Below are 57,671 nucleotides of genomic sequence, written 5' to 3' on the forward strand. Positions count from 1 at the left end.
TTGCCCGTGCCGATCTGGAACGCCGCCTGCTGATGATCGACGATGACATGGACATGAACGCCCTGCCCAAGACCAACTATATCAAGACCATCGTCACCGCCGAAGCCAAGCTGGACTTGGAGCGCAAGGGTGTCCAGAGCTACCAGCGGAACATCTACGCCCGGTTCCTCTGCTTCGGCAACGGTGCGCTGACCTCGCTGTACGACCATTCGGACGGTTTCTTTCGCCGCCAGCTTATCCTGACCACTAAGGACAAGCCTGCCGACCGCACGGATGACCCCTTCCTTGTGGAGAAGATGTGTGCCGAGTTGGAAGGCATCCTGCTCTGGTGTCTGGAAGGGCTGCACCGGCTGGTGCAGAACGATTTCCGCTTCACGGTCAGCGAACGCGCCGCCACCAACATGGACACCATCAAGCGCAGCAGCAACAATGTCATCGACTTCATGGAATCCGAGGGCTACTTCCGTTTCAAGGCGGACTACTCCATCAGTTCCAAGGAGTTCTACGACATTTATAAGCAGTGGTGTGAGGACAACGCCTGTCACAGCGTATCGGCGATCCGTTTCAGCGCAGAGCTACGACAGAACGACCGCCGCTATAACCTTGAAGCCACCAACAACATCTACCTGCCCGGTGGCCGCAGGGGGCGGGGTTTTGTAGGCATCGAGCCGCTTGTCCACCCCTGTCCGTAAAAAGTGCATTTTTTTCACGGAAGAAGTTCGTACAACCTGTACGGTCTGTACTTGTACGCACCCGTACGGCAAATCGAAGCAAATTAAAACGTGTTATCGTTTGTATTTTGGATTTTTGTACGTCGTACAGACCGTACAGGTTATTTGAAGTTCGTACAGATTTTTTGTACACCCCAAGAAGGAGCGTGGTCTATGAAAGCCCAATACGGCATTTTAAGATTCAAAAAGTACAAGGGGCCTGCCATCAGCCCCATCGAAGCCCACAACGAGCGCACCAAGGAGCAGTACGCCAGCAACCCGGACATCGACACGAGCCGGAGCCGCTACAACCTTCATCTGGTGCAGCCGCAGGGCAGGTACCGGGAAGAAGCCGACCGCATGATAGCCGCCGCCCACTGCCGTGTCCGCAAGGACAGTGTGCGGGTGGTGGAGGCGCTTGTCACCGCCAGCCCGGAGTTTTTCAAGGATAAGACCAACCGGGAGATCAAGGCGTATTTCGAGTATGCCTTGGAGTTTCTGAAAAGCAAGCAGAACACCCAAACTTTTATCTCGGCTGTTGTCCACATGGACGAGAAAACGCCCCACCTGCACCTCTGTTTTGTGCCCCTGACTGCTGACGGGCGGCTGAGCGCCAAGGAGATCATTGGCAACCGCAAGAATCTTGTGAGGTGGCAGGACGAGTTCTGGCAGCACATGGTCAAGCAGTACCCGGAGCTGGAACGGGGCGAAAGTGCCAGCCAGACCGGGCGGGAGCACATCCCGCCCCGCATCTTCAAGGAGATGACCCAACTGACCAAGCAGAAGGAGCAGTTGGATGCCCTGTTGGTGGGCATCACCCCCTTCAACGGTAAGAGCCGTGCGGCAGAGATCAGCAAAGTGCTGGACAGCTATATCCCCAACGTAGCACGGATGAAGGACCAGCTGCGAAAGTACAATGTCGCCTTCACCAAGACCGCCGCCGAAAACGAAAAGCTGAAAGAGAAGAACAAGACGCTCTCTGCCTCGCTGGATAAAGCGAAGGAAGGGAGCGTCTTGAAGCGTCTGGAGGATGCCAAGCTGCGGCAGGACTATGAAGCCGCCCTGAAAACGCTGGACAGCATCCCGCCAGAGGTCATTCGATTTTATGAGAACCGCACGCAGGAGCCTGTGGTGCGTCATGAAGTATAAGGAGAAAAGCATATGGATATGAATTTTGAGAAGAACGCATCTGTGAAATTTGAAGATTATACGAAAAAGTTCTTGCAGTCGGACTCTGTTCCGGCTACAATGGAGGTGGTCACTCGAACCAATGCCGTCAAGTCTCCGACCAACAGCCCTGAGACCACAAAGCTGGTGTATACGGTGAAGGAGGTCGCACAGATGCTGGCCATCAGCCAGCGTGCCGCCTACAATCTGTGCAACAGCACCACCGAATTCCGTGTCCTGCGGGCAGGCGGAAGCATCCGCATCCCGAAAGACAGCTTCGATGCGTGGCTCTACCGGGCAGCTTGATAAGGAGGCAAATCTATGGCATATATCACGAAACGCGGCAGCTCTTACAGTGTCCGCTACACCTATCAGGATGAGCACGGCAAGAGCTGCGACAAATGGGAGAGCTTTCCCACCAAAGAGGAGGCGGTAAAACGCCAGAAACAGATCGAGCATGAGCTGGCGACCGGCAATTTCCTGATCCCGTCCACGGTGACGGTGGCGGAGTTCCTGATGGACTGGCTGCCCAAGCAGTGCAGCAAGCACAAGTGGGCACCGAAAACCTACCAGTCCAATCTGGCCCTTATCCAGAACCTCATCATCCCCTATATCGGGGAGATGCAGATGCAGAAACTGCGGCCTTACCACATCGAAGCCCTGTACGACACCCTGAGCAAGACCCCCTGCGGACAGTATGTGGGTGGCAAGCGGCGAGACCTCTCGCCCAAGCAGCAGAAGCGCACCCTCTCCGGCACCACCCTCCATGAGGTCCACCAACTGCTGCACAATTCCTTTCTGCTGGCGGTGGAGTGGGGCATTCTCATTAAAAGCCCCGTCCCGGTGGAAGCACCCAAAAAGACCACCCAAGAGCGCAGCATCTGGGAGGTGGAGGAGATGCGGGCAGCACTGGACAGCATGGAGGACCCCATCCTGCATCTGGCGGTGCACCTGACGCTGGTGGGTGCGCTGCGGGAAGGGGAGGTGGCAGGTCTGACCCCGGAGGACATCGACTTTGATGCTGCCAACGGCATGGGCACCTTCACCGTCAACCGTTCCATGCAGCGGGTGCAGAAGGACACGCTGGCACAGGTGGACAAGGGCTGCATCCTCCGCATCTTCCCGGACAAGCTGGAGGGCAGCAAGACCTCCCTCATCCTGAAGGACACCAAGACCGAGGCCTCCTGCCGCACCATCTTTATGACCGCCGCCCTGCGGGAGGAGCTGAAGCAGTGGCTGGAACGGCTGAAAAGGGAAGAAGCTCTCGACCCGGAGCGATACCGCAACAGCGGGATGCTGCTGCGGCTCCCCAACGGTCTGGCGGTGGAGCCGGTGCTCATCCGCAAAAAGTTCCTGAAATGGCAGGATGCGCACCCGGAGTTTCCCCGCATCGTCTTTCATGGTCTGCGGCATTCCAGTGCCACCTATCAGTTGATGATCTCCGGCGGTGACATCAAGGCGGTGCAGGGGACCACAGGTCACGCCAGTGCGGATATGCTGGTGAACACCTACGCCCATATCCAGCAGTCCTCCCGTGTAGAGCTGGGCAAGAAGTTTGAAAGTGGCTTCTATGCCAAGCCCGACACCCCCAGCCCGCAGGCTGTACCTGCCGCAGGCGAACCCACCATCTCCATGACGGCTCTTTTGGAATTGCTCAAGGATGCCGACCCGGAAATGAAGGCAAAGCTGCGCCTGGCACTGCTTACCTGATGCAAAAAAGGGCACTGATTGCAATGCAATACAGCGCCCTACATCATCGGACATGGAAAACACCGACCGTGCAAAAACCGTGCAGAAACCGTGCAACCATGGCTTACAAAACAAAAAAGCCATGAAATCTTTCGATTTCACGGCATTTTCTGGTGCGATGGAAGGGACTCGAACCCCCGGCCTACTGATTCGTAGTCAGTCACTCTATCCAGCTGAGCTACCAACGCATACGTTCCGGTCGGAACAAGATGTATTTTATCACGCAGGGCGGGGTTTGTCAACAGTTTTTTGCAGATTTTTTGATTTTATTTTCGTTTTTTATTTTTCCACACAGAAAAGTACGTCTTTTCGTTTTTTCAGTATTCTTCGTAATTCTTCGCGCAAACCTCAGGCTTCCTCTGTCAGGCGCTCGGCGATGCGGACACCGGTCGGCGTTGCAGCAAGGCCGCCCTGGCCGGTCTCCCGCAGATCAGGGGAGAGCAGACTGCCCACGCGGCCCATGGCATCAATGACTTCATCGCAGGGGATGGCGTAATCCACCCCCGCAAGCGCCATATTGGCGCAGGAAACGGCGTTCACGGCACCAACAACATTGCGCTTGATGCAGGGTACCTCCACCAGACCGGCCACAGGGTCGCAGACCAGGCCCAGCAGGTTGCCCAGTGCCATAGCGGCAGCGGCGGCGCACTGCTCCGGCGTGCCGCCCTTCAGGTGGCAGAGGGCGGCGGCGGCCATGGCGCTGGCGGCTCCCACTTCAGCCTGACAGCCACCCTCGGCACCGGCCAGAGTGGCCCGGGCGGCGATGACCTGCCCGAAGCCTGCGGCCACATAGAGGGCTTCGCAGATGGCTTCTTCATCGGCCTCACCTGCACGGGCAAGGGGAAGCAGCACTGCCGGAAGCACACCGCAGCTGCCCGCTGTGGGGGCAGCAACGATCCGTTTCATGCAGGCGTTGCACTCAGCGGTCTTGAGGGCTTCGGCAGTCACCTCAGCAAGGTAATCCCCGCCATAGCTCCTGCCCGCCTGATGGGCCTGTTCCACCTTGGCGGCATCGCCGCCGGACAGGCCGCTGCGGCTGCGCTGGGCAGGGTCATAATCCAGGCTGGTGGCCTCCATTACATGCCACAGGTGATGCATGGCATGGCGGCTGGCCTCTTCGGTCAGGCGGCTCTCGGCCAGATCACTGCGCAGGATGGCCTCGGCAAGGGAGAGGTTCTGGCTGCGGGCAGCGGCCAGCATTTCTTCACAGGATAAAAAGGACATGGTCATTCCTCCGCGTCTTCTTCGGGCTCGTCGATGTTTAGGCAGGTCACCTTCAGGATGCCGGGCAGGGTCGCCAGCTTCCGTTCCAGCGGGTGGGGGATGTGGGAATCGCACTCCAATACCATAACGGCATAGCCACCGGTCCCTGCGCGGAACACCTGCATCGATGCAACGTTGATCCTGCGCACGGCAAGGCAGGTGGTCACCTCGGCGATGCAGCCGGGGGTGTCCTCATTGTGAATGATCAGGGTGTTGCTGTCGCCGCCGAAATCGGCGGGCACGCCGTCGATTTCGGTCACGCGGATGCGCCCGCCGCCCACCGAAGCGGCTTTCATGGAAAGTACCCGCCCCTCCCGGCCCGTCAGGGTGAGAACAGCGGTATTGGGGTGCGCAGAGCGCAATTCCACAGGATGGATCCGGAATGCCATGCCCTGCTCTGCGGCCAGGGCAAAGCTGTCGGGCAGGCGGGGATCATCTGGCCGCAGGCCAAGCAGGCCGGCGACCAGGGCTTTATCCGTGCCATGTCCCTTTCCGGTGGTGGCAAAGCTGCCGTACAGGCCGATATCCGCCTGCGCCGGGATCTCGCCCAGAAGTTTCTGGGCCGTGTAGCCGATCCGGGCGGCACCCGCTGTATGGCTGGAAGAGGGGCCGATCATAACCGGCCCGAGAACGTCAAACAAGCGCATCCGATGCACATCCTTTCGTGCTCCGCCGGGCAAAAATCGCCCGCTTCGCACTTTTTCTCTCTTTTATTATACCGCTTTTGCCCCACTTGTGCTATAATAACTTTACTAATGTTTGAAATCGCTCCTTTGGGGGCAACACGGAGGTTGGATTCCTATGAAACTGGTAAGCGTGGAAACTCCCGAAAAGAGTGTCTGCAAGATGACCTTCAGCGCAACGGCTGAGGAGCTGGAGACCGCATCCAATGCGGTGTATGAGCGCACCCGCGCCAGCTACACCATCAAGGGCTTTGCCAAGGGCGAGGCCGACCGTGCTCAGATCGAGGCCGACCGCGGCGAGCACACATTCTGGTATGATGCCATCAACGACCTGATGGATCGCGACGTTCCTGCCCTGTACGAGGCCGCCATGGCCGAGCACGGCTTCAAGGCGGTGGATGAGCCCAGCTACGACCTGGTCAGCGTCAAAAAGGACGAGGGATTTGTAGCCACCGCCACCACCCCGCTGCAGCCGGAGCTGAACCTGACCCAGACCACCGGCTTCCATGTGGAGTGCGTGACCCCCGCCGTCACCGACAAAGAGATCGATGCCGTGCTGGAGCGCCGCCGCAATGCTGCCGCCGAGCTGGTGCCCCACAAGGGCCCGGCCGTCAAGGGCAACATCGTTCACATCGATTACGAGGGCCTGCTGGACGGCAAGCCCTTCCAGGGCGGTTCCGCACAGAACCAGACCCTGCAGCTGGGCAGCGGCCGGATGATCCCCGGCTTTGAGGATGGCATTCTGGGCCACAAGGGCGGCGAGGAATTCGAGATCAACGTCACCTTCCCGGCACGCTATCACGTCAAGGACCTGGCCGGAAAGCCCGTTGCCTTTAAGATCAAGCTGATCGATGTCTGCGTCCGCCAGCTGCCCGCCCTGAACAGCGATTTTGCCAAGAAGGTGGGCAAGGTGGACACCATGGAAGCGTTCCGGGAGCAGGTGCGCAAGCAGCTGCACGACGGCAAGCACGCCAGCGCCCTGAACCGCGCCAAGGATCAGGTGCTGACCCAGCTGGCCTCTGCCGCTGAGGGCGAGCTCCCCAGCGTTCTGGTGGAGAGCACCTACCAGCAGGAGATGCAGAACATCCAGCAGCAGCTCCAGATGCAGCGCATGAGCCTGGACCGCTACCTGAGCCAGATCCACCAGACCCGCGAGAACTTCACGGCCAACGTTCACGCCGCCGCCGAGAAGAACACCCGCGCCCGGATGGCTCTGCTGCAGGTCGCCCAGAACGAGGGTCTGGTGCCCACCGATGAGGAGATCACCAGGAACCTGCAGGAGCGCGCCGACCGCACCAAGAAAACGCTGGAAGAGGTCAAGGCCAACGCCAACATCCCCGCCATGCAGCGCAGCGAGGCCATCCGCCGCGCCGCCGACTGGGTGATCGAGCACTCCACCATCGAAGAAAAGTAATTTCCCAAAGTACAACAAAAAGAGCCTGTCTCCAAGGAATTTCGGGAGACAGGCCCTTTTCTTTTGCAGTTTATTTTGTCAGAAGATTGAAGCCCATGACCACGATGCCCAGCACGACCAGAACGATGCCGGTTGCACGGTTCAGGGTCTTGGCATCGGCCTTATTGGCAAAGACAGCGGCGATGCGGGCCCACAGCAGGGTGAACAGGACGCAGAGGATAAACACGGTCCAGTCCGGTGCGCCGCCGATGGCAAAGTGGGAGACCGCACCGGTCAGGGCGGTGAAGGTCATAATGAACACGCTGGTGCCCACGGCAGTCTTGAGCTCGTAGCCCAGCACACTGGTCAGGATGAGCAGCATCATCATGCCGCCGCCGGCACCAATAAAGCCGCAGATCATTCCGATGACCACGCCGCAGACGACAGACTGAAGGGCACGCTTCTCAGCAGAGACCCCCTGCATGGCTTCTTTGGTGGTCATAACGGGCTTGACGATGAATTTAATGCCCAGCAGGAACGTCATAAACACCGAGAAGCTGCCCATGGTGGTGGAAGGCACCAGGCTTGCCACCCAGCTGCCCACCACGGTGAACAGCAGCACACTGGCCATCATGATCAGGCCGTTTTTGATATCCAGGTTCTTGTTTTTGTGGTAGGTGTAGGCAGATACTGCACTGGCCAGCACATCCGAGGAAAGGGCAATGCCGACTGCCATATAGGGGTCCATTCCCAGGAAGGTGATGAGCATCGGGCTGATGACCGCGGCAGCGCTCATGCCCGCAAAGCCGGTGCCCAGGCCCGCGCCCATTCCGGCAAAAAAGGTAACGACGATGGTAAACAGCAGGTTCATCTTATTCTTCTCCTTCCAGGATCGCATCCAGATTTTCGTTCATCGTATCGATGACTTCAAAAAATATCTCGAGTTTTTCTTCCTCCAGCCCTGCCATCAGGCGGCGGATGAAATCATCCTGCATCCTGCGGCCCTGTTCGATGATGGCCTGCGCCTTTTCGGTGCAGGCAAGCTCCGTTTTGCGGCGGTCACCCAACACCGGACGGCGCTCCAGAAAGCCCTCCTGCACCAGCTTGTCCACATTCACCGAGACAAGGTTCGCCTTGATGTGGCGTACCTCCACGATATCGCGGGCGGTCGTGTAGTTGGGGTTGTTGGCAAGGAACATCAGGATATCAAACGCTGTCTGCGGCAGGTGCAGCTTCTGGCACAGCGGCTTGCAGACGGCGCTGTACGCAAGGCCCGTCTTGTTGGCAAATTCCACACTGGGGTTCAGCTCACGCATTGCGCGCCCTTCTTTCTCTCTTTTTGTATTGTTCATTTTTGAAGTATTCTAGCACAGGAAACCTCAGTTGTCAAGGGCAGGCGGCGTAAAATTACCTGATCCATATATTTTTTCATTGCAAAAAGCCCGCACCATGAAGATTTTCACGGTACGGGCTTTTGATATGCTTCAGGGCAGGGTCACAGCACCGCCACGGCGAGGAACCGCACAATGAGCGCGGCAAGCCATGCCACAACGCACTGGTTCACGACCATAACGGTGGCCCAGCGGCCGCCCATCTCTCGCTTGACCGATGCCACTGCGGCGATGCAGGGGGTGTAGAGCAGGCAGAACACCAGCAGGGGAGCCGCTGCCGCCGGGCTGAGCGCCGCGCCCAGTGCGGCAGAGGAGCCATACAGGATGGTAAGGGTGGATACGACGCTCTCCTTTGCCATAAAGCCGGTGATCAGCGCCGTGGACACCCGCCAGTCGCCAAAGCCCAGCGGTGCGAACAACGGCGCGATGCCGCTGGCGATCCAGGCCAGAATGCTCTCCTGCGGGTCTGCGGTCAGGCTGAGCTGGAAATCAAAGTTCTGCAGGAACCAGATGATGATGGTTGCCAGGAAGATGACCGTAAAGGCACGCTCGAGGAAATCCCGGGCCTTTTCCCAGAGCAGCTGGGCCACATTTTTCAGGCCGGGCAGGCGGTAGTTGGGCAGCTCCATGACAAAGGGCACGGCCTCGCCTTTGAACAGCGTCCCCTTGAGCAGAAAGGCCATACCAATGCCCACAAGGATGCCCAGGAAATACAGGCCCACCATGACCAGTGCGGCGTACTCCGGGAAGAAGGTCACCGCAAACAGGCTGTAGATTGGGAGCTTGGCCGAGCAGCTCATAAAGGGCGTGAGCAGGATGGTCATTTTCCGGTCCCGCTCCGAGGGCAGCGTGCGGCTTGCCATCACGCCGGGAACCGTGCAGCCAAAGCCGATGAGCATGGGCACGATGCTGCGGCCCGAAAGACCGATGCGCCGCAGCAGCTTGTCCATCACAAAGGCCACACGGGCCATATAGCCGGTATCCTCCAGCAGGGAAAGGAAGAAGAACAGGGTCACGATGATGGGCAGGAAGCTCAGCACACTGCCCACACCGGTAAAGATGCCGTCGATCACCAGCGAATGCACTGCATCGTTGACGTTCCACGCCGTCAGGGCATTGTCCACAAGGATCGTCAGGTTCTCAATGCCCAGTTCCAGCAGGCCTTGCAGCCCCGCGCCGATCACGCCGAAGGTCAGATAAAACACCAGCGCCATAATGCCCACGAACGCCGGGATCGCCGTATATTTTCCGGTGAGGAAGCGGTCGATCCTTGCGCTGCGCAGCTGCTCCTTGCTCTGGTGGGGCTTTACCACGGTCTGATTCACCAGCTGATGGATAAAGTGGAACCGCATATCTGCAATGGCGGCGGCGCGGTCCAGACCGCGTTCCTGCTCCATCTGCAGGATGATATGCTCGATCATCTCTTTTTCGTTCTGATCCAGCTTCAGGGCCTCCTCAATGCGGGGGTCGCCCTCCACCAGCTTTGTGGCGGCAAAGCGCACCGGGATCCCCGCCGCCCGGGCGTGGTCCTCGATGAGGTGGATGATGCCGTGGATGCAGCGGTGAACCGCACCGCCGTGGTCATCCTCGCCGCAGAAGTCCATCCGGCCCGGACGCTCCTGATACTTTGCCACATGGATGGCGTGATCCACCAGCTCATCCACGCCCTCGTTCTTGGCGGCGGAAATGGGGACCACCGGGATGCCCAGCATCGCTTCCATCTCGTTGATGTTGATGGTGCCGCCGTTGCCGCGCACCTCATCCATCATATTCAGTGCCAGCACCATGGGGGTGTCCAGCTCCATCAGCTGCATCGTTAAGTACAGGTTGCGCTCGATGTTGGTGGCATCCACGATGTTGATGATGCCCGTGGGCTTTTCGCCGATGATGAACTGGCGGGTCACGATCTCCTCGCTGGAATAGGGCGACATGGAGTAGATGCCGGGCAGGTCGGTGACTTCGGTATCGGGGTGCTCCCGGATGGCACCGCTCTTGCGGTCCACCGTCACGCCCGGAAAGTTGCCCACATGCTGGTTGGAGCCGGTGAGCTGGTTGAACAGGGTCGTTTTGCCGCAGTTCTGATTTCCGGCCAGCGCAAAGGTCAGCACCGTTCCATCCGGCAGCGGGTGTTCGCCCTTTTTGGTGTGGTAGCGGCCGCCCTCGCCCAGGCCCGGGTGCTCCACCATCCGGCCTACCTTCCGTGCCGGGGCTGCTGCGGGTGCTTCCGCCGGGGTGATCTCGATCCGTGCCGCATCGTCCAGCCGCAGGGTCAGCTCATAGCCGTGGATCTGCAGCTCCATGGGGTCTCCCATGGGAGCAAATTTCACCAGCGTGACCTTCTCGCCGGGAATCAGCCCCATATCCAGAAAATGCTGGCGGAGTTCTCCCGTTCCGCCCACTGTATCGATCACGGCACTTTCGCCGATCTTCAGTTCCTTTAATGTCATGGCAGATGCCTTTCCTTCGACAAAATGTTAGTGTATGTGAACAGTCTTAATATAAGCTAACTCAAAGGCATTGTCAAGGCAGGAAGCGGCAAAAATTCTCGCCTGTCCCCGCTGTTTTTTGTAGAACTCTTTCTCCTGTTCCGGCAGGTTTCCGGGCAAAAGAAAACGCACCCCTGAATTTTCACGTTCAAAGGTGCGTTTTGAGAACAGTTCTGTTTACTTCACGGTGTGGTAGCCGTCGGGGTTGTTCTTCTGCCAGTTCCAGCTGTCGGCACACATCTCCTCGATGCCGTACTCAGCCACCCAGCCCAGCTCATTCTTGGCCTTGGTGGGATCGGCATAGCACTCGGCGATATCGCCGGGACGGCGGGGATCGATCACATAGGGGAGCTTCTTGCCGCAGGCCTTCTCAAAGGCATGGATGACATCCAGCACACTGTAGCCGTGGCCGGTGCCCAGATTGCAGATGAACAGGCCGCAGTTGGTCTGCAGCTTCTTGATGGCGCAGACATGGCCCCGGGCCAGGTCAACCACATGGATGTAATCGCGCACGCCGGTGCCGTCGGGGGTGGGGTAGTCGTTGCCAAAGACGTGCACCTTTTCCAGCTTGCCCACGGCCACCTTGGCGATGTAGGGCATCAGGTTGTTGGGGATGCCGTTGGGGTCCTCGCCGATCAGGCCGGACTTGTGGGCACCGATGGGGTTGAAATAACGGAGCAGGGCCACGTTCAGGGTGGGGTCAGCCTTGCAGACATCGGTCAGGATGCGCTCGGTAAAGGCCTTGGTGGTGCCGTAGGGGTTGGTGGTGGCACCCACGGGGAAGTCCTCGGTGATGGGCACGCTGGCGGGGTCGCCGTAGACGGTGGCGGAGGAGCTGAACACGAAGTTGCGGCAGTTGTGGCGGCGCATCACGTCCAGAATGACCAGCGTGCAGTTGAGGTTGTTGTAGTAGTACTCGATGGGCTTGGAAACGCTCTCACCCACAGCCTTATAGGCGGCAAACTGGATGACGGCATCGATATCGGGGCACTCGGTGAAGATCTTCTCCACGTCCTCGTGCTTTGTCATATCGGCCTGATAGAACCGAAAGTCCTTGCCGGTGATCTGCTTGACCCGATCCAGCACCACGGGGGAAGCGTTGTAATAGTTATCTGCCACCACGATGTCAAAGCCAGCGTTCAGCAGTTCGATACAGGTGTGGCTGCCGATATAACCGGCACCGCCGGAAACCAAAATTGCCATAAAAGTACCTCTCTTCTCGTCACCAAAGTTGCTTGCGCGGGGCAGGCCCGCCTTCTGCCACAAGGATACAACGTTTTGGCCGCAGAATCAAGTAACGGGAATTTTATAAGGATGGATTTTTGTTTCCATTTATTTTTCCGCGCATTGATTTACAAGCATTTTTTGTTTTTTGCACATGGAGTGATGGAACGCTTTGTGCAAATCAGAAAAAAAGCCCTCTCAGGCAAAGCCGTCAGGCTTTGAATGAGAGGGCTGCATTTTACAGTTTCCCGCACTGTTTGCCGGTGAAGAACCGCAGGGTGGTGTTGGCACGGAACACTTTCCCGGCCCGCAGGGCGGTGGAGGGGAACTCCGGGTGGGAGGGGCTGCAGGGGAAGTGCTGGGTCTCCAGCGCAAAGCCGCCGTATTTCTGCATCGGCACGCTGCCCTTGCCGGGGGCAGGGCAGTCCTGCAGGAAATTGCCGGTGTAGAGCTGCACGCCGGGCTGGGTGGTATAGACCTTCATGCTGATGCCGGTCTTATCGCTGGAAGCCCAGGCGCACAGGCTCTGGCTGGCACCGCGGCCCCTGTCGATGACAAAGCAGTGGTCATAGCCGCCGCCCACCATGGTGGTCTGGGAAAAGCCGGTGTCGATGTCCCGGCCAATGGGCTTGCCCGCCCGGAAATCCATCGGCGTGCCTGCCACGGGCAGGATATTGCCGGTGGGGCAGGTCTCGTTGTTGCCCTCCAGATAGCGGGACGCATAGATGCGCAGCTTCTGGCCCAGCACATCGCCGCCGCCATCCAGATTGAAGTAGGTGTGGTTGGTCAGGTTGATGATGGTGTCGGCATCAGAGGAGACACGGTAGTCCATCCGCAGGGCGTTGTCCTCGGTGAGGATATACCGCACCGAGATCTTCAGATTTCCCGGGAAACCATCCTCTCCATCGGGGCTTTCCGCCTCCAGAAGCAGGGTATCGCCAAAGGTCTTTACCTCATACAGCTTGCGCGGGAAGGTGCCGTGCAGGTGGTTTTTGCCGTTGTTGGCTTCCAGCTGATAGGTCTTGCCGCCCACGTTGAACACGGCATTCTCGATGCGGTTGGCGTACCGGCCCACGAACGCGCCGCAGCAGGTACTGCCGGACGATTCAAAGTCCTTGACGTAATCGGCGTAGGTATCGTGGCCCAGCACCACATCCACCGGCCCGCGCTTGGTGGGCACCCAGATATTCTTGATGATACAGCCGTAGTTCAGCACACTGACCGCCAGCCCGCCGGGGTTCGAGATGATGTATTCATTGATCTTTTCGCCGTTTGGAGTCATGCCAAAGGGCTTGGAGAGAAACTGTGCCATAGGGCTCGCCTCCTTTTGTATTTTTTGGGGACAGCACACTCTCTGTTTTATCCTTGATTATTTTGATTATATCACAGTTTTCTCCTTCTGTGTTGGCATTTTTTAAGGGATTCTATCCAATATTTTGAGAGTTTTTTTGTAGGTTCTGCCCCATAGGCAGAAAAAAGCCCCGGAGGGCCAGGGGTAGGCGCTCCGGGGCTTGTATGTCAGATTAGATATTACTGCTGGGGCTTTGCAGTAACCTCATAAGTCATTGCAACTGCAGCGTAAGTCTTTCCATTTACAGTCTTAGCTGCAACACCAATTTTCGTAATTTTGACAGACACACCATATGCACTTGCCATTCCATCCAGCAAATCTTGCATAGTATCCGTACCCTGATTCAGACTTCCAATGTTATCTGCAGTAATTTCCATTACTTCATAGATGCCATTCTGCATTTTGCCATCCTTCATCAGAGGCAATGCCATCGTCATAGAACCCTTACCAGTCGAAATATCTTGCTGGAACTTTTTGTAATCCTCAACGGAGTAGGATTTCCGAGAATCAAAAGTGCCCTTCTCGGTGTCGATCAAATCAATCTTGCTCTCAGCGAGTTTCTTCAAATCTGCATCATTTACCTGAATACCTGTGGCCTGCTTCATAGCACCAAAAGCTGCATCTTCAGTCTTCTGTGCGAAAGAAGGTGCGCTGTCATCGCCGCAAGCGGTGAGCAGTGCCAGAGCCATTACGCCGGCCAGCAGAAGGGCGGCCATTTTCTTGAGCATTTTCATTTGTAAGAACCTCCAATGTAAAATGATATTTTACCACACAGAAAGCATACCCCTACACCTTCTGCATTGTGACCTCATTTTACATCTCCCCCTCACCCCTGTCAATATTTTTTATTGAATCCCCCAATTTTTGGAGACTGTGCCAAAGCTGCGGCAAATTTTTTAGCAGATTGACAAAAAGCACCCCTCACATGGCTGTGAAGGGTGCTTTGGGGAAGTTTTCTTATGCAGAACACGGTTCGGTAATTGCCTCCCGCACCTGTTCTAACGAAAGTTCGGTGGTCTGGGCGATCTTATCCAGATCATGCTCTCCGTTCTTCCAGAGATTGAGCGCAATGCGCTTTCCCTTTGCCACCTCGGCATCTTCTCGTTCCCGATCAACGATCACCTGCATTGTCTTGCACATAGCTGCCACTCCTTCCGTTTCTTCTTTAAAGTATTTTACTCTTGCCCTTATTTTGGGGTTTCGGATATCCCGATAGTCATCACAGCGGAAATCCTGCATCAGCGCACCGACCTCATCCGTTCCCCGATATGCGCCGTTCACATATACGATATGTGCACGGTCGTGGAACAGCTTCCCGGTTTCCTGAATCGTCCGTTCAATATTGTAAACTGGCAGACCATCTCCCAAAACATCATTTGCCGTAATAAATATGATATATGTCTCAGGCAGGTCAGAATATTTTTCACCAGAAGTCGTCAGGCGAGAATCAAACATCGCACTGTTCAGCCGCGCCCGTTCCGGAGCGGCTCCCTTATCTTCCTGCTGTACTTCGATATCGTACTGCTTGCCTGCATCATCCGTTGCATAAATGTCCAGCCGTACAGAACGGCCAAACAGATTGCCGATCGTAAGCTGTGTTGCAGACCTTGCGACGGTCAGGTCCTTTCGTTTCAGGATGATGCGAAGCAGCTCCTGTGTGCTCTCTTTATCTCCTGAAAACACCTGTGTCATAAAGGTGTCATCCATCAGGGTGAATTTACGGATAGCATTCATGCGTTCTTCATTCTTCTCATCCAACTGTACGAACCGCATTTCCGCCATCCTTTCGTTTCAGAAAAAGAGTACTTTTCTACGTCTATATTTTATCATCATTTTATCTATCCTGCAAGTATCAAAAAAGCACCTCTCACATGGCTGTGAAGGGTGCTTTGGGGAAGTTTTCTTACTCCGGCTGAGCGGTGTTCTGGGCGATATACTCGGCGGCATCATCGGGGATGTCGTCAAGGTTCTCATCGCCGATATCCACGTTCAGCGGCGGCTTCTTGAAGAGGATGTCGTACATCAGAGGCACAACGTACAGGGTCATCAGGGTGGCGTAAGTCAGGCCAAAGATGATGACGATGGCCATGCCGCTCATCAGCTGGCTGGCCATATCGCCGCTGAACACCAGCTGGAGCATGGCCAAAACGGTGGTCAGGGTGGTCATCAGGATGGGGCGCATTCGTGTTTTGCCGGTGGCGATCAGGGCCGCGCGGCGCTCCATGCCGCCGATGCGCAGCTGGTTGGCGTAATCCACGAACACGATGCCGTTGTTGACGACCGTGCCCATCAGGACGATGAAGCCCATCAGGGAGATCATGGTCAGCTGCTGGCCGGTGAGCAGCAGGCCCAGCAGGCCGCCGGTAAAGGCCAGCGGAATGGTGAACAGAACAATGAAGGGGGAGAGCAGGCTCTGGAACTGGGCCACCATAACAAGGTAGACGAAGGGCAGCGCCAGGAACATCCACTGGCCCATCTGATCCACCACCATGCCGTTGATCTCAGAGCCGCCGCCCATATAGAAGCTGCAGCCCTCGGGCATCTCATCGGATGCGGCAAAGGCGTTCAGCTTCTTTTCCAGTGCGCGGGTCTCAGTGGTGGTATTGGTTCCCTCCACCGCGTCCGCCGTCACGCTGATATAGCGGGTCTGGTTCTTGCTGGTGATGGAGTCCGGGGTGGAGCCGGTGACCCAGGTGGCCATATCGCCCAGCGTGCAGGTGCCGGTCTCGGTGGTGCCGTCGGCGGCCATGACGGAGGTCGTAAAGGTCATATCCATCATGTTTTCCTTGGTCATGGGGTCCAGATTGTTGCTGATCTGGACATTCATGGTGGAGCCATCGATGGCAACGGGGGTCTGGGCCGTGGTGGTGGTGGTCAGCTTGGCGGCGATCTGCTGGTAGACCTGCGCCACGGTCAGGCCGTAGGAGCGGACCTTATCCCGGTCGATCTGCAGGTTGATGGTGGCATCGCCGCTGCCCAGACCATTGGTGGCATTGGTAAAGCCGTCCATCTCGTTGACCATATCCACCACCTTCTCGGAGAGGGCAGTCATGGTGTCGATGTCGTTGCCGGAGACCTGAACGGTCAGGCCCATATCCAGCTGGCTGGTCAGCTCCTGCATTCCGCTGATCTCAACGGTGGCGGTGCAGTTCTCCACACCGTTCACAGCTTCCTCCAGCGCCTCGCGGGCCTGTTCGATCTGCCGGGAGGAGAGGCTCTCGTCCAGCATCACGTTGATCTGGTAAGTGCCGTAGCTGTTGGCGGCTTTCAGCAGGTCGGTGATGGTCTGGGGCAGGCCCAGCTGGCCGACATCCATTCCGGCCACGCGGCTGTCGGTGGTAACGCCCACCTCTTCCACGTTGTCCACAGCCAGCAGGGCATCAATGACATTCTCAGCCACGGCATAGGATTCTTCCTTGGTCATATCCTTCTCGGTGGAGAGGGTGACGATAGCCTCGTTGCTGGTGATGGTGGGCAGCATCTCAACGCCCATGGACATCACGCGCCAACCGCAGAACACCAGCAGCACCACTGCCGCGCCCAACGGTGCCCAGCGGTGCTGGAAGCACCATTCCAGGCTCTTGACATACTTTTCCTGCACCTTGTCGAACCACTTAAGCTCTTTGGGCTTGGAGTTTTTCAGCAGGGTAGAGGAGGCCGCCGGGGCAACCGTCAGCGCCACGATGAGGGAAGCAGCCAGACAGTAGCCGATGCACATGGACATGGGCTGCAGCAGGCTCTTGATGACACCGGAAGTGAAGATGACGGGCAGGAACACGCAGACAGAGGTGAGGGTGGAAGCCATGATGGCCATGCCCACCTGCTTGGTGCCCTGGACCGCCGCGCGGGCAGCGGGCACGCCGCGGCTGCGCAGACGGTAAATGTTCTCGATGACGACGATGGAGTTGTCCACCAGCATACCAATGCCAAGGGACAGGCCCGCCAGCGTCATAATATTCATATCCAGACCGGTGAAGTACATGAGCACCACGGCAAACAGCACCGACAGCGGGATACTGATGCCGACCACCAGCGTGGGCTTGATATCCTTGAGGAAGATGGCCAGCACGATGATGGCAAGGGCCGCACCGATGAGCATACTGCTCAGGATGCTGCTGACGATGATGCTGATGTAGTTGCCCTGGTTGGACAGCACGACCACATGCAGGCCATCGTATTTCTGTTCCAGCTCCTTGAAGGCAGCCTTGCAATTGCCGGAGACTTCACCGGCGCTGGAAGAATTGCTCTTGAAGATCTTCAGCACCACGGAGCGCTCGCCGTTCAGGCGGGTAAAGCTGTCCTCCGCGTTGTCAATGATCTGCACATCGGCCACGTCAGACAGGCGGACATCGCCAAAGCCGTCCACATGGAGCAGCAGGGCACCGGAGATATCCTCGATGCTGTCGTACTCCTCGCCGACCTTCAGCAGCCAGGACTTGTTGCTGGAATCCTTGACATAACCGGCGGGCATGGAGAAGTTCTGGGCATAGATCAGCTGTGCCAGCGTGTCGATATCCAGCATCTTGGCCACGTCGGAGTTCTCCATGGCCATCTGCTTGGCATCCTCATACTGCTGCTTGGCATCTTCCAGCTGCTTCTCGTAATCGTTCAGCATCTCGCGGGCCTCGGTGAACTTGATATAGGCCTGCAGCTGCTGCTGGGAATAGCTGCCCACGATCTGGGTGAACTGGTCCATCAGGCCGGGCACGTCGTCCATGGCCTTGATGGTGCTCTCCAGCGTGCTATAGATGTTGTTCAGGCTCTGCTGCACCTGCAGATCATCGGCCAGTTCTCCGGCCGTTGTGCCGGCGGTGTCGCCCTGCGCGTTCAGGCGCTGCTGCAGCTCCTGCAAAGCGGTGGTCAGCTTATCGGTGATATCGCGCAGCTCCGCAACGATCTCGATCAGAGAATCGATATCCTGCATTCCGGTCTCGTTGAACTTGTCCACGACCCGCTGCAGGCCGTCCCGCACATCGATCAGGGCCTGCTGGATCTCCGGCTCGTTGACCACGGCAATGAGCTGGTTGACACTGTCCAGAAGGGCCTGCGCCTGCTTTTTGACCAGCATGAAGGAATCCTGCAGTTCGCCGGAATACTGGCTGTTGATGGTATCGCTGACCAGCTTGTCGTAATTGGCCAGCTGGGTCTCGTACTGCTTTCTGCCCGCCTCGATCTGGGCCTCGGCAGAGTCCAGCTGGGCTTTTGCATCGGCCAGCTGCACGTCAATGACTTCCAGCAGCTTTTCGTTGATGGCATCGATCTTTTCCTGATCGAGCTGCACCTGCACCATCCGGGTAACCAGGCCATTGGCGGAAATATTGGAAACGCCGCCCTGACGCTCAATATAGGGGACCATGGTGTCGTTGACGAAATCGGCCAGCTCATAGGAATCGCTGCCCTCGCGGCTGACGGCCACGGTCATAAAAGCGTTCATGTTCAGGGTATATTCAATGATGGAGGGGGTCATACAGCTGCTTGGCAGGCTGGCGGTGGTCTGATCCACCTTGTTGGACACCTTGACCACGGCACTGTTCATGTCCGTATCATCCTCAAACTCCATCAGCAGCAGACTGTAGTTTTCTGCCGAGGTGGCGGTGACGTTTTTCACGCCCGAGATGGTGCCCAGCGCACTCTCCATCACGTCGGAGACCTCGTTCTCCACACGCTCCGGGCTGGCACCGGGATAGACCGTGACCACCATCAGGTACGGTGTGTTCACGTTTGGCAGCAGATTGGTCTGCATGTTCTGCACGGACACAAGGCCCAGCATGATGACCATGATGACTGCAACCAGAACGGTGAACGGTTTTTTGACGCTGAATTTTTCCATTTCTTCCTACCGTTTCTGTGTTTTCCCACGCATTGCGCGGCTGCTCTTTTTTCTCAGAGCGGATCAAAGGCGATACCCCTATTATACACCCGGTTCCGGGGCTTGCAAGGCTTGCCCGGAGATTCTTTAGCAAATCTTGAAAATCTTTTGTGAAATCCGGGTGATACCTCAGTTTTTTGACGTTTTGGAGATCAAATTTCAGACGGAGTTCAAGTGGGATACGAATGAGCGGGGCGGAATGTTGCAGAGGATGAAATTTTTTTATCGGCTCCCCCTTTGGGGGCAACGACGACGACCGCCGCCAGTGGCGGATTGAGGGAGGAGTTGTTGGGGCAGTGGCCAGCAAGGTGCGAGTGCAATTGCACGAAGCAGCTGCTGGGAGCCACAACCTGGGCTGGCGAACGAAGTGAGCCTGAGAGGGCTGTTCAATTTTCAACGTTTATGCTATAATAATCCTCAGAATGGATCTTCAGGCCCTTCTGCGGGCCTTTTTACGAGATAGGGGATTTTCCCCTGTGAGGAACAGTATGAAAAAAGTCATCTCTGTCCGTTTCAAGGAAAACGGCAAAAGCTATTATTTCGACCCTGCCGGGGCCGACATCAAAACCGGCGAATACGTGATCGTGGAGACCGCCCGCGGCATTGAGTGCGGCGAGGTGGTGCAGGGCGTGAAAGAGATCGCCGACAGCGCCGTTTCCAAGGCGCTCAAGCCCATCACCCGGATGGCCGACAGCGTGGATGTGCGCCGGATGCGCCAGAACCGCGAGGATGAGAAGCGCGCCTACCACACCTGCCAGGAGTGCATTGCCCGCCACGGCCTGGAAATGAAGCTGGTGGAAGCTGAGTACACCCTTGACCGCTCCAAGATCATGTTCTACTTCACCGCCGACGGCCGGGTGGACTTCCGCGAACTGGTCAAGGATCTGGCCGGCATCTTCCACACCCGCATCGAGCTGCGCCAGATCGGCGTGCGCGACGAGAGCAAGATGATCGGCGGTCTGGGCATCTGCGGCCAGCCTTTCTGCTGCAGCCGCTTCCTCAAGGATTTCCAGCCCGTTTCCATCAAGATGGCCAAGGAGCAGGGCCTTTCCCTGAATCCCACCAAGATCAGCGGTGCCTGCGGCCGGTTGATGTGCTGCCTTTCCTATGAGGAAAACGCCTACGAGTACCTGAACAGCATCATGCCCATGGTGGGCAGCACCGTGCGCACCCCGGATGGTCTGGGCACCGTGCTGGAGGTGAACCCCATCTCCGGCTACCTGCGGGTGCGCTGCGGCACCGAAGCCCTGACCCCGCGCTACTATAAGGTGGGCGTGTGTGAGTATATCAGCGGCGGCAAACGGGCACCCCGCCGCCCCGACCCGGACGACGATTATTCCGGTGTGCGCAACCCCGCCCCGGTGGTGGCAGCCGCCGATGAAAAGGGCAATGTGGGCTGCGGCAAATGCCCCAAAAAAGAGAAATAATTCCCAGAAAAATAGTGGGATATCACGGCGGTTAGTATCATAAAACTAACCTTTCTTCGTGATTTTCGCCAAAAAACTCTCTTAATTTTCCCGCAAAGTTAGGCCTTGCTTTTGTGCAACCCCACAAAAATAAAACTTTGGGCTTTTATGGCACACGGTTAGTCTTGCCTTTTCTTTTCCACTTTGTTAGAATGCAGACAAGGATGAATTCCGGGGAAGCCTGCTGGCACCGTGCGAGGGCAGACTTCTTCTTAAAGCTAGTGCACGGGTGATAAAAGGAGAGTTTTATTATGGCACACAAGGTTTCTGACGCATGTGTTGGCTGCGGCGCTTGCGAGGGCGCTTGCCCCGTTGGTGCTGTCACCATTGAGAATGGTGTTGCAGTTGTGAATGCAGACGCTTGCATCGATTGCGGCGCTTGCGAGGGTGCTTGCCCCACCGGTGCTATCGCTGCTGAATAATTTCACGGCGAACACTGAAAAAACGCATCAAAAGCAGCAGACCTGTCAAAAGCGGGTCTGCTGCTTTTCTTTCATGCACAATTTTCCCCGATTTTTCCGCCCGATATTTTGGCAGTGGATTTTAGGTGCTGTATATGGAACATTCCACCGAGATTTTGTATAATAGAACAAGAGTCTATTGTTCAGCCGTGCACCGCTTTGGCTCAGACGCGCTGCTGCTGGCCCGGTTTTCGGAGCCAAAGCGGGCCTGGCGTGCCGCCGACCTGTGCTCCGGCTGCGGCATCGTGAGCCTGGAATGGCACGACCGGGGCCACCGAGGCCCCTGCCTGGGGCTGGAGCTGCAGCCCGAAGCCAGCGCGCTGCTGGCCGCCGCCTGCACCGAACAGGGCATTGAGCACATCACGCCCGTCTGCGCCGACCTGCGCTCCTTCCGGGAAGGCGAGGGCAGCTACGACCTGTGTGCCTGCAACCCGCCCTATTTCACGGCAGGGGAGCAGGCCGCCGACAGGGCCCGAGCCACTGCCCGCCACGAGACAGACTGCGCGCTGGACGATGTCTGCAAATGCGCGTTCCGGCTGCTGAAGGATGGCGGGCGGCTCTCGCTCTGCCACCGGCCCGAGCGGCTGGCCGAGGTGCTGGCAGTCCTGCGGGCCAACCGGCTGGAGCCCAAGCGGCTGGCCTTTGTGAAGAACCGGCCGGATGCCGCCCCCTGGCTGTTTCTGGTGGAAGCACAGAAGAACCGAAAAACAGGGCTGCGGGTCGAGCCGGATGTACTCATCTCGGCAGGCGCGGCAATGTATGGACGCTGAACCTCTCAAACGCTGCGCGCCAAGTACGGGTTGCGCCTCCTGGTAGGAGAGGTGGCATCCCGTAGGGATGACGGAGAGGTTTTGTACAAATCAAATGGGAGGATACTATGGCAGGTACTCTTTATATTGTTGCCACACCCATCGGCAACCTGGATGACATGCCGCCCCGTGTGGCAGCCACCTTTGGCGCGGCAGATTTTATTGCCGCAGAGGATACCCGCGTGACCATGAAGCTGCTCAACTTTCTGGGGCTGAAAAAGCCGATGGTGAGCTACTACGAGCACGCCCTGCAGAAGGGCGAGGGGATCCTGCGCCGCATTGAGGCAGGCGAGAACTGCGCCCTGTGCAGCGATGCCGGAATGCCCTGCGTGTCTGACCCGGGCGAGGTGATCGTGCGGGACGCGCTGGCCCGGGGCATCAAGGTGGTGCCCGTTCCGGCAGCCTCCGCCTGTGTGACGGCGCTGGCCGTCTCCGGTCAGGACACCTCCCGCTGGGTGTTTGAGGGTTTTCTGCCTGTGAACAAAAAGCAGAAGCGGGAGCGGCTGGCCGAGCTGCAGGGGGAAAAGCGGACGGTCATCTTCTACGAAGCGCCCCACAAACTGCGCACCACGCTGGACGACCTGACCACCGCCTTCGGCCCTGAGCGGAGCATCACCCTCTGCCGGGAGCTGACCAAGCTCCACGAGGAGATCTGGAAAACAACGCTGGGCGAGGCCCAGACCCATTATGCCGAGAATGACCCCCGCGGCGAGTATGTTCTGGTGATGGCCGGTGCGCCCGCCGCCGAAGCCGAAGAAGAACTGACATTGGAGCAGGCCGCCCAGCGGGCGCTGGAACTGACCCGGAACGGCTACGCAGCCTCTGCCGCCGCCAAGGCCGCCGCGCAGGGCACGCCGTATTCCAAGAGTGAAGTGTACAAGCAGCTGCTTGCTTTGCAGGCAGACTGACCTCTCTGTCCATGCTTCGCATTGCCCCCTCTCCTGACAGGGGAGACAGGAACGTAAGCTTGGCTCCCCTACCAGGAGCAACAGCAACAACCGCCGCCAGTGGCGGATACAGGGCGTTGCTGTTGGGGCCGCGGCCAGCAAGACATAAGTGTTGTTTACAACACGAAATGAATGCTGGGAGCCGCAACCCGTACCTGTCGCCGAAGGCGATTGAGAGGTTTAATACGTATAAATAAGGAGGACGTAGTCCCGTGACGAAACTTTTGATCCTGAGCGACAGCCACAACAGCGCCAGTGCAGTGGAGCGCATCCTGCACGCAGAAAGCGATGCAAATGCCGTTGTCTTTTTGGGAGATGGCCTGCGCGACCTGGAAGATGCGCTGACCCTGCACCCCAAAATGAAGGTCTACGCCGTGGCCGGCAACTGCGATTTTGGCGCGTTGGAGCCGCTGGACGGGCTGGCCGCCTTCGATCAGGTGGTCGTTTTCTATACGCATGGTCACATGTACGGTGTAAAATACGATCTGGACACACTGGCAGATGCCGCCGCCGCCCGCGGCGCTGAGGTGGCATTGTTCGGCCACACCCACAAACCCATCGCCCTCCAGAAAAACGGCGTGTTCCTGTTCAACCCGGGTTCCTGCGGCCGCTGCTACACCGGCCCCAACACCTACGGCGTGATGCTGTTGGACAAGGGCAAGATCACCAGCTTTGCACACAAAGAGGTACCGCAGCAATGAGCATCAATGAGGTGCGTTATCTGCCCGAATGCGGCAGCACCAACGCGTATATGAAAGAGCATTTTGAGGAGTTCGGCCCGGTGGGCGCGGTATACACCACCAACCAAACCGCCGGGCGGGGCCGCCTGGGCCGCACCTGGGTCAACGCCGAGGGCAAGGCGCTGTACTACACAGTCGCCATCCGGGAGCCGCTGGCGCAGCCCGCCACCCTGCCCCTGCTGGCCAGCCTTGCCGTGCGCAGACAGCTGGCCCTGCGCTACGGCGTGGACTGCCAGATCAAGTGGCCCAACGACCTGCTGCTGAACGGCAAAAAGATCGTGGGCATCCTGTGCGAAAGCGTCTGCTACGGCTACCAGCAGCAGGGCCGGGGCATCCTGTGCGGCATTGGCATCAACCTGGCCCAGCCGCAGAGTTATTTTGATGCTGCCGACCTGCCCCACGGCACCTCGCTGGCCCTGCAGGGTGCCGCGATCGATCTAGAGCAGGATCCCGGCTGGCTGGCCGAGGCTTTGACGGATTTCGGCTTTGATCGGCCCCTGTACACCTTTGCGCGGGATGGCTTTGCACCTTTCCGGGAGGAGTACAAGGCCGCCTGTGTCAACATCGGGCGGCGGGTGACCTTTGACCTGCCGGACGGCGGGCAGGGAGCAGGCGAGGCCGTGGATGTAGACGAGGAGGGCCGTCTTGTTGTCCGCACCGACAGCGGCGAGGAGCACGTGTTCACCGGCGAGGTCTCCGTGCGCGGCATCTACGGTTCCCTCTGAAACTTGATATCACACAGCGCCCCCGGCAGAGGATCGCTCTGCCGGGGGCGCTGTTTCAGACAAACAAAAGTCCCCTCCGGCGCTTGCGGTACACCGGAGGGGACTTCTGTTTTGGGGTATTGCTTTGGTGTGAGGAGGAATCATGTGCAAGGGAGACGGTTGCGGCCCCGCTCCCTTGTGCTCATAGTATACCCGATTTCGGCGCAAAAGTCATTACTTTCTTGTGAAATCTTGTGAAAATTCTGTTAAGCTTCGCACGAAATTATTTCGCTCATTCAGTTTCACCTTTTTCCGCTTTCCGCAGGGCTGCGGCGTGACGGCGGCCCTCCCCCACATAGTGGGCGGCATTGGCAAGGCTGGCGGCTGCCTGTTCGGGGCTGACCTGCTTGATGATCTTCCCCGGAACCCCCACTACAAGGGAATCGTCCGGGATGATCTTGCCTTCCGGCACCAGCGCACCGGCCCCGATGATGCAGTTTTTGCCCACAACACAGTGGTTGAGCAGGGTGGCGTGCATCCCGATCAGGGAACCGTCTCCCACGGTGCACCCGTGGACAAGGGCACAGTGGCCCACGGTCACGTTTTTGCCCAGCGTGACCGCCCCGCCCGGGTCACAGTGGAGCACCGCATTATCCTGCACATTGGTGTTCTCGCCCAGGGTCAGGGTGCCGTCGTCCCCGCGCAGAACCGCACCATACCAGACCGAGGAGCCCGGCCCCAGCACCACATCGCCCAGCACCGTGGCGTTGGGTGCCACGAACACCGCCCCCTCGTCCCGGGGAACTTTTCCACCAAAAGGCAACAACATTGTGAAAAACCACCTTTCTCTTTTCCGTCATTTATGGTATTCTTTTATATAGTGTTTTAGTTTTTGATTCAGGGAAGCCGGGAGCTTCCGTTGGAGGATACGCTTATGCAGAACTCTACTCTCTTCCGCCGGGCGGCGGCCCTGCTGCTGACCGCAGCGCTGGCCCTGACCCTTGTCCTGCCCGGTCTGGCCGCATACGAAATGCCCATCCAGACCGTGAACGAGGGCGAATCGGTCTATCTGTTCAACGCGGACATCGACAAACCCATTCTGGAACAGAACGCGGACCAGCAGCGCTACATTGCCAGCCTGACCAAGATGATGACAGCCCTGCTGTTTCTGGAAAGCGGCAAGGACATGAATGCGGAGATCACCATCCCCGCCAGCCTGACCCAGGAGTTCAAGGATATTCAGAACGCCAACGGCAGCACCATCAACCTGCGCATCGGTGAGACGGTGCGCCGCATCGACCTGCTGTACGGCCTGCTGGTGGCCAGCGCCAACGACGCGGCCAGCGCGATCGCCAGTGATGTTTCGGACGGCGACCTGACCGCCTTTGTGGCCCGGATGAACCAGCGTGCCAAAGAGCTGGGCTGCACCAGCACCAGCTTTACCTGTGTGCACGGCCTGTATGATTACGGCAACGTCTCCTCGGCCCACGATCTGGCCCTGATCGCCAAGGCCTGCGCCGAGAACGAGACCTATATGCAGGTGGCAAACACCCTGAGCTATACTCTGCCTGCCACCAATCTGCACCAGAACGAGCGCACCATCACCTCCACCAACCTGATGCTCAACCCGGAGTACCCCTACTACCGGGATTACATCCGGGGCATGAAGACCGGTTTTACCACCCTGGCGGGCCGGTGCTATGTGACCTTTGCTCAGAAGGATGGCCACACCTACGGGCTGGTGGTGCTGGGCTCCGACCTTGACAACATTTACAGGGAGGCCTCCGAGATCCTGGACTGGGCCTTTGCAAGCTTTTCTGACCGGGAGCTGGTGGACACCGAGACCCCGCTGACCACCGCCCCCCTGAAGAAGTGCCGCTCTTATGAGGAAGTGGAGCTTTACGCTGCCGCGCCGGTCAGCGGCTACGGCCATGCGGACGACAAGGTAACCTTCACCTACGACCTTCAGGAGAACATCTCCGCCACCGTCAAGGACGGAGCTGTCCTTGGCACAGCCACCGTTTATCTGGACGGCTATGAGGTGGGCACGGTAGACCTTGTGACCCATCAGGAATATGTCTCCGACTTTCGCACCGACCTTCAGTCCACGCTTCTCCTGATGGCGGCCCTCATCGTTCTTCTGGCTGTTCTCAGCTTCTTCACCCTTGTTGCCGGGGGCGGCTCACTGAATCTGGGCCGGCGCAGAAAAGCACGGAGACGCTGAATCCAATAAGACTCTTTCCAACAAAGTTCCCCCGAAAGGGGGAGCTTTTTGTTTTGGGCAAAACCCAGCTAAACCTCTCCGTCATTGCTCCGCAATGCCACCTCTCCTAATAGGAGAGGCAAGCCAGCAGCAGCGTAAACCTGGCTTCCCTATTAGGGGAGCTGGCGCGAAGCGCCTGAGAGGTTACAGCCCCCGGAATCTTGCAGCCAGCACACTCAAGGTGATCTTGGGGTTCACCTGTGCGCCCAGCCGCTGGATCGCCGCATCGGCGGCTGCAAGGGCCTTGCGGGCGGCATCGCCCTGCACCGGGGCACGGGGGCTGCCGCGCAGCCCTGCGGCCGCTACGGCCCGGAAATCAGCCAGCAGAGCGGCAGCCCCCACCTTATCCTTTTCGTAGGACGCCAGCAGAACAGCGGCGGCATAGCTGTCCTGCGCGGCCGCTGCTTTGGCAAGGGCAAGCGCCTTGTCCACCTGCGCCCGGCGGGCCTCATCCCGGGCCGCATCCAGCACTGTGCCGATGTGGCCATCGAACAGCTCACTGTACAGGGCGGCATCCTTGCTGTCCACCCCCTGTGCGGTGCAGTAGCGGGCGCAATCGGCGGGGGAGACCGGAGCCACCGCAAAGCTGATGCAGCGGCTCCGGATGGTGGGCAGAACGCCCGCCAGCGAATCCGCCGTCAGCAGGAAAAGCACGCCCTCGGGCGGCTCCTCCATGACCTTCAGCAGAGCGTTGGCCGATTCCTCGTTCATCCGCTCCACATGGTAGAGCAGCACAGCGCGCCCCTCTGCCGAAAGGCTGGTGTTGAAGATCTCGCTGCGCATGGCCGTGACCTGACCGACCAGATACCGCCCGCCGCTGCCCATACCGGTCACGGAGATGGCTTCCCGGACGATGCCGGTCTCAATCTGGCCGCTGTCGCGCTTACCGGCCTTTGCCACGGCACGGCAGCACTCGCCCCGGAGCAGGGCTTCGGCGGGCGCGCCGCCGTTGGGGTAAAGGTAATCCGCCGCCACGCAGCGGGCCGCAAACCCGGTTCCCAGCCCCTCTTCGCCCACCAGCAGAACACTGTGGGTCATGCGGCGGCCCCCCAGCATCAGCCGGACGCTGGTCTTTAATTCCGAATTGCCTTCCAGACGATCAATCATCATCTCCGATTTTTCCTCTTCCACTGCTCCCGGCGCACCCAGGCGCGGATGTTATGCCAGGCCTGCGGCCCGAAGAACAGAAGGAAGCCCAGCATACAGAGCAGATAGTTCAGCTTGCCCAGCATCCCCATGCTCAGGAAGCTGAACACCCACAGGGCGGCGGCAAAGATGCCGAAATACTTCACCTTGAGGGGGATGACGAAGAAGAGCAGCACCTGCAGCTCCGGGTAAAGCATGGCAAAGGCCAGCAGAAGGGAGAGGGACAGGCAGTAGGTATCGGCAGAACCTGTCAGCAGGCAGGCCAGCCACGCGCCTGCCATCCCCAGCAGGACGTAGAGGTTGAAGCGGAAATCGCCCCACTCCCGTTCCAGCGCACTGCCGACGAACCAGGTAAAATAGATGCCCAGCACCACGCTGAGCGGCCCGCCGCCCGAAAAAGGCACCAGAACAAAGGTGAACAGCCGCCAGATCTGCCCGGCGAACAGGGCACTGCGGCTCAGGGAGAGATAAAAGGAAATATACTGGTTGACAAACAGTTCAATGGCGTAGACCAGGATCTGGCCGCCGATGAGGATGTTGATGAGGTTGGGAATGCAGAACCGGCCGTATTTCCGTTCCAGCTTGGTGATCCAGTTCATAGGCAGAAGCCTCCGTTATTCGTAAAATTTGCGCCCCGTTGGCCGGGAACGCTCTCTTTTTTCATTGTACCATGATTGGCAGGGCCATTCAAGGCGAAGGGTGTGAACAAAGGGCTCTGGCTGTCTGTTCATCCGAGTGCTAAAACAGCAGGTTGTATCCACTTTTGGTGTGTTCAGATGGACTTATCCACTCTTTCCACTGGGTTTTCCACCGGAATTGTGAAAAAAGCCCCGGTTTTCCCACGATGTTTTCCACTTTTTCCACCGAGTTTTCCACATTTTCCTGTGAGGTGGTTTATACATGGTGTATTGTATCGCGCGAATCTTTGCGAAAATCAGGGGAATTATGGGCCTTTGCACCTTTTTTCTGAAAGAAAGTCAAACCCGAAAATTTACTTTTTACAGCAGGCAGAAAATCCGCTCCTTGAATTTCTCCCCGTTGGAATGAAGGAGACGGTAGTTTTCCACACCCATTTTCTACAAAAATCGACCTGTGGAAAACAGCGGGAAAACTTGAGTTTTCAACAAAAAGAAACAGCCCTCTCAGGCAAAGCCGTCAGGCTTTGACTGAGAGGGCTGCTCCTATAAAATCAAACGTTACATCATATTCCGGAACACGACCTGCGCGATCTGGAAGTACAGGATCAAGCTGCAGGCATCCACAATGGTGGTGATGAAGGGGGTCGCCATGATGGCCGGGTCCGCACCCAGCTTCTTGGCGGCAAGGGGCAGCATACCGCCCACCAGCTTTGCCAGGATGACGCTGAAGAACAGCGACACGCTGACGACGATGGCGTAGCCCATCACATTGTCATACTGACCGGCAAAGATGAAGGTGTACATCAAGTAGATGCGCAGACCGTTCACCACGCCCAGCACCGCACCCACGATCGCGGAAACACGGAGCTCCTTGGCCAGCACCTTGAGGAAATCAGAGGGTTCCACCTCGCCCAGCGCCAGACCGCGCACCATCAGGGTGCTAATCTGGTTACCGCAGTTGCCGGCGGTATCCATCAGCATGGGCATGAAGGAGACCAGCAGGGGCAGGCTCACAAAGGCTTCCTCGTAATGGGTGGTGACCATACCGGTAAAGGTGGCCGACAGCATCAGGATCAGCAGCCAGGGGATGCGCTGCTTGGCGTGGGTCCAGACACTGGTGCCAAAATAAGTGGTGGCCTCATCCGCAGGCAGAATGGCGGCCATCTTCTGCATATCCTCGGTGCTCTCATCGGTCAGAACATCGATTGCATCGTCGATGGTGATAATGCCCACAAACATGCCCTCATTGTCCACAACGGGCATTGCGGTAAAGTCGTAGCGCTGCATCTCGCGGGCCACAAACTCCTGGTCATCCGTGACCTTCACGGTGACCACGTTGTCGTCCATAATATCGACCAGCGGGGTATCAGGGTCTGCCAGCAGCAGGTCACGGGCAGAGACAACACCCTTCAGGCGGTTGCGCTCCACAACATAGTTGATATAGATGGTCTCGGCATTCTCGCCCTGCCGCCGGATGGCATCCAGCGCCTGCCGGACATTCATCTCTTTTTTCAGCCGGACATATTCAGGGGTCATCAGGCTGCCGGCCGAGCTCTCGGGGTAGTTCAGCAGCTTGTTCAGGCTCTCGCGGGTCTGCTTGGAGGATTTCTCCAGTACCCGCTTGACCACGCCTGCGGGCATATCCTCCAGCAGGTCGGCAGCATCGTCCAGGCTCATCTCCTCAATGGCGCTGACCAGCTCCACGTCAGAGAAGGCGTTGACCAGGTCATCCCGGGCTTCATCGGACATATAGGCGAAGGCCTCGGTGGCCACTTCCTTTTTCAGCAGGCGGAACACCACCAGACGGTTGTTCTCGTCCAGCTCCTCCAGCAGCTCTGCCAGGTCGGCGGGCTGCTCCTCCTCGGTGACCTCGCGCAGCTTGACGTACTGCTTTTTTACCAGCATCTTGAGCAGGCGGCTTTTGGTCAGCATCTCGGGGTCAGCCTTGACCTCATCGTCCCGGGCCTCTTCTTTCTCGGCCTCCCGGATGTCCTGCTTCAGGTCCTCTGTAGCTTCCTCGTTCAGATCTCTGACCAGCTTCTGGCGCACCTCGTCCGGGATATCAGCGGGCAGCTCCTGCACAGGCAGGGCGGCCTCGGTCAGTTCGTTTTTCTTTTCTTCCATTTCCATTTTGCGTACCTCCTACCGTATTCCGGCGGTTGGTACAGGGCAAAACAAAAAGCGCCGCCAACGGCCCGCATCCACCCCTTGCCAGGGCTTCCACGCGCACAAAGCCGCGCCCTTCCTCCCCGCTGAGAAGTGCCCGAACAGCACCTCTTACCGGGCAAAAAAGGCGAACGCAGCCTGCTCCATGTCCCGTCCTATCGCACCAAAACCGCATCTTCGACTATGATCCGGGTCCATTGTCCTGCGTTCACCTCCTAAGGATCTTTTCCACTTTTTATTATAGCGCCGGCCAAAAGGCCGGTCAACCCTAAATGCACCGAATCAGGCGGGAATTTCCGCCAAAACACGCAGAAAGCCCCTTCCAGTGCTTGCGGACCACTGAAAGGGGCTTTCTGTTTGGATATTGCCTTGGTGTGAGGAGGAATCATGTACAAGGAATCGGTTGCGGCCCCGGTTCCTTATGTCAGTAGTATAGCACCAAAAGCACGGGTTTGCATGAAAATCCTATGAAGAAATTGTAAAATAGACCCCACAAAAATACGCCCCGTTCACTATAAAGTGAGCGGGGCGCTAAAAACGGATTCGTTTTTGACTGCGGCAAGATCCCTGCAGGGCAGGTCTTATGCAGCAGGCGGAACAAGGTATCTGTTGCCAGACCTTATGCTCCTGACACACGCGGGGTGTGCTTTCAAGGACCCTCGCGGGCGCTTTGGTATTTCAAACACCCTGCCCAGCGCGGTTCGCGGGCCGCGGCGGGCGAGGGAATGAAATCAGAAGTTTGCACAAATGCTCGTTTGCACGTTCATCATGCTCTGCTCAGGGCGGCGGGGCCGCAGTTTCGCACTGCTGCGTTGCGCAGTAATCGCCAGTGCGGAGCAGCCGTCTTGCGGACTAGGGTGCCGCTGCGGCCATTGCCAGCCATTGTTCAGAGAACAGGATTACTTGTACAGCTCGACCAGACGGGTCAGGTGCTCGTAACGATCGTTTGCAACCTGCTCGTTGCGTGCGAACAGAGCCTTTGCACGCTCGGGGAATGCACGGGTCAGGCGGCTGTAACGGGTCTCGTTTGCCAGCAGTGCCTGATACTTCTCGGCATCCACAGCCTTGGAGGTCAGGGTGAAGGGGTTCTTGCCCTGAGCCTTGTTGGCGGGGTTGAAGGTGAACAGGTTCCAGTAACCAGCCTCAACTGCCTTCTTCATCTCGTTCTGGCAGTTGGTCATGCCGCCCTTCACACCGTGCAGCTCGCAGGGAGCGTAGCCGATGATCAGAGAGGGGCCGGGATAAGCCTCAGCCTCAGCGATTGCCTTGACAGCCTGGTTCATGTTAGCGCCCAGAGCGATCTGAGCAACATAGATGTAACCGTAGGTCATTGCGATCTCGGACAGGCTCTTCTTGCTGATCTCCTTACCAGCAGCAGCGAACTGGCAGACCTCACCAATGTTGGAAGCCTTGGATGCCTGTCCACCGGTGTTGGAGTACATCTCAGTATCGAAGACCATGACGTTGACATCCTCGCCGGAAGCCAGGACGTGATCCAGGCCGCCGAAGCCGATGTCGTATGCCCAGCCGTCACCACCGAAGATCCAGACGGACTTCTTGGCGATGAACTCCTTGCTCTTCAGGATCTCAGCGGACTCGGTGCAGCCAGCGGCAGCAGCCTTCTCCAGCTCAGCGATCAGAGCCTTGGCGGGTTCGTCGTTTGCCTTGGTGTTGTTCTTGGTCTCCATGAACTTGTCGAAGGCAGCCTTCAGCTCAGCGGAAGCCTTGTCAGAACCAGCAACCTCAGCAATGCGCTTGATCAGGTTCTCACGAACGGTCTTCTGGCCGAGGTACAGGCCCAGACCATGCTCAGCGTTATCCTCGAACAGGGAGTTGCACCATGCAGGACCATGGCCGCTGTCCTTGTTGACGGTGTACGGAGAGATGGAAGCGGTACCACCCCAGATAGAGGAGCAGCCGGTAGCGTTGGAGATGTACATCTTCTCGCCGAACAGCTGAGTGATCAGGCGAGCGTAAGAGGTCTCGGCACAGCCTGCGCAGGAGCCAGAGAACTCCAGCAGGGGCTGGTTGAACTGAGAACCAATGACGGTGTCATCAGCAAACTTGCTGGGCTTCTTGGAGATGTTGGCCACGCAGTAGTCGAAGACTGCCTGCTGATCGGCCTGGCTCTCCTGAGGAACCATAGCAATTGCCTTGGTGGGGCAGACGGTGACGCACTCGCCGCAGCCCATGCAGTCCAGAGGAGAAACAGCCATCACAAACTTGTACTCGTTTGCGGGGCGGTTGTCACGGCTCTTGGTCTGAGCAGGAGCAGCTGCCAGCTCGTCAGCGGTCAGCTGGAAGGGACGGATGGTAGCATGAGAGCAGACGAATGCACACTGGTTGCAGCCGACGCACTTGGAAGCATCCCACTCGGGAACGTTCACAGCGGTGCCGCGCTTCTCGTATGCGGATGCGCCCTGCTCCCACTCGCCGTTTGCATTTGCAACGAAAGCGGAAACGGGCAGGCTGTCGCCGTCCATACGAGCGATGGGCTCCATGACATCACGGATCTGCTTGACCAGCTCCGGACGGCCGGTGAGAGCCTTGGGAGCGGGATCAGCCTCGGGGTTGGACCAGGAAGCGGGAACGTCGACCTTGTGGATCGCGTCAACACCAGCATCGATGGCCTTCCAGTTCATCTCAACAACGTCCTGGCCCTTCTTGCCGTAGCTCTTCTGAGCTGCCTGCTTCATGAAGTTGACAGCGTCCTCGATGGGCATAACGTCAGCCAGCTTGAAGAAAGCGGACTGCAGGATGGTATTGGTGCGCTTGCCCATACCGATCTCGATAGCCTTATCGATGGCGTTGATGGTGTACAGCTGAATGTTGTTGTCAGCAATGTACTTCTTGGCCTCAGCGTTCAGGTGCTGGCCCAGCTCCTCATCGGTCCACTGGCAGTTGATCATGAACACGCCGCCGGGCTTGACATCCTGGACCATCTTCATGCCCATGTGGATGTAAGCGGGGTTGTGGCAGGCCACAAAGTCAGCCTGGTTGATGTAGTAGGGGCTGCGGATGGGCTTGTCGCCGAAACGCAGGTGGCTGATGGTCACGCCGCCGGTCTTCTTGGAGTCATACTGGAAGTATGCCTGAACATACTTATCAGTGTGGTCGCCGATGATCTTGACGGAGTTCTTGTTTGCGCCGACAGTACCGTCGCCGCCCAGACCCCAGAACTTGCACTCCTTGGTGCCAGCAGCTGCGGTGATGGGAGCGGGCTTGACCTCGGGCAGGGACAGACCGGTGACATCATCGGTGATGCCCAGGGTGAAGCGCTCCTTGGGCTGATCCTTCTCCAGCTCCTTGAACAGAGCGAAGATGGAGGACGGGGGAGTGTCCTTGCTGCCCAGGCCGTAACGGCCGCCGGTCAGGACGACATCGTTCATGCCGGCCTCACGCAGGGTAGCAGCAACATCCAGGTACAGGGGCTCGCCCAGGGAGCCGGGCTCCTTGGTACGATCCAGAACTGCAACCTTCTTGGCAGTCTTGGGCAGGACCTTCAGCAGAGCGGAGGACACCCAGGGACGGTACAGGCGGACCTTGACGATACCGACCTTCTCGCCCTTGGCGTTCAGGTAGTCGACGACTTCGTCAGCAACGTCGCAGACAGAGCCCATAGCGATCATAACACGGTCAGCATCGGGTGCGCCGTAGTAGTTGAACAGATCGTAGTTGGTGCCCAGCTTCTCGTTGATCTTGGCCATGTACTTCTCGACCACTGCGGGCAGTGCATCGTAAACGGAGTTGCAGGCCTCACGGTGCTGGAAGAACACGTCGCCGTTCTCGTGGGAACCGCGCATCTTGGGGTGCTCGGGGTTCAGAGCCTTGGCACGGAACTCCTCAACAGCCTTCATGTTGCACATTTCCTTCAGATCAGCGTAGTCCCACTTCTCGATCTTCTGGTACTCGTGAGAAGTACGGAAGCCATCGAAGAAGTTCAGGAAGGGAACCTTGCCCTCGATTGCTGCCAGATGGGCAACAGGGGACAGATCCATAACTTCCTGCACGCTGCTCTCGACCAGCATTGCGAAGCCGGTCTGGCGGCATGCCATAACGTCGCTGTGATCACCGAAGATGTTCAGGGACTGGGTAGCAACGGTACGTGCAGAAACATCGAACACGCAGGGCAGCTGCTCAGCAGCGATCTTGTACATGTTGGGGATCATCAGCAGCAGGCCCTGAGAAGCGGTGAAGGTGGTGGTAACAGCACCTGCACCCAGAGAGCCGTGCACAGCGCCGGCAGCGCCGGCCTCAGACTCCATCTCGACGACCTTGACCTGGTTGCCGAAGATGTTCTTCTGACCAGCTGCGGACCACTGGTCCACAGAGTCAGCCATCGGAGAAGACGGGGTAATGGGGTAGATAGCAGCCACGTCCGTGTAGGCGTATGCTACATGAGCGGCAGCGGTATTGCCATCCATGGTTTGCTTTGCTCTAGGCATTTTTCTTCCTCCATTGTTCAGAATTTGGTACCTTTTGCGCGGGGCAATCGCGCCCCGCTGGGGCCGGAGAACCCCAAAAGGCACTATTGCTCATATATTATATTAGCAAATTCCGCCCTCAAAGTAAATGCAAACCCACTGGCAAAACGCAACAAAATTTCAAGAAATTTTTTGGTGCTTTTTTACGCTTGTGTTTTTTGTTGCATCTAACCTGACAGATTATTAAGAATCCGGCTTTTTTGCTGTATTTTTCTTAATTTATCCTCAATTTTGAATTGACAACCGGCGCTTTGTTGCCGTAAACTTGAACCAGCATCATTATCATCTGGAAAGGACGCAAATACGATGGACGCTGCACATTTTGAAAAGACGCTCACAAGTGAGGTGCTGTTCGAGGGCCGGGTGGTCACCCTGACCAAAGATACCGCCCTTTTGGAAAATGGAAAGACCGCCACCCGCGAGGTGGTCCACCACCACGGCGGGGCCTGCATCGTGCCCTACTTTGAGGACGGCACCATCTGCATGGTGCGCCAGTTCCGCTACGCCATGCAGCAGGAGCTGTGGGAGCTGCCCGCCGGCAAGCTGGAAAAAGGGGAGGATCCCTTTGAAGCCGCCAAGCGGGAGCTGGAGGAGGAGTGCGGCCTGACCGCCGACAAGTACACCTCCCTGGGCGAGTTCTATCCCACCGTGGGCTATGATACCGAGATCATCTACACCTGGGTGGCCACCGGTCTGCACGAGACCCGGATGCATCTGGATGCGGACGAGTTCCTGACCCCTGACCGGGTGCCGCTGACCCAGGCCTATGAGATGGTGATGCGCGGCGAGATCAAGGATGGCAAGACCATTGCAGGCGTGCTCAAGCTCAAGGCCCTGCTGGACGAGGGCAAGCTGTGAACATTCTCTACGAAGATACCGCCCTTGTGGTGCTGGACAAGCCCGCCGGGCTGACCAGCGAGGAAGGCGTGCCCGCTGCCCTGCGCCAGCGGTGGGGCAGGCCGGATGCATACGTTGGGGTCATCCACCGGCTGGACACCGGCGTTTCAGGGCTGATGGTCTATGCCAGAACCCCCGGAGCCGCAGCTGCCTTGACAAAGCAGGTGACGGAGAGCCAGCAGGCCTATGCCATTCTGGACGGCAGGGCAGAGGCTGGCCCCGGTGCACCGGCACAGCCCTGCTTTCTTAAAACATACCGGGCCGTGATCGCAGGCGGGCCGGACGAAGCGCTGCCACCCGAGGGCATCCTGCGGGATTACCTGTTCAAGGACAGCCGGAAAGGCCGGGTCTTTCCGGTAAAGCGCCCCCGCAAGGGGGTGCGGGAAGCCGTTCTGGAATACCGCATCGTGGAGACAGCCCCGGACGGTTCCCTGAGCCTTGCGGAGATCACGCTCCACACCGGGCGGACGCATCAGATCCGGGTGCAGTTTGCCTCCCGGAAGCACCCGCTTTACGGAGACGGCAAATATGGCAGCCGGTTCAAGGGGGACATTGCCCTGCAGAGCGCAGGGCTGCAGTTCGTCCACCCGGAGACCGGCAAGCCCATGGCCTTTTCTCTGCCCCTGCCCGCCGCCGCACCGTGGAAGGAGTTTTTGGAATAAGGCTGTTGCACATGGTCAGCATCCTCGCCCTCTCCGTCACCTGCGGTGACACCTCTCCCAAAGGGAGAGGCCTTGGCAAAAAGATGAAGTTTGCGTGGACTGCCAAGGGCTCCCACTTTGGGGGAGCTGGCATCGCGTAGCGATGACTGAGAGGGCGAGCCCGCTAAAGGAATAATCATTTCAACTAGGTGAGTGATATGGAACAGCAATACAAGACCGACGCTGAAATTTACGCTGTACTGGAGCGGGAGATCATCGACCTGACCCTGCGGCCGGGCAGTTCGCTGAGTGAGAACCCGCTCTGCGCCCGCTTCGGGGCACCGCGTTCCATGATCCGGGTGGTGCTGCAGCGGCTGCAGGAGAATGGGCTGGTGAAGATCGTGCCCTACAAGGGTACCACTGTGACCCGGCTGAACCGGGAGATCGTGGATGAGCTTATCTACGAGCGCACCGCCGTGGAAGCCCGCGTCCTGCGGGACTTCTCGCCCAAGTGTACGCCGGAACAGCGGGCGCTCATCCGGCGGCGGGCCGATGCCTACGCCGCGCTGGCCCGCGCCGAAGAGATCGACTACAACAAGCTCTATGAGGCAGACCGCCTGCTCCACGAGACATGGTTTGCTGCCATGGGAAAAATGTATCTGTGGCGCACCTTACAGAACGCCCACGCCGATTACAGCCGCTTCCGGATGCTGGACACCATGACCAGCGGCGGGCTGGACGAGGTAATCGCCGACCACCAGAACATCATTACCGCCATTGAGCGGTGTGATCTTGCCGCCTTTGAGCCGCTGGTGGAACGCCACCTCTACGGTGGCATCCGGCGGCTGGGCTCTAAGCTCACCGGGGAATATGCCGACTACTTCGAGCCGGAAAAATAACGCACCCTTAAAAATGTTCCACGGGGAACAAAACCGGCACAGCGCCTGCCTGACGCTGTGCCGGTTTTCTTTGCTTCTTTTTCAGAAGAACACGCCGGAGATGAAAATTTCCAGCCCAATGCCGATGAGGATGACACCGCCCAGCACAGAGGCCTTGCCGGAGAGCTTTGTGCCGAACTTTTTGCCGATGCGCAGGCCCGCCATGCAGAGGAAGAAGGTGACGACGGCAATGATGCCGGAAGCCGTCAGCGCCATCAGCCAGCCATACTCCGCAATGGTAAAGCCGACCGAGAGGGCATCGATGCTGGTGGCCACGCCCTGCATGAAGAGGGCACCGGCACTCAGCGCGGCGGCTTCCTCGGTTTCCTCGCCCCGGATGCCATCGATCAGCATCTTGCCGCCGATATAGCCCAGCAGGGCAAGGGCGATCCAGGGAATGAACGTTTCAAAGGAAGAGAACATCTCCACGATGGTATGGACGCAGACCCAGCCTGTCATGGGCATCACGGCCTGAAACACGCCAAAGGTGCCCGCAATGATGCACATCCTTTTTCGGGACATGCCGGGGTCATGCAGACCGTTTGCCATCGAGACCGAAAACGCGTCCATGGCAAGGCCCACGCCCAGCAGTGCACTGTTGAGAAAAAACAAAAAACTCCATTCCATAACTGAATGCCTCCTGAATCTGACCAAAATTACGGTGCGGCAAAAACAAAACCCGAGATCGGCGCGCGTGCACGTCCGGTCTCGGGTCATTTTTTACAAATGAACTCCATGTGTTGGGCGTGGTACTCCGCACCATAACACATGAGTCTCGCAAATGAAAGCAAGCCAGACAGCGGTGCTGTCATTGTGTTGACTTGCTGCGCCGTCTGCAAACAGCGCCTGCTACTCCCCCATGGGATTTTGTGATCGTTTCGTTAGTCTATCATATTTTCTGATAGAAGTCCAGGCTAACTTTTTTATTTTATCTGGCAGGAGAGGCTCAATCCTCAGCCGGTGCCTCGGAGGCGGAAGCCTCATCGGCTGCTTCCATGGCGGCCAGCTGCTCTGCGGTGGGCTCATCGCCCTCCTCAGCCTCTACTGTCTCGGTCTGGGCTTCATCGTCGTGGTCGGTACGGGCCAGGACCATGACCTTATCATTCTCGCCCAGACGCATGACACGGACACCGGAGCCGTAACGGCTCTGCACCGGGATCTCATTGGCGTGCAGGCGGATGATGATGCCCTCCTGGCTGCTCAGCAGCACGTCATCCACATCGTCCACGATCTTGACCGCGGCGACCTTGTCCTTGGAGGCATCGTAGTTGCGGATGCCCTTGCCGCCGCGGGCGGTGATGCGGTAGGTGTCGATGTCGGACCGGCGGCCCTTGCCGTTCTCAGTCACGGTCAGGATGGTGGCGTTCTCACGGCAGATGCAGACACCCACGACCTCGTCGCCCTCGGCCAGCTTGATGGCGCGCACGCCGTGGCCGCTGCGGCCCATGGGACGGGCATCTTCCTCATTGAAGCGGATGGCCTGACCGTTGCGGGTGGCAACGATGAGCATATCGTGGCCGGAGGTCAGTCTTGTCCAGGCCAGCGCATCCCCCTCGTTCAGGGCAATGCCGATCAGGCCGCTCTTGCGGATGTTGGCGTACTGCTCCAGCGGGGTGCGCTTGATGAGGCCCTGTTTCGTAACCATGGTCACGAAACCGCCCTCATTGGCCGTATCCTTGCTCTGGCAGAGCATGTTGGTGACCTTTTCGCCCTCGGCCAGCTGCAGCAGGTTGACGATGTTGGTGCCCTTGCTGGTGCGGCTGCCCTCGGCGATGGTGTAGCCCTTGATGCGGAACAGGCGGCCCTTATCGGTAACGAACAGGACATAATCATGGGTGGAGCCCACGAACATCTCCTGCACGATGTCCTCTTCCTTGCGGGTCATGCCGGAGATGCCGCGGCCGCCGCGCTTCTGGGCCTGATAAGTGGCCTTGAGCTGGCGCTTGATATAACCGGCCTCGGTCAGGGTATAAACGCACTGCTCTTCAGCGATCAGATCCTCGATATCCACTTCGCCGGTCACGGTCTCGATCTCGGTGCGGCGGTCATCGCCGAAGCGGCGCTTCATCTCCAGCAGCTCGCTCTTGACGATCTCGAGCACGCGGGCATCATCGGCCAGGATCTCTTCCCAATCCCGGATCTTGGCGTTCAGGGAGCCCAGCTCTTCCTCGATCTTCAGGATCTCCAGACCAGCCAGACGGCCCAGCTGCAGCTTGACGATGGCATCTGCCTGCGGGTCATCAAAGCCGAACTGCTCCATGATGGCAGCCTTGGCCTCGCTCATGCCGCCCTTGCAGGCACGGATGGTGGCGATCAGCTCATCCACAATGTCGGTGGCCTTCTTCAGGCCTTCCAGAATGTGGGCGCGTTCCCGGGCCTTTTTCAGGTCATACTGGGTGCGGCGGCGCACCACCTCGTCCTGGAACTCCACATACTTCTGGATCATCTGCTTCAGGGTCATCACCTTGGGCACCTTGTGGTCGATGGCCAGCATGATGACACCCACGGTATCCTGCAGCTGGGTGTACTGATACAGCTGATTCAGGACGACCTGGGGGTTGGCATCCTTGCGCACATCGATCACGATGCGCATTCCCTTGCGGTTGGTCTCATCGTTCAGGTCACTGATGCCCTCGATCCGCTTTTCCTTGACCAGGTCGGCAATGTTCTCAATGAGGCGTGCCTTGTTGACCATGTAGGGGATCTCGGTCACGATGATCTGGGCGCGGCCATTCTTCTTTTCCTCAATGGTGGCGCGGCCGCGCAGGGTGATCTTGCCGCGGCCGGTGGCGTAGGCAGCACGGATGCCGCTGCGGCCCATGATGATGCCGGCGGTGGGGAAATCGGGGCCCTTGATGTGCTCCATCAGGCCGGGCAGGTCGATGTCCGGGTCCTCAATATAGGCCACACAGCCGTCAATGACCTCGCTCAGGTTGTGGGGCGGAATGTTGGTGGCCATACCAACAGCGATGCCCTGACTGCCGTTGACCAGCAGGTTCGGGAAACGGCAGGGCAGAACGCTGGGCTCCTTCTTGGTCTCATCAAAGTTGGGGTCCCAGTCGATGGTATCCTTGTCGATATCGGTCAGCATCTCCACGGCCATACGGCTCATGCGGGCCTCGGTGTAACGGTAAGCAGCCGGGGGGTCGCCGTCCACAGAACCAAAGTTACCCTGACCATCCACCAGCGGGTAGCGCAGGGAGAAATCCTGTGCCAGACGGACCATGGCATCGTAAACGGATGCGTCGCCGTGGGGGTGGTAGGAGCCCAGCACCGCACCAACGGTGTCGGCGGATTTGCGGTATGCATGGCTGGGGTCGTTGCCGCGCTCGTGCATGGTATACAGGATGCGGCGGTGGACAGGTTTCAGGCCGTCGCGCACATCGGGCAGGGCGCGGGACACGATGACTGACATGGAGTAGTCCAGGAACGCGGTCTCGATCTCCTTCTTGACATCGCGGATGATCTTTTTGGTACCGCTGCCCGGTATCATCACATAATCTTCTTCCATTGTTTCCTCCAATTACACATCCAGCTTCGCGTACTGGGCGTTGGTCTCGATAAAGCGGCGGCGGGGCTCCACCTGGTCGCCCATCAGGATGGTAAAGGCTTCATCGGCCTTTTCGGCATCCTCAATGGTGATCTGAACGATGACGCGGTTATCGGGGTTCATGGTGGTTTCCCACAGCTGTTCGGGGTTCATCTCACCAAGGCCCTTATAGCGGTTGACCTTTGCGCCGGGCATCTCCTGCGAGAGGATGGCCATTTCAGCATCGTTGTAGGCGTACTTGATGGTGTTGCCCTTCTGCACCTTGAACAGGGGCGGCTGGGCGACATAGACATGGCCCTGCTCGATGAGGGGGCGCATATAGCGGAAGAAGAAGGTCAGCATCAGGGTGCAGATGTGAGAACCATCAACATCGGCATCGGCCATGATGAACACTTTATCATACCGCAGCTTGGAGATATCGAATTCCTCGCCGATGCCGCAGCCCAGAGCCAGCACAACGGGCATCAGCTTATCGTTGCCGTAGATGCGGTCCGCGCGGGCCTTTTCCACGTTCAGCATCTTGCCCCACAGGGGGAGGATGGCCTGAATGGCAGAGTCACGGCCCATCTTGGCGGAGCCGCCTGCAGAGTCACCCTCGACGATGAAGATCTCGGTGCGGGTGGGGTCTTTTTCACGGCAGTCGGCCAGCTTGCCGGGCATCCGGCTGGTCTCCAGCGCGCTCTTGCGGCGCACCAGCTCCCGGGCCTTTTTGGCGGCGGCGCGGGCGCGGGCTGCCTGGGTGGCCTTTTCAAAAATGGCCTTTGCCACGCCGGGGTTCTCCTCAAAGAACTCCATCAGCTTGGTGTACACCATGTTGGAAACAAGGGTGCGGATCTCGGTATTGCCCAGCTTTGCCTTGGTCTGGCCCTCAAACTCCGCCTCCTGCAGCTTGACGGAAATGACGCAGATGAGGCCCTCGCGGACATCGGAGCCGGAAAGGTTCTCGTCCTTATCCTTCAGCAGGCCGTGGCTGCGGCCGTAATCGTTGAACACACGGGTCAGGCTGGTGCGGAAGCCCTCTTCATGGGTGCCGCCGTCCGGGGTGTTGACGTTGTTGGCAAAGCTCAGCAGCAGCTCGTTATAGCTGGAATTATACTGCAGCGCGATCTCGGCCATGCCCCGCTCGGTCTGGCCCTTGAGGTAGATGACATTGGGGTGGAGCACCTCCAGATTGCGCTTTTCGCCCAGATAGGTGACAAAGCTCTTGATGCCGCCCTCATAGCACATGACCTCGGTACGGTAGCAGGGGTCGCCCTCCTGGCCATCCTCCAGAACGGGGGTATAGAGCTCCCGCTCATCGGTCAGGGTGATCTTAACACCGGCGTTCAGGAAGCTCTCCTCGCGCAGACGCTTTTCCAGCGTCTCGAAGTTATAGACGGTGGTGTCCTTGAACATCTCGGGGTCGGGCTTGAAGGTAACGCGGGTGCCGGTGACCCCCTCGGCCACCGTGCCCAGACACTTCAGGGGGCCGTCCGGGTCGCCGCGGCGGAAGGTCTGCTCGTATTCATGGCCGTCGCGGCGGACATTGACCGTCAGCCACTCAGAGCAGGCGTTGACCACGGACGCGCCGACACCGTGCAGACCACCGGCCACCTTGTAGCCGGAGTTCTCGCCGCCGAACTTACCGCCTGCGTGCAGGATGGTATAGACGACGGTGACGGCGGGCAGACCGGTATCGGCCTGGATATCCACTGGGATGCCGCGGCCGTTGTCGGTGACCTGAATGATGTTATTCTTTAAGATCTTGACCTCAATGTGGTTGCAGTAGCCAGCCAGCGCTTCATCAATGGCGTTGTCCACGATCTCGTAGACCAGATGATGCAGGCCCCGCTCACCGGTGGAGCCGATATACATGCCGGGACGCTTGCGCACGGCCTCCAGACCCTTCAGGACCTGGATTTCGCTGGCATTATACTCATGGTCGGTCGCGGTTTCCACATTGGTGCTGGTGATGATTTCCTCTGCCATATCCTTTCTCCCTTTACTTGATATTTTTTCAATCGATTGGATCGTTGTTGATTTTTTCAGAACGACATTTCGGTGCGCCGCTTCATGGCCGCGCTGGACAACTCCGAAAGATAAACGGTGTCCACGGGGGCATCGGCCAGAACATAACACTGGGGCAGGTCATCCGAAAGGCTGACCACGGCCCCGTTCTTCTGGGCATAGTTGAGAAATTCCCGCCCCCGGGGGGAGACGGTGGTGGTCTCCAGATTGAAGATGCCGATGATATCACGGTCATTCAGGACATAGTCCCGGCCCAGATGGATATACATTGCGTATATTCTCCCGCAGATGCAGACTGCATATTCTGTCGCATTCTCCGCATTCTATGCAATGCAGCGATGCAACATTTCTTCATTTCAGATTTTACTCAGGACACCGCCGTTCATGCGGTAGACCTCGCCATCCGTTTTCAGGAAGGCCGTATCGTCACAGCTGGTGACAAAGGTCTGCTTTTCCCGCATCCGGGTCAGCAGATACTGCTTGCGGCCATCATCCAGCTCACTGAGCACGTCGTCCAGCAAGAGGACGGGGTGCTCGCCGGTGATGGCGGCAGCGGCGGCGGCTTCGGCCATTTTCAGGCTGAGCACCACACTGCGCTGCTGCCCCTGGCTGGCAAACACTCTGGCGGGCTGGCCGTCCAGCAGCAGTTCCAGATCTTCCCGGTGGGGGCCGCACAGGCTCTGCCCGGCCCGTACTTCCTCATTCTGGCGGGCTTTCAGCAGGGCTGCCAGACCACCCGGCTCAAACTGGGCGGCATACCGCAGCTCCATCCGCTCTGCCCCATGGGAAAGCTCCTCGTAATTGGCGCAGGCCAGCGGAGCCAGCCGTTCCAGGTAGGCCCGCCGCCGCCGCTGGATGGCTTCCCCCTGCGCGGCAAGCTCGGTGTTCAGCACCTCGAGCAGGGCCATTTTTTCGGCGTAGGGACGTTCCTGCCCGGCAGGGGAGCGGCGCAGCAGAGCGTTTTTCTGCTGCAGGGCCCGCAGATAGCGGCGGTACACGGTCAGGTAGCCGGGGTAGAGCTGGCAGAGGGCGGCATCCAGAAATTTGCGCCGCCCCTCGGGCGCTCCCTTGACCAGGCTCAGGTGGCCAGGGTCAAACACGACAGCCGGAAAACTGCCGGCAAGCCCTGCTGCCCGCCTGGGGGCTGCTCCGTTCACTGAGGCGTACCGCCCGGGCCGCTGGGAATCCGGGGTACCAACTGTCAGCCGGACACGGTTCGGCTCGTCAGGCTCCTGTTCCTCCTGCTGTGCCCGGAGCGTGGAAGCTTCCAGCACAGCAAAAGGCTCACCCCGCCGCACCAGCTCTGCATCCTTGCCGCCCCGGAAGCTCTTGCCGCCGGTCAGCAGCCAGATGGCCTCCAGCAGGTTGGTCTTGCCCTGGCCGTTGTTGCCGCAGATCACAGTCAGCTCCCGGCCCGGGGTCAGGCTTGCCGATGCGATATTGCGGTAATTCGTTACTTCTAAGGAAAGCAGGCGCATGGTTTACTGGCCCTGTCCCACTTCCACGGTCTGGCCGTCCAACTCGATGACATCCCCGGCGCGGCACTTTTTGCCCCGCATGGTGCAGACCTCACCGTTCACCTTGACAGCACCGCCCTGCACCAGCTCCTTGGCTTCGCCGCCGGTCTCACACAGACCCGCATATTTCAGCAGGGCATCCAGCTTGATAAATTCCGTATGGATGAGAATTTTTTGCATTTTTATGCCTCTCAATCATTCTTGAAGCGGACAGGCAGGACCAGATACAAAAAGTCGCTGCCCTCGGTAGGCAGAACCTTGACCGGGCTCAGCGGGCCGCTGATCTCCAGCTTGACCTGCTCGGTGCGGGCGTTGCGCAGGGCATCCAGCAGATAGCGGTTGTTGAAACCGATCTCCACCTCATCGCCCTCGCACTGCGCGTTGAATTCATCCACCACGCGGCCCAGATTGGTCTGGCAGCGGACCACCACTTTACCCTCTGTAAAACTGATGCGGAGGGGATTTTTTAAACGCTCTGTAATGATCAGGGAGGCACGCTCGATGGTCTCGATGAACTCCTTGGTGTCCAGAACCACGCTGGTGCGGCTGCCATTGGGGATCACGTTGTGGTAGTTGAGGAACTCGCCCTCGATCAGGCGGCTCATGATGGTGTAACCGGCGGTGGTGAACACCACATAGCGGCGGTTGGCGGAGATGTGCACGGTCTCCTCGTCGTCGTTGGCCAGCAGGTGGGAGACCTCGTTCATGGTCTTGCTGGGTACGATGATACGGATCTCTTTTATGGCTTCCACCGGCCGTTCCACAATGGCCAGACGGTAGCCGTCCAGCGCAACAACGGTCAGCTTATCCGGCGAGATCTCAAATAATTCACCGGTATGTGCAGGTTTTTTCTCATCCTGACTGACGGCGTACAGGGTGCGCTCGATCATATCACGGAGCACGCCGGTCTTGATGTTCAGAGTCTCCTCGGCCCCGGTATTGGGCAGCTCGGGGAAATCGGTGGGGTTCATAGATTGGATCTCGAACTGTGCCACACCGCTCTGGATGGTGGTTTTTCCGTTTTCGGCAGATTGGATGTTGATCTGGCCGGAAGGCATCCGGCTGACCATGCTGCTGAGCAGCTTGGCGTTCAGCACCACCTCGCCGGGCTCTTTGACATTGGCATCAATGGTGGTCACGATGCCCATTTCCAGGTCGTAGCCGGTCAGGGTGAGCTGGAAGCCTTCGGCTTTCAGCAGGATACCCTCCAGTACCGGGATGGTGGAGCGCAGGGTAACAGCTTTGGAAACGCCGTCAATGGCTGCACTCAGCAGGGTCTTATCACAGATGATGTTCAATTGCGCGTCTCTCCTTATTTTGGATTCAAGTTTTGAGGTTCTTTCTCCCATAAAACAGGGACAAACCCTCCAAATCTATATTGAACTTGTTGTAGTATTCGTAGTAGGGGCTGGGGAAGATGTGGAAAAGTCGGAAAATGTGTGGAATGGTGCGGCTCCGTGGTTTTCCACCGGATTGTGAATGCAGTGTGAAAGGCTTGTGGAAAGGGCTGGAGCTGCTTTTCTTTCCACGGCGGGTGTGCAAAACAGAAGTTGAATGTTGAAAACTCGGTGGAAAGAGTGGAGAACTTTGTCGTCTGAACACAATATCTTGTTCTGTTTTCCCGGATTCCCCTGCATTTCTCCCCATATTTGGGGTTTTATCCCTTATGAGAGTATGACTTTTGCCCCCGCTTTCCCGTCAGGCCTTGACGTTCTTGATGATGTCGCTGACGGTTTCACGCAGGTGCTGGTCGTTCTTCATGTCCCGCTCCATGGTCTTGAGGGAGTAGACGATGGTGGAGTGGTCACGGCCCGAGAACTCCCGGCCGATCTCCTCCATGCTCATGCCGGTGACTTCGCGTAGGATATAGATCGCCACGCGTCGGGCGGATGCAACGTTGGCGTTCCGCTTGGTGCCCCGGATGTCAGCAGGGGAGACGTTGAAGGTGCGAGAGACCTCGCCCACGATCTTCTCGATGGTCACGGGCACGGGCTGGGTCTCGTTGAGGATGTCCTTGATGGCATTCTGTGCCACGCTGATGACAGGCTGGATGCCCTCCAGCATGTAGTAGGCGTTCAGCTTTTTCACTGCGCCCTCCAGCTGGCGGATGTTGTTTTTCAGGTGGTTGGCGATGAATTCCGCCACGTCCTCGGGCAGATCCAGGTGGAGCAGCTCGGCCTTGCGCTTGACGATGGCCACGCGGGTCTCGAAATCAGGCGGCTGGACATCGGCGGTCAGGCCCCACTCAAAGCGGGTGCGCAGGCGCTCCTCCAGGCTCTTGATCTCCTTGGCCGGGCGATCAGAGGCGATCACGATCTGCTTGTGGGCATCGTGCAGGGAGTTGAAGGTGTGGAAAAACTCCTCCTGGGTGGACTCCTTGCCGGCGATGAACTGGATATCGTCCACCAGCAACAGGTCGGCCACGCGGTACTTCATCCGGAAGTCCTCGGTGCTGCCGGCGCGGATGGCGGCGATCAGCTCATTGGTGAACTGCTCGCAGGTAACGTACATGATAACGAAATCGGGGTGGGTGCGCTTGATCTCGGTCTGGATGGCCGTGAGCAGATGGGTCTTGCCCAGACCGGAGCCGCCGTAGATGAACAGCGGGTTATAGGCCCCGGAGGGGTTGGCCGCAACCGCCTGCGCCGCAGCAAACGCAAACTGGTTGGAGGGACCCTTGATGAAGTTCTCGAAGGTGAACTCGTAATTGCCCTGGGGCGAGGCGGGGTTTGCCTCGTACTGCTGGGCCAGCACCACCTCATGGGGCGGGGTGCTGGGCACCACCAGCGTGATGTCCACGTCAAAGCCCAGCACGGTCTTAAAGGCCTCTTTCAGCAGGCCGAGGTAGCGGTCGGTGACGATCTTGCAGATAAAATCGTTGCGCACCGACAGGGTGATATGGCTCGAGTCCTCAAAGCTGATGGGCTCAAGTCCGTCGATGTAGAGATTATAGGTCGGCTCGGCCATCTGCGTTTTGCAGTATGCCTGGGCGGCCTCTAAAACGTCCTTGAAAGAATCCATAAAACATCCACTCCATTGAATTGGTCGAAGTTTTCAACAATGCTGCTGATACCCCGTTAGTATACCACAAAAATCTCCCTGCGTCTATATTCTATAATGTAATTTATAATACATAAGAAAAGACGCTCCATCGTGCCCTCGCGGCTCTTGTGTTCAAGGCGGTTTTTGGCCACAAGATATGGTGGAAGAAAAGTTTTCCACGGAGAACCGGTGAAAAAGTTGAAAGCTTTTTCACAAAGAAATTTGAAAAAAGTTTGCTGGAAAGTGAAAAAAATGCTTGACAGAAGGGGATAGTGTGCGATATACTGTTGAATTGCAAGCCTGTCCCCAATTTGGGACCAGAAATACCCCATTACCGGGGACGAGTTTTTACGGAGGATACAACCATGAAGAGAACTTTTCAGCCCAAGAAGCGTCATCGCAAGGAAGTTCATGGCTTTCTGACCCGCATGAGCACCAAGAACGGCCGCAAGGTCATCAATGCTCGCCGTGCTAAGGGCCGCAAGAGCCTGACCGTCTGATCCCGCTTTGCCAGGGATCCGGCGCAGAATTGAACATGCGCACAAAAGACTGCTGATCCTGAATTGGCGGTCTTTTTCTTATTTTGGACGTTCTGCGCGCGGAATAACTAAAAATTTGGCAAAAGATTTGGCACAAAAAACGCTCGGACAGCCTTTTCATGTCGGCGTTTTTTTGCTATACTGAATTTTGAACTTTGCCTTTAGGGAAGTTCTGCGATTTTTTAACCGAAAAGGAGGCGACGGAGCAGTGCGCTATCGTCCCATCCGCCGCAACAGCGAGTTTGGCCGCGTGTATGCCCGCGGCAAGTCCTATGTGAACCCGGCGCTGGTGCTGTATGTGCTCAAGACCCGCGGCAAAAAGACCCGCGTGGGCCTGACAGCCACCAAAAAGATCGGCCATGCCGTCCAACGCAACCGCGCCCGCCGCGTGATGAAGGCTGCCATTGATGAGCATCTGGATCAGAACATCGGCGGCTATGATCTGGTGTTTGTGGCCCGGGGCATGACCCCCCGCCTGAAGAGCTGGCAGCTCAGCGAAGTGGTGGCCAGGCTCTTTGCCCAGGCCGGCCTGCCCGACAAGGCAAAGCAGCCGGGCGCAAAGCCCCCTGCCACGGTCCCGCCCGCAGACCGGGCCGCAAAACAGTGAATCCCGTCTCCCGCGTCTGCCGGAACGCGCTCTGTGCGCCCATCCGGTTCTACCAGCGCTTTATCAGCCCGGGGCTGGGCCGCAACTGCCGCTTTACCCCCACCTGCAGCCAGTATGGCATAGAAGCCATCCAGACTCATGGCTGCATCAAGGGCTTGCTGCTCACCGCCTGGCGCATCGCCCGGTGCAACCCCCTTGGCCGGTGGGGCTTTGACCCGGTGCCGCCCAAAGGTCGCTGGGTGAGCCCGGAGCGGAGACTGTCCCCGGCAAAGCTGTTCCGGGGGCGGCACGGTTAAGCAGCGTGCTTATGATACACGGCTCCTATGTACAACCTCTCCGTCATTGCTTCGCAATGCCACCTTCCCTGGTAGGGGAGGCTTTGGCAGTCCGATTCAGTTGACGGTTTTGCCAAGGGCTCCCCTATTAGGGGAGCTGGCAACGCCGCAGGCGTTGACTGAGAGGTTTAATCCGTTCTTATGCTTCTTGTGACGCTCCGCACTGTGGGCGGGGTGTCCTTCTCATAAAAATCTAAACGTCCCGCACCACAGGCGGGGCAGAATGGACGAAACTATGAATCCTTTGTACATCCTGGGCTGGCCCTTGGGCTATGTAATGGAGTGGATCTACAAGCTGATCCCCAACTACGGCTGGGACATCATCCTGTTCACCCTGCTCATCACCGTAATCAAGATCCCCCTCCAGCTCAACCAGCAGAAGAGTATGGCCCGCATGAGCGCTTTCCAGCCCATGGTGGCCGAGATCCAGAAAAAGTACCGCGACAAGCCCGAAAAGCAGCAGGAAGAGCTGATGAAGCTGCAGGAGCAGGGCTACAAGCCCACCGCAGGCTGTATGCCCATGCTGGTCAACTTCCTGGTCATGTTCGGCGTTATCGAGGTGGTGTACCGCCCGCTGCAGCGCATCTTCCACATTGGTGCCGATGCCCTGACCGCCGCAGGTGAGGCCCTGACTGCCATGGGCATCAGCTTTACCACCGTGACCCGCGACACCAACATCATTGCACAGGTCATTGCAGGCGAGAGCACCGTTTCCTCCTGCTTCACCCCGGATCAGGTGGCTACCATCACCGAGTTCGGCCAGCACATGGATTTCTTTGGCATCGACCTGACCCGTGTGCCCCAATACAGCCTGGCTGCAGAGAACCTGCCCCTGCTGATCCTCCCGGTCCTGGCGATCGTGACCATGTTCCTGTCCACCCACATCAGCATGAAGGCCAGCGGCCAGGAGATGCAGGGCAGCATGAAGCTGACCATGTATATGATGCCGCTGATGTACGTCTTCTTCTGCTTCACCGTGCCCAGCGCTTTCTCTCTGTACTACGTTGTTTCCAACATCCTGATGACCGTGCAGAGCCTGTTGATGAAGAAGATCTACGACCCTGAGAAGATGAAGGCAGAGGTCGCCGCCGAGATGGCTGCCCGCAAGAAGGAGCAGAAGCGCGGTGTAAAGAGCACCACCATCAAGGTCACGGATGAAAAGACCGGCGAGGTCGTGGAGAAAAATATCTCCGCCAGCGAAATGAACAAGCGCCGCCTGGAGTATGCCCGCAAGCTGGATGAGGAGCGCTATAAGGACGAGCGCACCGTTCCGCTGAGCGAGCTGGAAAACAAGAAGGAGGATTGACGGTTATGATCCGTACTCAGGAAGCGACCGGCAAGACGGTCGATGAAGCCCGCGCAAAAGCCTGCGCCCTGCTGGGCGTGCAGGCCGACGACCTGAATGTGAGCTATGAAGTGCTCGAAATGCCTCAGAAAACTGGTTTTCTGGGCCTGAAGACCACCCCCGCCAAGGTGCGTGTGAGCGTGGAAGAGCCCGATGCCCCGGCCGCTCCCGTGGTGGAGGAGAAGGTGGAGCCTGAGGTGAAGCCTGTTGTGGAGGAAACTCCCGCTGAGGAACCCAAGGCCGAAGAGCCTGTCGCTGCCCCTGTGGCAGAGGAGGCCGCTCCCGTTGAGGAGACTGCTGACCCCGCCGCAGAGGGTGAGGAGCCGGAAGTTCCCATCAACATCGAAGAGAACGCCAAGGTCAAGGCCGCTGTGGACTACCTGAAGGAAGTCATTGCCCTGATGGGCGTGGAGAATGTTACCTTCAGCGCCGTGCAGAAGGGCGAGGCCACCATCATCCGTCTGGATGGCGAGAAGCTGGGTGCCCTGATCGGCCGCCGCGGCGAGACCATGGAGAGCCTGTCCTATCTGGCAAGCCTGGTGGCCAACCGTCTGGAAGGAGATTACATCAAGCTGGGCCTGGATGTGGCCGGCTACCGCGACAAGCGTGAGAATGACCTGACCGTGCTGGCACAGCGCATTGGCAACAAGGTGCGCAAGACCGGCCGCAGCTTTGCCATGGAGCCCATGAACCCCTACGAGCGCCGCATCATCCACTCTGCCATCGGCAAGATGGAGGGTGTGCGCAGCGAGAGCAAGGGGGAGGGGCGTGACCGCCGTGTGGTCATCTATTCCACTGCTCCCGATGCCCAGACCGACAACACCTACGGCGAGCGCCGCCCGCGGGGCAATGGCCGCCGCCCCGGCGGCAACCGCAATGGCGGCTTCCGCGGCGGACGCGGCAGCAGCCCCCGGAATGGCGGTCCCCGCAATGGCCGCCCCGCAGGCAGCCGCGGTCCTCGTCCTTCCAGTGTGCCCGAGCGCACCTATGCTCCCCGTGACGCAGAGACTGCCGCACCCGTGGCACCCAAGCGTACCGAGCGCGTGGATGATTTTGCCGATTTCAGCTTTGGCAAGATCGAGCTGTAAACTCCGCTGAGTTTTGCACAATGCTGCCCCCTTCCGGTGGAAAACTGGAAGGGGGCTTTTTGTCTCTTTCCTTTTTCGTCGCTTCGTGATACAATAATTCTGATTTGAGAGCGGAGGGAGAGCACCAACATGGAACATTCAACGATCGCGGCCATTGCAACCGCGCCCGGCGCAGGCGGCATTGCCGTGGTGCGTCTTTCCGGCCCGGAGAGCTATGCCGTGGCGGCAAAGGTGTTCCACCCGGCCAACCCGGCAAAGCGGGTAGAAGATGCCAAGGGCTACACCGCTCTGTTTGGGCATTTCATGGAAGGGGAGGAAGCCTTTGACGAGGGCGTGGCACTCTTCTTCCGGGCACCTCACAGCTACACCGGCGAGGATGTAGTGGAGCTTTCCTGCCACGGCGGCAGTGCGGTGGCCCGGCGGCTGGTGGAAAGCTGCATCGCAGCCGGTGCCGCCCCCGCCGCCCCCGGCGAGTACACCCGCCGCGCCTTCCTCAACGGCAAGCTGGGGCTGACCCAGGCCGAGGCCGTTATGGACCTGATTTCTGCCGATGGCCGACAGGGTGCGGCGCTGGCCAATGCCTCCCTGAACGGCGCGCTGGCGAAGAAGATCGGGGCTGAAAAGGATGCCCTGACCGCCCTGCAGGCCCATCTGACTGCCTGGGTGGATTTCCCCGAGGAGGACGTTCCCGCGCTGGAGGATGCCCAGCTGATATCCACCCTGACTGCCGTGAAGGGAGAGCTGGACACCCTCATCCGGAATTATGATGCCGGTGCTGTCCTGCGGGAGGGTGTGGACTGTGCCATCGTGGGGCGGCCCAATGCGGGCAAGTCCACCCTGCTCAATCTGCTGGCCGGGTTCGACCGGGCCATCGTCACCCCCGTGGCGGGCACCACCCGGGATGTGGTGGAGCAGGCCGTCCGGCTGGGGGACATCCGGCTGAACCTGTTCGACACGGCCGGTCTGCGGGAGACCGAGGATGCGATCGAGGCCGAAGGTATCCGCCGCAGCTGGAAAAAGCTAGAAGAGGCAGGGCTGATCCTGGCGGTGTTCGATGGCTCTGAGCCCCTGACCCGGGAGGATCTTGCGTTGGCGCAGCGGTGCGCCGGTCGCCCGGCCATTGCACTGGTCAACAAAGAGGACAAGCCCACTCAGTTTGACGCAGAGATCATTGCAGGCGATTTTGCCATGGTGATCCCGGTCTGCTGCCAGGAAGAGGGGAGCCGCAGGGTGATCGCTGCTGCCGTTGCCCGCCTGCTGGGCACCAACAACATCGACCCCCACGCTGCCAGCCTCTCGGGCCAGCGCCAGCTTGCCGCCGCCACCCGTGCGCGGGATGCAGTGGCCGGTGCGCTGGATGCGGTCAGCGGCGGGTTCGGACTGGATGCTGTATCGGTCTGTGTGGACGATGCGCTGGATGCCCTCTGTGACCTCACCGGCGAAAATGCGTCGGAGAATGTCATCAATGAAGTGTTTGAGCGGTTCTGTGTGGGGAAGTAATGAGGAATGTTCTCTTTTGCGTGCCAAAAGAGAACCAGAAAAGCACCCGCTACTTTCGAAGCGCGGGAGGCACGAACTAGGGGCTGCTCGCCCCTAGTGACCCCAAAGAAGTGAGCTCCAAACAAAAATGCTGGAGATTCGCGCTCCCGCGCGAAGATCTCTTAACCGTATTTTTGCTTTCCACCGATTTGAAGTCGCTGCGCGACGGGCTGTGTAGGTACAGTTTCGATTGTTCCATTGACAATAGAGGGAATCCGAAAAAGTTATGAACCATTTAGGAGATTATGATGTGATCGTAATAGGCGCGGGCCACGCTGGCATTGAAGCGGGCCACGCTGCTGCCACGCTGGGTGCCAAAACGGCGGTGTTTACCATGAGCCTGGATGCCATTGGCAACATGCCCTGCAATCCCAGCATCGGCGGAACTGCAAAAGGAACGCTGGTACGCGAATTGGATGCGCTGGGCGGTGTGATGGGCCTTGCGGCGGATGCCACCTACCTGCAGAGCCGGATGCTGAACAAGGGCAAAGGCCCTGCCGTTCATGCCCTGCGCGTTCAGACCGACCGCAAGCGCTACCACGAATATATGAAGCACGCCCTTGAACTTACACCCGGCCTTGCCATCCATCAGGCCGAGGTGGTGGGCATTGAGGTGGAGAACGGCCATGTCAAGGGCGTTGTGACCCAGCTGAACGGGGAGTACAGCGCAAAGTGTGTGGTCATTGCCACGGGCACCAATCTGGGTGGAAAGATTTTTGTCGGTGATGCGTGGTATGCTTCCGGCCCTGACGGGATGCACGCCGCCAATGCCCTGACCGAAAGCCTGAAAGCCGCCGGTCTGCCTCTGCGGCGGTTCAAGACCGGTACGCCCGCCCGTGTCCACCGGAGAAGCATCGACTTCTCCAAGCTGGAGTGCCAGCCTGGCGACCCGGACAGCGAGCTGCAGCCCTTCAGCTTTCTGACGGATGCACCCATGCACAACAAGGTCGAATGCTGGATTGCCTATACCAACCCCGAGACCCACCGGATCATTCTGGACAACATCCAGCGCAGCCCGCTCTATGGCGGCATGATCGAGGGGGTTGGCCCCCGGTACTGCCCCTCCATTGAGGACAAGGTGGTGCGCTTTGCGGGCAAGGACCGGCACCCCATCTTTGTGGAGCCCTGCGGCGAGAACACAGAGGAGATGTATCTGCAGGGTGCGTCCAGCAGCCTGCCTGAGGATGTGCAGAACGCCTTTTACCGGAGCATTCAGGGCTTTGAACACATCGAAATCATGCGCCCGGCCTACGCCATCGAGTATGACTGCGTAGACCCGACCAGCCTGGAAGCCACGCTGGAGAGCAAGGTGGTGCGGGGCCTGTATGGTGCAGGCCAGTTCAACGGCACCTCCGGCTACGAGGAAGCCGCAGCGCAGGGTCTGCTGGCAGGTCTGAACGCCGCCCGCAGTGCAAAAGGGGAGAGCCAGCTGATCCTGGAGCGTCAGACCAGCTATCTGGGTACGCTGGTGGATGACCTTGTCACCAAGGGGGTCATGGACCCCTACCGCATGATGACCAGCCGGAGCGAGTACCGCCTGACTCTGCGGCAGGACAACGCCGATCAGCGGCTGACCCCCATTGGCCGGGAGTATGGTCTGGTGCAAGATGACCGCTGGGCAAAATACCAGCACACCCAGAGCATTCTGGAAGCGGAGCGCCGCCGCCTGCACGAGACCCACCTGCGCACCGCTGACCTGCGCGCTGCCATGGAAGCAGCTGGGCTGACCCCTGCCGCTGAGGGCGGCATTGCCGAGGAGCTGCTCCGCCGCCCTGAGATCAGCTACCCGCTGTTGGCGGGGGTGATCGGCTGGGGCGAGGGCATCACCCCCATGCTGGCCGAGCGGCTGGAGACCGAGATCAAGTACGCAGGCTACATTGCCCGGCAGGATCGGATGATCCGTGACGTGGCCCGCCACGAAAAGACCCTGATTCCCGCAGATTTTGAGTATGCTGACCTGACTGGCCTGACGCTGGAGGCCCGTGAGAAGCTGACCCGCATCCGCCCGAAGAATCTGGGGCAGGCGGGCCGCATCCCCGGTGTGTCGCCCTCCGATGTGGCGCAGCTGAGTATTGCTTTAACAGTGAGAGAGAAAACCTAATGCAATGCCAAGGCCTCTCCTACTAGGAGAGGTGGCAGTGCGTAGCACTGACGGAGAGGTTGGACGAAGGATAGCATAACCTCTGTACAACCTCTCAGTCGCCTGCGGCGACAGCTCCCCTGGCAGGGGAGCCATTGGTAGAAAGAGAAAAGAATTGCCTAAAACGAAAAGGGACAGATAAATGATCGACAAGAACAGATTAGAGCAAAAATGTTCCATGTGGAACATTGCGCTGACCGGGGAACAGCTGGACCAGCTGGATGCCTTTGCGCAGATCCTGGTGGACTACAACCAGAAGGTCAATCTGACCGCCATTACCGACCCGGAGGGCATTGAGGACAAGCACTTCCTCGACAGCCTGCTGTTTGCCAGCCAGCCCGAGGTGGCAGGGAAGATGGTGGACGTGGGTGCCGGTGCTGGATTCCCGGGTATCGTGACAAAGATCTACAAGCCCGAGCTGGAGCTGACCCTGATGGAGCCCACTGGCAAGCGGGTGGAGTTTTTGAAGTATGCCTGCGCTCAGCTGGGCCTGACCGGGGTGGAGTTTGCCAAGGAGCGCGCCGAGGAAGCCGCCCGCAAAGCATGGCGGGAGCAGTTTGATTTGGCCTCTGCCCGTGCGGTGGCGGCTCTGCCCATGCTGGCCGAGTACTGCTTACCGCTGGTCAAGGTGGGTGGCAGCTTCCTTGCCATGAAAGGCGCTTCCGGCGAGGAGGAGCTGGCTGCAGCCCGCGGTGCCATCCGGAAGCTGGGCGGCGAGTACAAGGAGACCCGCACCCTGCATCTGCCGGGCGGCGATACCCGCACCCTCATCCTCTGCAAAAAGATTTCGCAAACTCCGACAGCCTACCCCAGAAACGGTGGAAAGATCGCAAAGTCTCCGCTGAAATAACGCAAAACCGCAAGATAAATGCCAAGCCCTGCCGAACGATTCTTCTGGCAGGGCTTTTTGATTTCTGATACACTGGAACTGCAATGAATAAGTTTTCCACTGTTTCCCGGGAAACGGTGGAAAACTGCGTCACATTTCAGCGAAAGGGGAAAGAATCATGTTTGAATGGAAGAAATCTGCCGGAAAGATCTACACCCTGCCTGTGGAAAGCATCCGTCCCTCGCCGTTTCAGGCTCGGACTGTTTTTGATGAAAAGGAGCTGGCGGGGCTGGCCCAGAGCATCCGGGAAAACGGCCTGCTTCAGCCCATCTCGGTGCGGAAGGTCGAGGGTGGTTACGAGCTGGTGGCAGGGGAGCGGCGGCTCCGCGCCTGCAAGCTGGCCAGGATGGAGACCATCCCGGCCATCCTCTGTGACTGCGGCGACCAGCGGACTGCGGCGCTGGGGCTGCTGGAAAACATCCAGCGGGAAGACCTGAACCCCTTTGAGCAGGCACAAGGGCTGCGGGATGTGATCGCCCTTTGGGACTGCACCCAGGCCGAGGCGGCCAAGCGGCTGGGCATGGCACAGCCCACCCTTGCCAACAAGCTGCGGCTGCTGCAGCTGACCACCGACCAAAGGCAGTTCGTGCTGGACAATGGCCTGACCGAGCGCCACGCCCGGGCTGTCCTGCGCCTGCCCGAGAACCGGCGGAGCGAAGCCCTTATCACCATTGCCAAGCGGCGGATGAATGCCCGGCAGACCGACCTGTACATTGAGCAGGTGCTCAATGCCGCCGCCCCGGGCAGACACCGCATCTCCATGGTCAAGGATGTGCGCATCTTTGTCAACACCATCGACCATGCCATCCGGCTGATGACGGACAACGGTGTGCCTGCCACGGCCCACAGGGAAGAGCGGGACGGCTATATCGAATACACGGTGCGCATTCCAACCGCAGCCGCGCAAAGATAAAACGCATCGCAATTTTCACAAAAAATGCAATTCCACAGGGTTTTTACGCAAAATAATCGGAAAACCGGTTCAAAAAGCCGCGCTGATGTGCTATACTAGTCTTTAAAGGGGCTTTGCTGGCGGGAAAACAGCGGGGCCCGGCCTCGAATGTTCCACGTGGAACAAATAATTTTCCCGGGAGGAAACAAAGAGCGTGGCTAAAATCGTTGCAATTGCAAACCAAAAAGGCGGCGTGGGCAAGACCACCACGGCCGTGAACCTTTCGTCCTGCGTTGCGGCTCTGGGCAAAAAGACGCTCATCGTCGATCTGGACCCGCAGGGCAATACCACAACCGGTTACGGCATTCCCAAGCGGAGTGTCGATGTGGGTACTTATGAGCTGCTGATCGGTGAGGCGGAGGCAAAGGATGCCATCCGCAAGACCGAGTTCCGCACCGATGTCATCGGTTCCAACACCCGGCTTGCGGGTGCGGGTCTGGAAATGATCGATCTGCCGGGCCGCGAAAGCCGCCTGCGCAAGGCGCTGGCCTCGGTGCAGAAGGACTACGACTTCATCTTTGTGGACTGCCCGCCC

General features: G+C 58.5%; 49 protein-coding genes and 1 tRNA gene (1 of these 50 running past the window's edge). 26 read left to right on the forward strand and 24 right to left on the reverse strand.

Features of this window, described 5'->3' with window-relative positions:
* From J3351_RS07725 to xerC, 4 genes are all read left to right on the forward strand, one after another.
* Positions 1-692: DUF5906 domain-containing protein (locus J3351_RS07725; protein ID WP_242699350.1), on the forward strand; the 692-nt coding region annotated here is incomplete at its 5' end.
* A gap of 192 nt (positions 693-884) precedes the next feature.
* Entirely contained in the window at positions 885-1,859 is a 975-nt protein-coding gene (gene mobV / locus J3351_RS07730) for a MobV family relaxase (RefSeq protein WP_097791230.1), read from the forward strand.
* Between the two features lie 12 nt (positions 1,860-1,871).
* Entirely contained in the window at positions 1,872-2,183 is a 312-nt protein-coding gene (locus tag J3351_RS07735) for a helix-turn-helix domain-containing protein (RefSeq protein WP_097791231.1), read from the forward strand.
* 15 nt (positions 2,184-2,198) lie between these two features.
* A complete protein-coding gene (xerC, locus tag J3351_RS07740; RefSeq protein ID WP_015537113.1) occupies positions 2,199-3,587 on the forward strand; it encodes a tyrosine recombinase XerC in 1,389 nt (462 codons plus the stop codon).
* Positions 3,588-3,737: 150 nt separating this feature from the next.
* Here xerC and J3351_RS07745 read toward each other — a convergent pair.
* From J3351_RS07745 to sdaAB, 3 genes are all read right to left on the reverse strand, one after another.
* Positions 3,738-3,814 (reverse strand) — tRNA-Arg (locus tag J3351_RS07745).
* Positions 3,815-3,974: 160 nt separating this feature from the next.
* Positions 3,975-4,850 (reverse strand): L-serine ammonia-lyase, iron-sulfur-dependent, subunit alpha, encoded by an 876-nt coding sequence (gene sdaAA / locus J3351_RS07750; RefSeq protein ID WP_207697471.1) that lies wholly within the window; start codon positions 4,848-4,850, stop codon positions 3,975-3,977.
* Positions 4,851-4,852: 2 nt separating this feature from the next.
* Positions 4,853-5,536 (reverse strand): L-serine ammonia-lyase, iron-sulfur-dependent subunit beta, encoded by a 684-nt coding sequence (gene sdaAB / locus J3351_RS07755; RefSeq protein ID WP_117476624.1) that lies wholly within the window; start codon positions 5,534-5,536, stop codon positions 4,853-4,855.
* A 154-nt stretch (positions 5,537-5,690) separates the two neighbouring features.
* Between sdaAB and tig the strand changes: the two genes are divergently transcribed.
* On the forward strand, positions 5,691-6,986 hold the full coding sequence (tig, locus tag J3351_RS07760; RefSeq protein ID WP_117534310.1) for a trigger factor: 1,296 nt from the start codon (positions 5,691-5,693) through the stop codon (positions 6,984-6,986).
* Positions 6,987-7,056: 70 nt separating this feature from the next.
* Here tig and J3351_RS07765 read toward each other — a convergent pair whose 3' ends face one another.
* The 8 genes from J3351_RS07765 to J3351_RS07800 form a co-directional block, all read right to left on the reverse strand.
* The gene (locus J3351_RS07765) at positions 7,057-7,836 is read right to left on the reverse strand and encodes a sulfite exporter TauE/SafE family protein (RefSeq protein WP_117534309.1); all 780 of its coding nucleotides are present in this window, start codon (positions 7,834-7,836) and stop codon (positions 7,057-7,059) included.
* Between the two features lies 1 nt (position 7,837).
* Positions 7,838-8,281 carry a MarR family winged helix-turn-helix transcriptional regulator gene (locus J3351_RS07770; RefSeq protein ID WP_242699351.1) on the reverse strand — a complete coding sequence of 148 codons (444 nt, stop codon included), beginning with the start codon at positions 8,279-8,281 and terminating at the stop codon, positions 7,838-7,840.
* Positions 8,282-8,460: 179 nt separating this feature from the next.
* Positions 8,461-10,803 (reverse strand): ferrous iron transport protein B, encoded by a 2,343-nt coding sequence (gene feoB, locus J3351_RS07775; RefSeq protein WP_207697472.1) that lies wholly within the window; start codon positions 10,801-10,803, stop codon positions 8,461-8,463.
* Between the two features lie 216 nt (positions 10,804-11,019).
* Positions 11,020-12,045, reverse strand: coding sequence for a UDP-glucose 4-epimerase GalE (gene galE / locus J3351_RS07780; RefSeq protein WP_035393228.1), 1,026 nt, complete (start codon positions 12,043-12,045; stop codon positions 11,020-11,022).
* 259 nt (positions 12,046-12,304) lie between these two features.
* Positions 12,305-13,378, reverse strand: a complete 1,074-nt coding sequence (locus tag J3351_RS07785; protein ID WP_207697473.1) for an aldose epimerase family protein — start codon at positions 13,376-13,378, stop codon at positions 12,305-12,307.
* 218 nt (positions 13,379-13,596) lie between these two features.
* Positions 13,597-14,151 (reverse strand): hypothetical protein, encoded by a 555-nt coding sequence (locus tag J3351_RS07790; RefSeq protein ID WP_207697474.1) that lies wholly within the window; start codon positions 14,149-14,151, stop codon positions 13,597-13,599.
* A 223-nt stretch (positions 14,152-14,374) separates the two neighbouring features.
* The gene (locus J3351_RS07795) at positions 14,375-15,190 is read right to left on the reverse strand and encodes a PD-(D/E)XK nuclease family transposase (protein ID WP_223384584.1); all 816 of its coding nucleotides are present in this window, start codon (positions 15,188-15,190) and stop codon (positions 14,375-14,377) included.
* 130 nt (positions 15,191-15,320) lie between these two features.
* A complete protein-coding gene (locus J3351_RS07800) occupies positions 15,321-19,247 on the reverse strand; it encodes an efflux RND transporter permease subunit (RefSeq protein ID WP_207697475.1) in 3,927 nt (1,308 codons plus the stop codon).
* A gap of 527 nt (positions 19,248-19,774) precedes the next feature.
* On the opposite strand from J3351_RS07800, the gene J3351_RS07805 reads away from it, so the two are divergent.
* From J3351_RS07805 to J3351_RS07830, 6 genes are all read left to right on the forward strand, one after another.
* Positions 19,775-20,713 carry a stage 0 sporulation family protein gene (locus J3351_RS07805; RefSeq protein WP_035393233.1) on the forward strand — a complete coding sequence of 313 codons (939 nt, stop codon included), beginning with the start codon at positions 19,775-19,777 and terminating at the stop codon, positions 20,711-20,713.
* Between the two features lie 290 nt (positions 20,714-21,003).
* Entirely contained in the window at positions 21,004-21,174 is a 171-nt protein-coding gene (locus J3351_RS07810; RefSeq protein WP_005929040.1) for a DUF362 domain-containing protein, read from the forward strand.
* Between the two features lie 134 nt (positions 21,175-21,308).
* Positions 21,309-21,983: a tRNA1(Val) (adenine(37)-N6)-methyltransferase gene (locus J3351_RS07815; RefSeq protein ID WP_207697476.1), complete on the forward strand. Its 675-nt coding sequence runs from the start codon at positions 21,309-21,311 to the stop codon at positions 21,981-21,983.
* A 107-nt stretch (positions 21,984-22,090) separates the two neighbouring features.
* Entirely contained in the window at positions 22,091-22,930 is an 840-nt protein-coding gene (gene rsmI, locus J3351_RS07820; RefSeq protein ID WP_098923987.1) for a 16S rRNA (cytidine(1402)-2'-O)-methyltransferase, read from the forward strand.
* Positions 22,931-23,181: 251 nt separating this feature from the next.
* Positions 23,182-23,670: a YfcE family phosphodiesterase gene (locus J3351_RS07825; protein WP_117505983.1), complete on the forward strand. Its 489-nt coding sequence runs from the start codon at positions 23,182-23,184 to the stop codon at positions 23,668-23,670.
* A complete protein-coding gene (locus J3351_RS07830) occupies positions 23,667-24,434 on the forward strand; it encodes a biotin--[acetyl-CoA-carboxylase] ligase (protein ID WP_005929057.1) in 768 nt (255 codons plus the stop codon). Before J3351_RS07825 ends, J3351_RS07830 begins: the two co-directional genes overlap by 4 nt.
* A 271-nt stretch (positions 24,435-24,705) precedes the next feature.
* Here the strand turns inward: J3351_RS07830 and J3351_RS07835 are convergent, their stop codons facing one another.
* Positions 24,706-25,242: a gamma carbonic anhydrase family protein gene (locus J3351_RS07835; RefSeq protein ID WP_207697477.1), complete on the reverse strand. Its 537-nt coding sequence runs from the start codon at positions 25,240-25,242 to the stop codon at positions 24,706-24,708.
* Between the two features lie 105 nt (positions 25,243-25,347).
* Between J3351_RS07835 and J3351_RS07840 the strand changes: the two genes are divergently transcribed.
* The gene (locus J3351_RS07840) at positions 25,348-26,637 is read left to right on the forward strand and encodes a D-alanyl-D-alanine carboxypeptidase family protein (protein ID WP_156066843.1); all 1,290 of its coding nucleotides are present in this window, start codon (positions 25,348-25,350) and stop codon (positions 26,635-26,637) included.
* Positions 26,638-26,820: 183 nt separating this feature from the next.
* Here the strand turns inward: J3351_RS07840 and J3351_RS07845 are convergent, their stop codons facing one another.
* Together J3351_RS07845 and J3351_RS07850 are read right to left on the reverse strand one after the other, a co-directional pair.
* The gene (locus J3351_RS07845) at positions 26,821-27,786 is read right to left on the reverse strand and encodes a hypothetical protein (RefSeq protein WP_207697478.1); all 966 of its coding nucleotides are present in this window, start codon (positions 27,784-27,786) and stop codon (positions 26,821-26,823) included.
* Complete coding sequence (locus J3351_RS07850; RefSeq protein WP_097769884.1) at positions 27,783-28,421, reverse strand: rhomboid family intramembrane serine protease; 639 nt, start codon at positions 28,419-28,421, stop codon at positions 27,783-27,785. The genes J3351_RS07845 and J3351_RS07850 overlap by 4 nt, the downstream gene beginning before the upstream one ends.
* Before the next feature lie 102 nt (positions 28,422-28,523).
* Here J3351_RS07850 and J3351_RS07855 point away from each other — a divergent pair, with 102 nt between their 5' ends.
* Positions 28,524-28,988, forward strand: coding sequence for a hypothetical protein (locus J3351_RS07855; protein WP_207697479.1), 465 nt, complete (start codon positions 28,524-28,526; stop codon positions 28,986-28,988).
* Positions 28,989-29,018: 30 nt separating this feature from the next.
* On the opposite strand, the gene mgtE is transcribed toward J3351_RS07855, so the two are convergent.
* On the reverse strand, positions 29,019-30,590 hold the full coding sequence (mgtE, locus tag J3351_RS07860) for a magnesium transporter (protein ID WP_207697480.1): 1,572 nt from the start codon (positions 30,588-30,590) through the stop codon (positions 29,019-29,021).
* 935 nt (positions 30,591-31,525) lie between these two features.
* The gene (nifJ, locus tag J3351_RS07865) at positions 31,526-35,071 is read right to left on the reverse strand and encodes a pyruvate:ferredoxin (flavodoxin) oxidoreductase (protein WP_117534299.1); all 3,546 of its coding nucleotides are present in this window, start codon (positions 35,069-35,071) and stop codon (positions 31,526-31,528) included.
* A 345-nt stretch (positions 35,072-35,416) separates the two neighbouring features.
* Between nifJ and J3351_RS07870 the strand changes: the two genes are divergently transcribed.
* The 3 genes from J3351_RS07870 (at position 35,417) to J3351_RS07880 (ending at position 37,547) form a co-directional block, all read left to right on the forward strand.
* The gene (locus J3351_RS07870) at positions 35,417-35,968 is read left to right on the forward strand and encodes an NUDIX domain-containing protein (RefSeq protein WP_097773087.1); all 552 of its coding nucleotides are present in this window, start codon (positions 35,417-35,419) and stop codon (positions 35,966-35,968) included.
* Entirely contained in the window at positions 35,965-36,669 is a 705-nt protein-coding gene (locus J3351_RS07875) for an RluA family pseudouridine synthase (protein WP_207697481.1), read from the forward strand. The genes J3351_RS07870 and J3351_RS07875 overlap by 4 nt, the downstream gene beginning before the upstream one ends.
* 197 nt (positions 36,670-36,866) lie before the next feature.
* Entirely contained in the window at positions 36,867-37,547 is a 681-nt protein-coding gene (locus J3351_RS07880) for a GntR family transcriptional regulator (RefSeq protein ID WP_207697482.1), read from the forward strand.
* Between the two features lie 81 nt (positions 37,548-37,628).
* On the opposite strand, the gene J3351_RS07885 is transcribed toward J3351_RS07880, so the two are convergent.
* The 8 genes from J3351_RS07885 to dnaA form a co-directional block, all read right to left on the reverse strand.
* Positions 37,629-38,213 carry a manganese efflux pump MntP family protein gene (locus J3351_RS07885; RefSeq protein ID WP_117534295.1) on the reverse strand — a complete coding sequence of 195 codons (585 nt, stop codon included), beginning with the start codon at positions 38,211-38,213 and terminating at the stop codon, positions 37,629-37,631.
* Positions 38,214-38,532: 319 nt separating this feature from the next.
* Positions 38,533-41,097, reverse strand: coding sequence for a DNA gyrase subunit A (gene gyrA, locus J3351_RS07890; protein WP_005929111.1), 2,565 nt, complete (start codon positions 41,095-41,097; stop codon positions 38,533-38,535).
* A 12-nt stretch (positions 41,098-41,109) separates the two neighbouring features.
* Entirely contained in the window at positions 41,110-43,104 is a 1,995-nt protein-coding gene (gene gyrB / locus J3351_RS07895) for a DNA topoisomerase (ATP-hydrolyzing) subunit B (RefSeq protein ID WP_005929115.1), read from the reverse strand.
* Between the two features lie 56 nt (positions 43,105-43,160).
* Positions 43,161-43,412: an extracellular matrix regulator RemB gene (gene remB, locus J3351_RS07900; RefSeq protein ID WP_005929118.1), complete on the reverse strand. Its 252-nt coding sequence runs from the start codon at positions 43,410-43,412 to the stop codon at positions 43,161-43,163.
* A gap of 87 nt (positions 43,413-43,499) precedes the next feature.
* Positions 43,500-44,621 (reverse strand): DNA replication/repair protein RecF, encoded by a 1,122-nt coding sequence (gene recF / locus J3351_RS07905; protein ID WP_117534292.1) that lies wholly within the window; start codon positions 44,619-44,621, stop codon positions 43,500-43,502.
* A 3-nt stretch (positions 44,622-44,624) separates the two neighbouring features.
* A complete protein-coding gene (locus tag J3351_RS07910; protein WP_005937022.1) occupies positions 44,625-44,840 on the reverse strand; it encodes an RNA-binding S4 domain-containing protein in 216 nt (71 codons plus the stop codon).
* 11 nt (positions 44,841-44,851) lie between these two features.
* Complete coding sequence (dnaN, locus tag J3351_RS07915; protein WP_097773091.1) at positions 44,852-45,958, reverse strand: DNA polymerase III subunit beta; 1,107 nt, start codon at positions 45,956-45,958, stop codon at positions 44,852-44,854.
* Between the two features lie 400 nt (positions 45,959-46,358).
* Positions 46,359-47,681, reverse strand: a complete 1,323-nt coding sequence (gene dnaA, locus J3351_RS07920) for a chromosomal replication initiator protein DnaA (RefSeq protein ID WP_005929139.1) — start codon at positions 47,679-47,681, stop codon at positions 46,359-46,361.
* Between the two features lie 386 nt (positions 47,682-48,067).
* Here dnaA and rpmH point away from each other — a divergent pair, with 386 nt between their 5' ends.
* The 10 genes from rpmH to J3351_RS07970 all read left to right on the forward strand — a co-directional run.
* Complete coding sequence (gene rpmH / locus J3351_RS07925; RefSeq protein ID WP_005929142.1) at positions 48,068-48,202, forward strand: 50S ribosomal protein L34; 135 nt, start codon at positions 48,068-48,070, stop codon at positions 48,200-48,202.
* Positions 48,203-48,449: 247 nt separating this feature from the next.
* Entirely contained in the window at positions 48,450-48,848 is a 399-nt protein-coding gene (rnpA, locus tag J3351_RS14310) for a ribonuclease P protein component (RefSeq protein WP_035393239.1), read from the forward strand.
* On the forward strand, positions 48,845-49,144 hold the full coding sequence (gene yidD / locus J3351_RS14260; RefSeq protein ID WP_005929149.1) for a membrane protein insertion efficiency factor YidD: 300 nt from the start codon (positions 48,845-48,847) through the stop codon (positions 49,142-49,144). The genes rnpA and yidD overlap by 4 nt, the downstream gene beginning before the upstream one ends.
* A 262-nt stretch (positions 49,145-49,406) precedes the next feature.
* Entirely contained in the window at positions 49,407-50,489 is a 1,083-nt protein-coding gene (locus tag J3351_RS07940; RefSeq protein WP_117505974.1) for a YidC/Oxa1 family membrane protein insertase, read from the forward strand.
* Positions 50,490-50,494: 5 nt separating this feature from the next.
* Complete coding sequence (gene jag / locus J3351_RS07945; RefSeq protein ID WP_156066857.1) at positions 50,495-51,616, forward strand: RNA-binding cell elongation regulator Jag/EloR; 1,122 nt, start codon at positions 50,495-50,497, stop codon at positions 51,614-51,616.
* Between the two features lie 129 nt (positions 51,617-51,745).
* Positions 51,746-53,116, forward strand: coding sequence for a tRNA uridine-5-carboxymethylaminomethyl(34) synthesis GTPase MnmE (gene mnmE / locus J3351_RS07950; protein ID WP_156066859.1), 1,371 nt, complete (start codon positions 51,746-51,748; stop codon positions 53,114-53,116).
* Between the two features lie 265 nt (positions 53,117-53,381).
* A complete protein-coding gene (gene mnmG, locus J3351_RS07955) occupies positions 53,382-55,256 on the forward strand; it encodes a tRNA uridine-5-carboxymethylaminomethyl(34) synthesis enzyme MnmG (protein ID WP_207697483.1) in 1,875 nt (624 codons plus the stop codon).
* Positions 55,257-55,437: 181 nt separating this feature from the next.
* Positions 55,438-56,145, forward strand: a complete 708-nt coding sequence (rsmG, locus tag J3351_RS07960; protein ID WP_005929169.1) for a 16S rRNA (guanine(527)-N(7))-methyltransferase RsmG — start codon at positions 55,438-55,440, stop codon at positions 56,143-56,145.
* Between the two features lie 157 nt (positions 56,146-56,302).
* On the forward strand, positions 56,303-57,097 hold the full coding sequence (locus J3351_RS07965) for a ParB/RepB/Spo0J family partition protein (protein WP_005929172.1): 795 nt from the start codon (positions 56,303-56,305) through the stop codon (positions 57,095-57,097).
* 193 nt (positions 57,098-57,290) lie between these two features.
* A protein-coding gene (locus tag J3351_RS07970; RefSeq protein ID WP_005929178.1) for a ParA family protein crosses the window boundary here: on the forward strand, positions 57,291-57,671 show its 5' portion. Its footprint extends 471 nt past the window's final position; only the first 381 of its 852 coding nucleotides appear in the window; it begins with the start codon at positions 57,291-57,293; its stop codon lies beyond the right edge, outside the window.

It is taken from the genome of Faecalibacterium sp. Marseille-Q0746 (genome assembly GCF_017377595.1).
Taxonomy (GTDB): domain Bacteria; phylum Bacillota; class Clostridia; order Oscillospirales; family Ruminococcaceae; genus Faecalibacterium; species Faecalibacterium duncaniae.

Excerpts from the sequence above, each read along its gene's own strand:
- recF (WP_117534292.1), bottom strand. The coding sequence starts at position 44,621 with ATGCGCCTGCTTTCCTTAGAAGTAACGAATTACCGCAATATCGCATCG.
- J3351_RS07850 (WP_097769884.1), bottom strand. The coding sequence starts at position 28,421 with ATGAACTGGATCACCAAGCTGGAACGGAAATACGGCCGGTTCTGCATT.
- rsmI (WP_098923987.1), top strand. The coding sequence starts at position 22,091 with ATGGCAGGTACTCTTTATATTGTTGCCACACCCATCGGCAACCTGGAT.
- J3351_RS07765 (WP_117534309.1), bottom strand. The coding sequence starts at position 7,836 with ATGAACCTGCTGTTTACCATCGTCGTTACCTTTTTTGCCGGAATGGGC.
- J3351_RS07735 (WP_097791231.1), top strand. The coding sequence starts at position 1,872 with ATGGATATGAATTTTGAGAAGAACGCATCTGTGAAATTTGAAGATTAT.
- mnmE (WP_156066859.1), top strand. The coding sequence starts at position 51,746 with ATGGAACATTCAACGATCGCGGCCATTGCAACCGCGCCCGGCGCAGGC.
- J3351_RS07845 (WP_207697478.1), bottom strand. The coding sequence starts at position 27,786 with ATGATGATTGATCGTCTGGAAGGCAATTCGGAATTAAAGACCAGCGTC.
- J3351_RS07770 (WP_242699351.1), bottom strand. The coding sequence starts at position 8,281 with ATGCGTGAGCTGAACCCCAGTGTGGAATTTGCCAACAAGACGGGCCTT.
- J3351_RS07840 (WP_156066843.1), top strand. The coding sequence starts at position 25,348 with ATGCAGAACTCTACTCTCTTCCGCCGGGCGGCGGCCCTGCTGCTGACC.
- J3351_RS07790 (WP_207697474.1), bottom strand. The coding sequence starts at position 14,151 with ATGAAAATGCTCAAGAAAATGGCCGCCCTTCTGCTGGCCGGCGTAATG.
- nifJ (WP_117534299.1), bottom strand. The coding sequence starts at position 35,071 with ATGCCTAGAGCAAAGCAAACCATGGATGGCAATACCGCTGCCGCTCAT.
- jag (WP_156066857.1), top strand. The coding sequence starts at position 50,495 with ATGATCCGTACTCAGGAAGCGACCGGCAAGACGGTCGATGAAGCCCGC.
- J3351_RS07815 (WP_207697476.1), top strand. The coding sequence starts at position 21,309 with ATGGAACATTCCACCGAGATTTTGTATAATAGAACAAGAGTCTATTGT.
- tig (WP_117534310.1), top strand. The coding sequence starts at position 5,691 with ATGAAACTGGTAAGCGTGGAAACTCCCGAAAAGAGTGTCTGCAAGATG.
- J3351_RS07885 (WP_117534295.1), bottom strand. The coding sequence starts at position 38,213 with ATGGAATGGAGTTTTTTGTTTTTTCTCAACAGTGCACTGCTGGGCGTG.
- J3351_RS07785 (WP_207697473.1), bottom strand. The coding sequence starts at position 13,378 with ATGGCACAGTTTCTCTCCAAGCCCTTTGGCATGACTCCAAACGGCGAA.
- J3351_RS07800 (WP_207697475.1), bottom strand. The coding sequence starts at position 19,247 with ATGGAAAAATTCAGCGTCAAAAAACCGTTCACCGTTCTGGTTGCAGTC.
- J3351_RS07965 (WP_005929172.1), top strand. The coding sequence starts at position 56,303 with ATGTTTGAATGGAAGAAATCTGCCGGAAAGATCTACACCCTGCCTGTG.
- J3351_RS07805 (WP_035393233.1), top strand. The coding sequence starts at position 19,775 with ATGAAAAAAGTCATCTCTGTCCGTTTCAAGGAAAACGGCAAAAGCTAT.
- rsmG (WP_005929169.1), top strand. The coding sequence starts at position 55,438 with ATGATCGACAAGAACAGATTAGAGCAAAAATGTTCCATGTGGAACATT.
- gyrB (WP_005929115.1), bottom strand. The coding sequence starts at position 43,104 with ATGGCAGAGGAAATCATCACCAGCACCAATGTGGAAACCGCGACCGAC.
- J3351_RS07940 (WP_117505974.1), top strand. The coding sequence starts at position 49,407 with ATGGACGAAACTATGAATCCTTTGTACATCCTGGGCTGGCCCTTGGGC.
- J3351_RS07910 (WP_005937022.1), bottom strand. The coding sequence starts at position 44,840 with ATGCAAAAAATTCTCATCCATACGGAATTTATCAAGCTGGATGCCCTG.
- mobV (WP_097791230.1), top strand. The coding sequence starts at position 885 with ATGAAAGCCCAATACGGCATTTTAAGATTCAAAAAGTACAAGGGGCCT.
- J3351_RS07880 (WP_207697482.1), top strand. The coding sequence starts at position 36,867 with ATGGAACAGCAATACAAGACCGACGCTGAAATTTACGCTGTACTGGAG.
- gyrA (WP_005929111.1), bottom strand. The coding sequence starts at position 41,097 with ATGGAAGAAGATTATGTGATGATACCGGGCAGCGGTACCAAAAAGATC.
- feoB (WP_207697472.1), bottom strand. The coding sequence starts at position 10,803 with ATGACATTAAAGGAACTGAAGATCGGCGAAAGTGCCGTGATCGATACA.
- rpmH (WP_005929142.1), top strand. The coding sequence starts at position 48,068 with ATGAAGAGAACTTTTCAGCCCAAGAAGCGTCATCGCAAGGAAGTTCAT.
- J3351_RS07795 (WP_223384584.1), bottom strand. The coding sequence starts at position 15,190 with ATGCGGTTCGTACAGTTGGATGAGAAGAATGAAGAACGCATGAATGCT.
- sdaAA (WP_207697471.1), bottom strand. The coding sequence starts at position 4,850 with ATGTCCTTTTTATCCTGTGAAGAAATGCTGGCCGCTGCCCGCAGCCAG.
- J3351_RS07870 (WP_097773087.1), top strand. The coding sequence starts at position 35,417 with ATGGACGCTGCACATTTTGAAAAGACGCTCACAAGTGAGGTGCTGTTC.
- J3351_RS07835 (WP_207697477.1), bottom strand. The coding sequence starts at position 25,242 with ATGTTGTTGCCTTTTGGTGGAAAAGTTCCCCGGGACGAGGGGGCGGTG.
- J3351_RS07810 (WP_005929040.1), top strand. The coding sequence starts at position 21,004 with ATGGCACACAAGGTTTCTGACGCATGTGTTGGCTGCGGCGCTTGCGAG.
- J3351_RS07830 (WP_005929057.1), top strand. The coding sequence starts at position 23,667 with ATGAGCATCAATGAGGTGCGTTATCTGCCCGAATGCGGCAGCACCAAC.
- dnaA (WP_005929139.1), bottom strand. The coding sequence starts at position 47,681 with ATGGATTCTTTCAAGGACGTTTTAGAGGCCGCCCAGGCATACTGCAAA.
- remB (WP_005929118.1), bottom strand. The coding sequence starts at position 43,412 with ATGTATATCCATCTGGGCCGGGACTATGTCCTGAATGACCGTGATATC.
- xerC (WP_015537113.1), top strand. The coding sequence starts at position 2,199 with ATGGCATATATCACGAAACGCGGCAGCTCTTACAGTGTCCGCTACACC.
- mgtE (WP_207697480.1), bottom strand. The coding sequence starts at position 30,590 with ATGGAAATGGAAGAAAAGAAAAACGAACTGACCGAGGCCGCCCTGCCT.
- galE (WP_035393228.1), bottom strand. The coding sequence starts at position 12,045 with ATGGCAATTTTGGTTTCCGGCGGTGCCGGTTATATCGGCAGCCACACC.
- sdaAB (WP_117476624.1), bottom strand. The coding sequence starts at position 5,536 with ATGCGCTTGTTTGACGTTCTCGGGCCGGTTATGATCGGCCCCTCTTCC.
- mnmG (WP_207697483.1), top strand. The coding sequence starts at position 53,382 with ATGAACCATTTAGGAGATTATGATGTGATCGTAATAGGCGCGGGCCAC.